Source organism: Shinella pollutisoli, assembly GCF_024609765.1.
GTDB classification, from domain to species: domain Bacteria; phylum Pseudomonadota; class Alphaproteobacteria; order Rhizobiales; family Rhizobiaceae; genus Shinella; species Shinella pollutisoli.
The window spans coordinates 54,870-112,540 of the sequence record NZ_JANFDG010000010.1; the positions used below are offsets into that span (position 1 = coordinate 54,870).

Sequence of the window (57,671 nt, forward strand, 5' to 3'; positions counted from 1 at the left end):
AGCGCCGTATAGGTGAAGTCATGGGCGGCGGCGGTGTCGCGCAGCATGATCTCCGTCATCAGCTTGGAGGTGCCGTAGGGCGACTCCGGCCTCAGCGCCGCCGTTTCCGTGACCGGTTCGGCGCTTTCCGGCGTGCCGTAGACGGCGGCCGTCGAGGAGAAGACGAAATGCGGGACCTTGGCCTCGACCGCCGCGGCGATCAGCGCGCGCGACTTGACCGTGTTGTTCTCGTAGTAGGAGAGGGGATCGGCGACCGACTCGGGCACGATGATCGAGCCGGCGAAGTGGACGATGGCGTCGATCCGGTTCTCGGCGAAAATCGCGGAAAGCAGCGCCCGGTCGGCGATGTCGCCCTCGTAGAAGCGCGCCTCCGGGGCGACCGCCCAGCGGAAGCCGGTGGAGAGCCGGTCGAGCACGACGACCTCCTCGCCCGCGTCGATCAATGCCCAGACCATGTGGCTGCCGATGTAACCTGCGCCGCCCGTGACGAGAACCGCCATCTATCGCTCCCCGAATCGCTCCGATGCACGCCGTGATAGCATCTCCCGGGGCCGGCGTCAGCGCGCGGCGATGTAGCGGGCGAGGCGGTCGGCGGCCTCCGCCACGTCCTTCGGGTCGCGCAGGAAGCAGGCGCGCATGAAAAGCTCGCCGCCGGGGCCGAAGGCGGTGCCGGGCGCGAGCCCGACGCCGGTGCGGTCGACGATGTCGAGCGCGGCAAGGCGCGAATCGGTGACGCCGTCGATCTTGAGGAAGGCGTAGAGCGCGCCGTCCGGCTTCAGCGTCTCGACCCGGTTGGTGGCGATCAGCGCGTCGCAGAGGAGGTCGCGGTTCCTCGCCGCCTTGTCGATGTTCGCCTGCACGAAGGCGTCGCCCTCGTCCAGTGCCGCCACCGCGCCGCGCTGCAGGAACTGCGGCACGCCGGAGGTGGAATACTGCACGAGGTTCTCGATCACCTGGCCCATCTCCGGCGGCGCGACGATCCAGCCGACGCGCCAGCCGGTCATCGACCAGTTCTTGGAGAAGGAATTGACGAAGAGGACCCGGTCTCCCTCCTCCATGACGTCGAGGAAGGACGCCGCCCGGCCGCCGGCATAGTGGTAGCGCGCATAGATCTCGTCGGCCATGATCCAGAGCCCGTGCCGGCGGGCGATGGAGATGAGGGCGGAGAGGTCCTCGCGCGTCGCGGTCCAGCCGGTCGGGTTGGAGGGCGTGTTGACGAAGAGGACGCGGGTCTTCGGCGTGATCGCCGCCGCCACCCGGTCGAGATCGAGCCGCCAGCGGCCGCCGGAAAAGTCGAGCGTCACGGGGATCGTGCGGGCGCCGGAGAGCTCGGCCGCGGCGGCGAAGTTCGGCCAGGCCGGCGTCAGGTAGACGACGTCGTCGCCGGGCGAGGTCAGCGCCTCCAGCCCGAGCTTGATCGCCTGCATGCCGGAGCCGACGACGTAGAAGTGCTCGGCCGGGAGCACCGCGCCGAAATGGCGGGCATAGTAGCGCGAGAGGGCGGCGCGCAGCTCCGGGATGCCGCGCTGCCAGGTGTAGAAGGTCTCGCCGGCAAGAAGCGCCTCGCTCGCCGCGCGCGCGATGAAGTCCGGCGTCGGCAGGTCGCCTTCGCCGACCCAGAGCGGGATCAGCCCTTCGCGGCCGCGCGCATAGTTGACCAGCTCGACGATGCCGCTTTCCGGCGCGCCGAGCGCGCGCGGGCTGAGGCTTGCAAGGACGCTCATGGAAATCACTCCGCCGGTATTGCTGCTCCGAATGCCGGAAGCTCTACCCCGTTTCGTGCGGGTGTTCACGCGCGTTTTGCTGACGTTTCCATCGATTTTGTTGATCCTACGGCCGGCCGCTCTCGGTGCGCATGTCGGCGAAGGCGCGGATGGCCTCGCGGTTGCCGGTCTCGGCCAGCGCCTCGAACAGCCGCAGCGCGTCGGCGCGGCGGCCGAGGTTCTTCAGCGAATAGGCGCGCAGCACCATCAGGTCCGTGGGCTCCGGCCGGTAGCGGGTGCGCTGGTCGAGGAAGACCAGGGTCTCGCGGTAGCGCTTCGCCCGGAAGCTGCCGACGGCGCGGTCGGAGAGGATCGCCGCCTGCAGCTCGGCGGCGCGGCTGCCGTCGAGCTCCGCCCGCGTCGCCGCCACGGCGGCGTCGCTGGTGAGACCCGCCCTGAGATAGGCGAGGCTCTGGCCGTAGGCCGCGTCGCTGCGGGTCCGGCCGCTTCCCGAAAGGGCCACCTCGAAGGCCTGCGCGGCTTCCAGCGGCCTGTTGACGTCCATCAGGCACCAGCCGAGCGAAAGCGCGCTCGCCGCCGGCATGCGGGCGGGATTGCGCGTGGTGCGGCATCCGGCGCTGCCGGATACCCGCACGGCGGTGACGACGGCGGCCGGCTCGTCCGCCGTCTGCCGCTGCCGCACGGGCCGGCGGCGATCGGATTTGCGGAGCGTTTCCGTCGCTGCGGCGCGTGTCCGCTCGTCCCGTTCGCCGTCGCGCTCGCCGAGCCGGGCGATGCGCTCGGACCGGCCGGCCCAGGCGCGCTGGACGGCGGCGACGCCCGCCCCGTCCTCGAGCCGCAGGCGCGCGACCGCAAGGCCGTAGGCGGCCGGTTCGTAGTCCGCCTTCCAGCGCAGCGCCTGGTCGAACCACTCCTCCGCCGTCGCCGGCTGGTCCGCGGCAAGCGCATACCAGCCGAACTGCTCGGCGGTCTCGGGATGGCGCTGCTCGACCGTCACCCGGGCGATGCGGCCGAGCACGTCGGCGTCGAGCCTCTGCGGCGGGTCGAGCGCCAGCAGGTTGGTGGTCGCGGCGAGATAGGTGTTCATCGCCTCGCCGGAGCTCGTCCGCCAGGGATACATGATCGCCTCGGCCTCCGCCGGCATCTTGCGGGCGAGCAGGATCAGGGCGAGCCCCTGCGAGGCCGAGGCGGAGTCCTCGATCGTCCGCGCCTTGCGGAAGAAGGGTTCCGCCGCCGCGTTGTCGTCGCGGCGCAGATGATACCAGCCGAGCAGCAGGGCGTCGGAGGCGAGCCCCTCCGTCGTGGTGAGCTTCTCGACGATGGTGAGCCAGGCGGGCGCCACGGTGATCGTCGCATCCGCATCGGCCGCGCCGACGAAGCGGCGCGCGAGGTCGTTGCGGATCGGATCGAATTCCCGCGTGCCGTCGGCATTGCTGCGCTCGTGCGCGAGGACGTCCTGCATGTCGGCATAGCCGAGCACGGTCGAGGCCTTCTGCACCGTCGCAAGCCGGATCGGCGCGTCCGCGCAGTTGGTGAGCATGTAGGTATAGGCGTCCTTGGCCCGCTGGGTGCGGTCGGTCCTTGCGAAGGACTCCGCCACCCGCCAGAGCACGTCGGCGTCGCTGCAGGTGAGCAGGCTCGGGGTCTCGGCGCCGAGGCGCACCACCTCCTCGTCCTGCCCCGCATTGGAGGCGGCGATCAGGCGCGCCCGCTTCTCCGCCACGTCGAGCCGTTCCACGAGGTCGGCGGGCGGGGTCCATTGCGGATCCTCCGCCTGCCGCCTGGCGATGGCCGCGCGCACGTCGGCCAGGCGCGACTGGCTGTAGAGCGACCACATCGCCTCCAGTTCCCTGTCCTCGTTCTCGGGAATGGCGAGCGGGTTCTCCGGCGGCGTCCAGGTCGGATAGAGCGCCCGCAGGCGTGCGATCTCCGCGTTGAGCCGCGCCGTGTCGCCGCGGGCGGCGAAATAGCGCAGCGCACTCTCGTCGACGACGGGGCCGGCCCGGCGTTCTTCGGGCACCGCGTCCGCCTGCGCCACCTCCAGCATGCGCGGCCGCTTCGCCGCGGTGCCGACGCGTCCGCCGCGCTCGGGGAGGGCTATACCGTCGAACGCGCGCAGATCGGCGAACCGGGGCATGCCTTCCGGCACGCCCAGGGAGACGCCGGCGACGCCGGCCGCCCCGGCCGAGAGGAGGGCGAATGCCATCAGGATCGACTTCATCCCGAATTCCTTCGGTTCGAACGCATAACGGACGGGCTGCGCGCGGCGAAACCCGGTCAGGCCGATAAGAACGCGTTATGGTTAAGCTGCGGTAAACGGCCGCGTCAGTCCTGCCGTCCGAAGCGGCGGAGCAGGCCGGACGTGGCCATCCCGAGCAGGACGGCGAGCGCGCAGAAGGCCGCCGCGTAGGACAGGATGTTCGACGACATCCAGTTCGCGGCGATCAGGCGCAGGTTGCCGAAGGAGAGCGGTTGGGTCGGCACGAAGCGAACCTCGGCCGCCTCGCGCACGTCCAGCGCGTCCACGTCCTTCGTTTCCAGGCTGAGATAGCCGCCGATCTCGTGCCAGCGCTCGTCGCCGGCGATCGTCTCCATGCCCGCGCGCAGATCGGCTCCGGTCGGCGCGGCAAGCACCGTCCAGGTCGCCGTCCCGCCGGGGCTGTCGCCCTGGGCGACGAGGAAGCGGGCGGTCTCGGGCGGCGTCACCATCATGTCGCTGCCGGGAAGCAGGCGGAGCGAGGACAGCGAGATGTCGAACGTCTCCTGCAGCCAGTCCTCCAGCGCCGAGAGCCAGCGCCGCCAGACGCCGCCCCGTATGCGCGACTGCCATTCCTGCATCGCGTTCCCGTCCTCCGCCGTCCGGCGGGTCTCTCCGGACGGGGCGGGCGCGTGCCAGGTCGAGGCGCTCTCGCCGGAAAGATGCGCCTGGGCGAGGACCGGCTGCGGCAATTGCGAGATCGCGCCGATCAGCACGGCGTTGCGCTCGCCGATCGACAGCGCCGAGGCTTCCGGGCTCACGCGGAGCGTCCGGCCGGCGGAAACGGCGAGCTTGCCGAGGAAGGTGGCGCCCGCCGAGAGCGTGTCGCCGTCCAGCCTGTCGAGATAGAGCGCGACCGGGTCCTCCTGCCGCGAATAGGGAAAGCCCGTGCCGGCGAGCGCCGCCAGATCCGGAAGCCGGGCGATGCGGGCGAAGCGCGGCATCTGGAATTCGGACGTGTCGAACAGGGCGAAACGCGGCTCCTCGCGAGCGCTCGCGCCCGGCGCGCAGACGGCGTCCGCCTCGATCATCAGGATCGCCTCGATGTCGATGCGGTTCGGGCCGGGACGGAAATGCCGCATCGTCACCCGGATCGGCAGGTGACGGAAGATGCCGCCGTTGCGGCTGGCGATCGGCACCGTCGAGGCGATGTTGCCGTTGACGTAGATGTCGATGTGGCTGCCGGGCAGCACCTCCGGCGAGTAGGCGGCGTCGAGCAGGAGCGTCGCCTCGCCGTAGGCGTCGGCATAGAAGTCGGAGGGGATGCCGATGTCGAAGCCCGTCTGGAAGCGCCGCCCGCTGAACTCGCTGGTCCGCACGCCGAGGGCGGAAAACGCTAGCGTCGCCTCGCCGGCCACGAGCGGCACGTCCTCCGCGTCGCGCCGGTGGACGCTCAGCGCCTGGCGCGTCAGCGCGAGGCTGCGCTCGGTGGGCGAGACGACGCTCTCCACGGCCGCATCCACCGCCGACCAGTCCGGTCCGCTGAGGAGCAGGAGCTTGCCCCCGCCCGCCGGCGCGTCGACGAAGGTCGAGACGCTGCCCGAGGCGGCCGCCGCCGGAAGGGCGGGAAGCAGCGCCGAAAGCCCGCCCGCCGTGCCGAGGACGACGGTCATCTCGCCCGGGCCGGTGGCCGCGGGCAGCCGGTTCGTCACCTCGAAGGACTGGTTGGGCATCTTCGCCAGCAGCGCCAGACCCTGGCTCAGCCGCATCAGCGTGCTGGTCGAGGCAGGCTGGTCCATCTCCGGCGCGACCAGCACGAACCGGGTCCGGCCGGCGGGATCGAGGCCGACGGCGGCGATGTCGTCGATCATCGGCGGGCTGCCGCCGTCGCCCGGCGGAACGGCGAGGAAGGTCCGCGCCGGATCGAGCGCCGTCCACAGGTCGTAGGTCGAGCGGATCGTGCAATCGGTCCTGTGGCGGTGCTGTGCGGTGAAGGTCACGCGGTTCATGCCCGGACGCAGCAGCCCCGCCGGCAGGTCGAAGCGGATGTCGGTGACGCCGTCCGGCGAGCGCACCGGCAGGTCGCCGACGACGGTGCCGTTGACGAGGACGGTGAGCTTCGAGGCTTCGGGCGCGACGACGATGGCGTTGGAATAGCCGAGGCCGATCGATTGCGCCGCCGTCGCCTGGTGCTGTGTGAGATAGACCGGGAAGGAGCGACTCGCGGTCTCGCCCTCGAGGAGCAGCGACCGGGCCGGGATGATGTAGTGGCGCCCCGGCAGGCCGGTCGCTGCCGCCTGTTCCTCGGGCCGGGTGGCGACGGTCGCGGCACCCGCATCCTCGCCGGCCGGAGGCGTGCCGCGCTCGCGCGACATGTCGAAGGGGGCCGCCTCCTGCGCGGGAGCCGCCACGGGCGGCAGCGCGAGGGCGAGGCCGAGAAGGAGGGCCCGCGCGCTCATCGAACGGTCTCCCGCTTCGCCGGGCCCCTCATGCTGCGCAGGAAATAGAGGAGGCCGCGGCTCGTCTGATAGGCCGCGACGCCGAGGAACCACAGCGAGCCGCGCGTCAGGCCCGGGTTCGAGCGCCGCGAGATCTGGAAGTCGCTCCACTGGTTGGAATTGGCGAAGATGAGGTCGGCGACCAGCGAATGGTGCCGCGCCTCGGCGGGCATGAAGCGGCAGCCGATCGCCAGGATGTTGCCGAGGTTCTCGGTGTTGCGGATCTCGACCGGCAGGGTCTCCTCCTTTTCCCGGCCGTAGGGCGTGAAGCGCAGGAAGGCGGTCTCCCCGCGCGCGGGGTCGGCGTCGACGCCGAAGACCTGGAGCCGCGCGCCGTGCGCGGAGACGTTCTCCAGCGTCGCCGGATGATCCTCGCCGCCGAGGTTGAAGGTGCAGCGGCGCTTGACGGCGACGCGGCGGCTCGCCGCCCGCTCGCTGCGCTCCGACACGACGCCGAGCGCGCAGCCGGCGATGATGAGGTTGAAGAGGTTCCAGCCGCCGACGACGAAGGTGACGTCGGCCTTGTAGGGCTCGGAATGGAATCGGTAGATGCTCATCAGGAAGGCGACGAACAGCACGGCGAAGATGACGAAGAACGGCCGGCTGAGCTCGGAGAGCCGCGCCACGCTGATCGACTCGTCCTTCGCCGTCACCTTGAAGGTCGGCTTCGCCGGATTGAGCATCACCGAGACCACGGCCGGCAGCAGGTGCACGGTCTGCACATATTCGTAGAGCTCAGAGATCCACGGCCAGCGGAAGGAGCCGTAGAGGTAGTTCTGCATCATCAGGTTCACCACCATGTAGGCGAGCGTGTAGGCCAGGAACTCGCCGCCCGAGGCCATGAAGATCTGCAGGTCGAAGAACAGGTAGAAGAGCGGCGCGACGAGGAAGATCGTGCGCGGGAAGGGAAACAGCCAGAACAGCGTCGACGACATGTAGCTGAGGCGCTGCGGCAGCGACAGGCCGCGCTTGAAGAGCGGGAAGTGGAAGCGCATGATCTGCATCATCCCCTGCGCCCAGCGGCTGCGCTGGCCGATGAAGCTGGCGAAGGTGGCCGGCTGCAGGCCGGCGATCAGCGGCTTGTCCACGTAGACGCTGTTCCAGCCGCGCGCGTGCAGCGCGAGCGCCGTCTCGCAGTCCTCGGTGATCGAGCGCCCGCTGAAGCCGCCCGCCTCGGCGAGCGCGCTGCGCCTGAGCACCGCGGCCGAGCCGCAGAAGAAGGCGGCGTTCCACTTGTCGAGGCCGCGCTGGATGATGCCGTAGAACATCTCGTTCTCGCTCGGCATCTTCTCGAAGGTCCTGAGGTTGCGTTCCAGGGGATCGGGATTGAGGAAGAAGTGCGGCGTCTGCACGAGGAAGAGCTTGGGGTCGTCGGCGAAATGGCCGACGGTCTCGCGCAGGAAGGCGCGTGCGGGCGCATGGTCGGCGTCGAAGACGGCGACGAGCTCGCCGCGCGAATGCTGCAGTCCGTTGTTGAGGTTGCCGGCCTTGGCGCTCTCGTTCCGCGCCCGCGTCAGGTAGTTGACGCCGAGATCGCGGCAGAGCGCCTGCAGCTCGCGGTGCCGGGCCTCCGCCATCTGCGCCTCGAGCACGGATGCGGCGTTGCGCTTCTGCTCGGTGCCGCCGTCGTCGAGGAGCCAGACGGTCAGCCGGTCGGCCGGATAGTCCATCCCCTTGGCGGCGGCGAGCGTGTTGGCGAGCAGGCCGATCTCCTCGTTGTAGCTTGGCACGAAGACGTCGACGGTGGGCAGCCTCTCCTCCTTCGCGGTGCGGCTCCTGCGCGGCGAAAGCGGCATCGCCACCACGAAGAGGCTGAGCGCCAGCATCATCACGCTGTACATCTCGGCGAGATAGAGCAGGAAGCCCGGGATGAAGTTCTCGAGCTGGTTGACCGGCGGCAGGGTGCTCGTCGTGCGCCAGTAGACGTAGCGCAGCACGACGGCGGTGCCGAAGGCGAGCGCGATCAGCCGCCAGATGCCCTCCGCCCGGATCACCTTGATCGCCGCCATCAGCGTCACGACGGCGATGCTGGCGACGAGCTGCGTCTGGAGATTGATCGGCAGCGTGATGACCAGAAGCACCAGCGCGGCCACGAGCGCCCAGACGATGATCGTACCGATATGTCCCATTCGCTGTCCTTCGCCGCTGTCTCGCACCTCCGGCGGGACCCTAAGACCGATTGCGTTAACGAAGCATGAGGCGCGCTAGTCGCAGGTCGCCGCGCCGGCGGCGTCCGCCACGCACACCGGCGAGGGGACGACGACGGCCTCGCCCGACACCGAACCGGACGGCGAGGGCACGAGTATGGCGTCTTCCGCGGTCTGCCGGCGCTGCGTCGTCCTTCCGGTTTCCTGCCGGATGCGCTCCGGCGTGGCCGTAACCCGGCGCGGCCGCACCGCCCCGTCCTCGAGCGGAACGGCGAGCGGCTCGCCGCCGCCGACCTCGCCGACGCCGGGCGGCGTGCCGTAGGGATTCCAGACCGCGCCGGAAAAACCGCCGACGATCGTGAAGCCGTACATCTGCTGCACCAGGTCCTTTTCCGACGCGCCGGCCTGGCAGGCGCGCAGCCGTACCTGAATCATGCCCTGGTTGCCGCGGATGTCGCGGTCCGCATTGTCGGAGCGGATCTGCTGCCAGCCGTAGAGGCAGCCGTCGCCGCCCGCACCCGCGCCGTAGGCATAGCCGAAGGGGCCGTAGTTGTTGCGCACGAAATGCGGGGAGATGGCAAGCGTCCGCCCCGGGAAGTAGCGGGCGATCTCCGCGCGGATCGCGGCATGCTGCACCGGCTTGTAGGCGAGCGTGCCGCCGGGCATCGCCACGGTCTCCGCCGGTCCGAAGACCTGGATGCCGAGGAAGTTCTGCCCGGGCGTCGCGGCCTCGGTCGAGAGCGCGACCTGCTGCTCGATCGCATTGGTATATTGCCGCTGCACCACGCTGACGATCGACCAGGTGCCGGGGGCCGGAAGGATCAGGGCGCTGGAGGCGGGCGCCGTCGTCGAGAGGGTGGCGACGCCCGCGCCGGGACGGGCGGCGCAGCCGGCGGCGGCGATCGCGAAGGCGGCCGTCAGCAGGGCGGCCCGGCGGCGCGCGGACGGGAAACGACCGAAGGAGCGAATCGTCGCGGAATCAATCATGCTCCATTCATATTGTGCCGCGGCCGGAATAGGAATCCTTGATATTGGCGATCCCCGCCCGCCTGTCCGCGAGGTGGCGACCGGCTCAGGCGAGCGTCGCCACCGGATCGACGAAGCCCGCCGCGATGACGCGGTGAAGGCCGTTCAGGCGGCTTGCGAGCGCAGAGGCGCTCTGCGGCGCGTAGCCGACGTCCATGCGCGGCAGCAGGTGCGGATGGGAAAGATGGGCGGCAAAGAGATGGCCCGGCCGCGTCGTGAAGGAGGCTTCGAAGCCCGCCTGCGCCGCCAGCCGCGCCTCGCGCGCGCCGCAGGCGTCCTCGTCGCCGTGCGGATAGGCGAGGTAGGGGACCGGCTGGCCGAGGAGGTCTTCGAGATAGCGCTTGTTGGCCGGAAGCTCGGCCGCCACCTCCGCATCCTCCAGGCCCGACAGGAAGCGGTGGCTGACCGTATGGGCGCCGATGCGAACCAGCGGATGGCGCGCGAAGGTCTTCAGCTCCTCCTCGTCCATGGCGTAGAAATCGACGAGCGCCGGCAGGTCCACGCCGTATTTGGTAAAGGTCGGCGCGAGCGATCTCGCCCTTGCGTTGTCCGTGCCGATCCACGCGGTCACCTGGCGCATCAGCGCGACCTTGCTGGCGAGGTCGACGCATTCGAACCGGCGCTCCATCGGCGGAATGTCCACCGCGTCCCGCGTCTTGGCGATCTCCCGCAGGGCGATCCACCAGGCGTAGAGCTCGCGCGTCATCATGCCGGTCGGCACGAAGAGGGTCATCGGCGCCTCGGCCCGCTCGAGGATCGGCAGGGCGTTCGTGCGGTTGTCGCGGTAGCCGTCGTCGAAGGTCAGCAGCGCGAAGGGCCGGCTGTCCGGCTCCGCGAGGCGGCGCAGTCCCTCCTCGATCGTGACGATGTCGCGGCCGGCGGCGCGCACGGTGTCGATGATGTGCGCGAGCTGCGCCGGGCCGCAGCCGGTGCGCAGCTCCCCGTCCACATCGGCATGGATCTCGTGGAACATCAGCGCGATCCCCTTGCCGCTGTAGCGGCGGGCGAGAAGGTCGCCCAGGCCGGAGCGGTGGGCCGTCTCCTCGCAAAGCCGGGCGAGCTTCGGCTGGGCGATGCCGGCCAGCCGGCGCGGCAGGGCCGAAACCGGTTCCGATTGCAGATCGCGCATCAGCCGCCGGACGTTATCCAGGAAATATGACATCGAATTTGAGCCCTCTACCCGCCGGATCCGCGCCGGGCGGATTCACGAAATCGCAATGAATTGATCCCTATTTATCGGGCTCTATTAATGGAAGCATTCCATGACCAGACCCTTAATATCGGCCGTCATTCCGTGCTTCAACACGAGGGACTGCGTCGCACGGTCGGTGCGCAGCGCCCTCGCGCAGGAGAAGGTGGCGGTGGAGGTCGTCGTCGTGGACGACGGGTCCACGGACGGAACGCCCGACGAGGTGGAGCGGGTCTTCGCCGGCGATCCGCGGGTGCGGGTCATCCGCCAGCCGCGCAACCTCGGCCCGTCCGCGGCACGCAACGTGGGCTTCGCCGCCGCGCGCGGCGAATGGACCGCATTGCTCGATTCCGACGATTTCTGGCATCCGGACCGGCTGCGGCGACTGCTGGAACACGCCCACGAGGCCGAGTTCATCGCCGACAACCTGATGGGCTTCGACGCGGTCGCGGACCGGGAAACCGGCCCGATCTACACCGGTCTTTCCGATCGCTTCCTGTCCTTCCGCGACTTCCTGCTGCCGACGGCGGCCGACCGCCACGACTTCGGCTACCTGCAGCCCGTCGTCCGGACGGATTTCCTGCGCCGCCACGCCATCGCCTATCGCGAGGACCTGCGGTCTGGCGAGGACCTGCTGTTCAACCTGCGCATCCTGGCGGCCGGCGGACGGGCCTTCTATGTCGATACGCCGCTCTACGTCTATGCGACACCCGTCGGCGCGATCAGCCGCAGCGCCTCGCCCCATTCGCGCAGCACGGCCGACGCCCGGCCGCTGATCGCCGCGCTGGAGGAGTTCCGCCGCGAGGTCGCCGACCGGCTGACCGCCGCGGAGCGGGAGGCCTTCGACCGGCGCCTCGCCGATCTGCGGGCGGGGGTGCCGATCGGGCGGTTCCACCGCGCGCGGGCGAGCGGCAACTATCTCGACATGATCCGGCTCATCCTCGCCGAGCCCGTCGTGCGCCGGAAGATCCTCGCACGGCTTCTCGGGGAAAAGCCGGTGGCGGACGGGCGGACATAGGCCATGGGCTTCATCGGCGCATCGGCGCTCAGCACCATCACCGGCATCGTCTCGCTGGCCTCGGGCTTCATGGGCAGCATCATTATCGCGCGGCTGCTCGGCCCGCACGGCTCCGGCGAGGTCGCCTTCGCCCTGTTCGTGGCGACGACCGGTGCCCTGCTGGCCGGCTACGGCGTGCCGAACGTGCTGCTGCGCTACATGCAGACATACGACCGGCCGGGCAATCCCGGCGGCGGGCTTGCTCGCCTGCTGCTGGCCAATTTCCTGGTCCCGGCCGTCCTGGGCCTGCTCGTGCTGCTGGGCTATGCCCTGTGGCTGTACCTGACGGATGCGCAGGCGGAGCACATACCGTCCGTCTGGGTGATGGCGGGGCTGATGCTGTTCGCCTATGCGATTTCCGGCGTGGCGGATGCGGCGGCGCGCGGCCTCAATCGTTTCGCGGAATCGGCCCGCTATGCGTTCATCGGCTGCCTCCTGCAGGTGCCGCTGATCGCCCTCGGCGGCTATTTCTACGGCGTGCCCGGCGCGCTCGTCGGTTACGTGGCGCGGTGCCTGCCGCAGGTCGTCCGCATACGCGAATACATCGCCCGCAGGCCCGATCCGGACGTGGCCGTCACGCCCAACATGAAGGCCGTCGGCCGCAACAGCTGGATCTCGTCCATCATCGGCATGGTGGTCTGGACCCGCATCGAGCTGCTTTTCCTGGGTGCCTATTTCGCTGCCAGCGAAATGGGCCACTATGCGGCCGGCCTGACGCTCGCGGGGCTGGTCGTCCAGCTTCCCGGCCAGATGCTGGGAGGCCTGACGCCCCACATCGGCGCGCATCACGACAACGGCAACATCGATCTCATGCGCGTGACGTGCGACCGCATCATGCGCTGGCTCGGTCTCATGATCCTGCCCATCTGCTTCGGCGGCGCGGCCATTATGGGCGAGCTGCTGCCGCTGCTGTTCGGGGCGGAGTTCGCCGAGGCGGTGCCGATGGCGCGCGTGCTCGTCGCCTTCGCCTTCCTCACGGCCCTCAGCACCGTGCCCTCCATCGTCATCAATGCCTGCGAGCGCAGCGACTTCTTCCTCCTGATCGCGCCCGTCACTGCCGTCCTGTCCATCGCCGTCTTCGCTCTGGCCGTTCCCTTCGGCGGCGGCCTCGGTGCGGCATGGGGGCGGACCCTGGTGCACGGCGTGTGGCTCGCCTGGCTGCTGGCCTTCTGCTGGCGGCGCCTGTCCATTCCGGTGAATGTCAGGGATATGCTGCTCATAGGCTTCGCCGCACTCCTCTGCGCGGGGGCCGCCTACGGCGTACTGCTGCAAATCGGCGGAATCGTCGGCATCACGCTGGCCGTGGCGGCGGGCGCCATCGTCTATGCGGTCGCGCTCCGCGTGCTGCGGGTGGTGCCGCGCGACGATGTGGAGGCGCTGATCACCAACCTTCCCTCCCGCATACCCAGGACCGTCTCGTCCCTGGCCTATCGCGTGATGATGGCGGTGGCGGTGACGCCCGGACGGGCGGTGGGCTGACCGATGGTCCGGACGTCTCCCGTCGCCTTCGCCGGCTGTGCCGGCCATCTCACCCTGCCCGCGGCGGCGACCGTCGAGAGGACGGGCGTCGTGCTTTGCCGGAGCTGGGGTGTCGACGAACTCTGCACGCGCAAGTTCCTGCGCACCGTCGCCGACGATTTCGCCGGCCGGGGCTTTCCCGTCCTGCGTTTCGACTATCCGGGCACCGTGGATTCGCTGGACCGGCCGGAGGGCGAGACCCTCGACGGCTGGACGGATGCCGCTGCCGCGGCCTGCGACCTGCTGAAGGACGCCGCCGGCTGCCGCGATGTCGTCCTGCTCGGCCTCGGTCCGGGCGCGCTCATCGCCGCCCGCCTCGCCGCCCGGCGCGAGGACGTCGCCGGCCTGATCCTCGCGGCGCCGGCGGCGAACGGCCGCCGCTTCCTGCGCGAGACGGCCATCAAGGCGCGTGTCGTCTTGGAGGGTCTCGGATTGCCGCCGGACGACGCGCCCCCGGGAGGGAGCGTGGCGATCGGCGGCCTCGTCCTGCCTGTGGGCGTCGCGGCGGGGCTCGGAACCGCCGCCATCGACATGGGGGCTTTCGGACGGCGGATGCCCTGCCTGGTCGTCGCGCGGGAGGAAACCGAGGCCGACGCCGCGCTCGGCCGTGCTTTCGAGGCGGCGGGACATGCCGTCACGGTGCAGCCGTTCGCCGGCTATGCCGAGCTGATGGCGAACCCGACGGATTCCGTGCTGCCGCGCCCCGTCGTCGTCGCCATGTCCGAATGGCTCGCCGGGACGTATGCGCACGGCGAGGCTTCCCGGACGGCGTCGCCCTCGGTTCCGGCGGCCGCTCGGCTGGCGGGCGAGGGTTTCGTCGAGGAGGGCGTGGTCTTCCGGCCGGACGCCCCGCTCGCGGGGATCTTGTGCCGTCCCGACGGTCCGTCCGTCCGGGGGGATCGCCCGGTGGTGGTCTTCCTCAATGCCGGCTACGACCATCACGGCGGCTGGGCGCGATGCTGGGTCGACGCCGCCCGTGCGCTTGCCCGCGACGGCGTGGCCTCGCTGCGCTTCGATCTTGCCAACGTCGGCGACAGTCCGGCGCGCGCCGGCGAGCCCGACCAGGTCCTCTACACCGACGGGCCGATCCGCGATGTCGTGGATGCGCTCGATTTCCTGCAGGCGGCCTGCCCCGGGCGGGTCGTGCTCGTCGGCCGGTGCAGCGGAGCCTACACGGCCTTCCACGCCGCCTGTCGCGATCCGCGCGTCGCCGCGCTCGCCCTGATCAACCAGCTTCGCCTCATATGGGATCCGGACGAGAACCTGGCGACCGTCGCCCATACGCGGCTGCGCAGCGCCGGCGAATACCGGAAAAGGTTGCTGGACCCGCGCCTCGTCCTGCGCATCCTGCGCGGAGAAAGCAGCGTCCCCGGCTTCCTGCGCGCGCTTTCGTTCCAGCTCCTGTCGCGGCTGTCCCATGCGCTGGCACCCTTCGTCCCGTCGATCTCGAAGCACGGGCGTTTCCAGGCCGAATGCCGCCGGATGTTCGCCGAGCTGGACCGCCGGCAGGTGCCGATAGGCTTCCTCTGCTCGCACGGGGACGAGAGCCTGGAGCAGCTGTCGCTCTATTTCGGGCGCGATCGGCGCAGGCTGCGCCGGTTTGCCCGGGCGCGCGTCGATATCCTTCCCGATGCCGATCACAACGTCACCCTGCCCGCGGCCAGGCAGGAACAGCAGCGATGGCTGCAGGATCTCGTCTCGACGGTCGATCGCGGCTGACATCCGTCCGCTTTCACGCTAGATGGCTGGAAGCATTCGATGAGAGGACAGATCATGACGACAACGGCAGGAGATTTCGCGACGGGAACGTTCGTGGGCCGCGTGTGGCGGCCGGACGCGCAGGGCCCGTCCCTCGTGGTGGTGCGCGACGGCAGGCTCGTCGACATCACCTCCCGCGCCGCCCCCACCATGCGCGACCTGCTCGAGAAGGACGATCCGGCCGCCTTCGTCCGCGCCGCCGAAGGCGAGACGCTGGGCGAACTCGACAGCGTGCTTTCTGATTCCGTCGAGGGCGCCGGCGCGCTCTCCCGCCTGCACCTGCTCGCGCCCTGCGACCTGCAGGTGGTGAAGGCCTGCGGCGTCACCTTCGCCCGCTCGATGATCGAGCGGGTGATCGAGGAGAAGGCGGCCGGCAACCCGGCGCTCGCCGAGAAGATGCGCGCCCGCGTCACCGCCATCATCGGCGACAGCCTGCGCGACCTCAAGGCCGGCTCCGAGGAGGCTGCCAAGGTCAAGGCGGCGCTGATCGAGGAGGGCGTCTGGTCGCAATATCTGGAGGTCGGCATCGGTCCGGACGCGGAGGTCTTCACCAAGGCGCCGGTGCTCGCCTCGGTCGGCTGGGGCGCCTCGGTCGGCCTGCACCCGATCTCCAGATGGAACAATCCGGAGCCGGAGATCGTGCTCGCCGTCGATAGTCAGGGCCGCGTCAAGGGCGCGACGCTCGGCAACGACGTCAACCTGCGCGACGTCGAGGGCCGCTCGGCGCTGCTCCTCGGCAAGGCGAAGGACAACAACGCCTCCTCGTCGATCGGTCCCTTCATCCGCCTGTTCGACGAGACCTATTCGCTCGACGACGTGCGCACGGCCGATCTCGACCTCCTGATCGAGGGCGAGGACGGCTTCGTCCTCAAGGGCCGCAGCACCATGCGCGAGATCAGCCGCGACCCGCTCGACCTCGTCTCCCAGACCGTCGGCCGCCACCACCAGTATCCGGACGGCTTCATGCTGTTCATGGGCACGCTCTTCGCCCCCGTCGAGGACCGCGACGCGCCCGGCCAGGGCTTCACCCACAAGACCGGCGACCGGGTGACGATCTCCAATGCCGAGCTCGGCCGGCTGGTCAACACCGTGCGGCTCTCCACCGAATGCCCGCCCTGGACCTTCGGCACGGCGGCGCTGATGCGCAACCTCGTCGCACGCGGCTTTCTCTGAGACCGGCGGGGAGGGGGACGTGGACGAGACGAGCCGCAGGATCCTCCGCCTGCTCCAGGACGAACCGGAGCTCACCGTCGCCGAGATCGGCGAGCGCGTGGGCCTCAGCCACACGCCCTGCTGGCGCCGCATCAAGGAGATGGAGCGGCAGGGCGTGATCCGCGGCCGCATCGTGCTCGTCGATCCGAAGCAGGTCGGCTTCGATGTCTCCGTCTTCTGCTTCGTGCGGCTGAAGCAGCACGACGAGGAGACGCTCGTCGAGTTCGAGAAGGCCGTGAAGGCGATGCCGGAGGTCGTGCAATGCTACTCGATGACCGGCGAGCACGACTACGTGCTGCGGGTGCTGACGAGCAGCGTGCGCCAGTACGAGGAGATCCTGAAGAAGGCGCTCCTGAAGCTCCCGGGCGTCGGCTTCGTCAATTCGAGCTTCGCGCTCGACGAGCTGAAGAACACCCATCGCCTGCCTCTTTGAGGCCGATGAGGACGGCTTTGCGTTTCGCGTGCCCTTTTGCGGACGCTATCCCTCGAATGTGATCTTTCCCCGCGAAAATAAGGACCCGCTCCTCCCCTTCGGGGCGTAAGCTCCTACATAGAGAGGATGGCTTTCGTGGAGGAGGGCCATCGAGGAGGAAGTCATGCTGAAGCAGAGCTTTTCTCTCGAGGACAAGTATACGGCGGAGGACGGCAGGATCTTCCTGTCCGGCATCCAGGCGCTCGTGCGCCTGCCGATCGTCCAGATGGGGCGCGACCGCGCCGCGGGGCTGAACACCGCCGCCTTCATCTCGGGTTATCGCGGCTCGCCGCTCGGCGGCTACGACCAGCAGCTCGCCAAGGCCGGGAAGCATCTCGCCGCCAACGGCGTCGTCTTCCGCCCCGGCGTCAACGAGGATCTTGCGGCGACCGCCGTCTGGGGCACGCAGCAGCTTCATCTCTTTCCCGGCGCGCGCGTCGACGGCGTCGCCGGCTACTGGTACGGCAAGGGGCCGGGCGTCGACCGCTGCGGCGACGTCTTCAAGCACGCCAATGCGGCAGGCGCGTCGCGGCACGGCGGTGTGCTCTGTTTCGCCGGCGACGACCATTCGGCGAAATCGTCCTCCGTGCCGCACCAGTCGGACCACGCCTTCATGTCGGCGCTGATGCCGGTGCTCTATCCGTCCTCGATCCACGAATTCGTCGAATACGGCCTGCTCGGCACGGCGATGTCGCGCTATTCCGGCTGCTGGGTCGGCATGAAGTTCATCTCCGACACGGTCGAGACGACCGCTTCCGTCGACCTCGCCGGCGAGCGCCGGCAATTCGTGATCCCGGAGGACTTCGAGCTGCCGCCCGGCGGCCTCAACCTGCGCTGGCCCGATCCGCCGCTGCCGCAGGACGAGCGGCTGCAGACCTGCAAGGGCTATGCCGCGATCGCCTTTGCCCGCGCCAACCGGGTGGACGAGGTGACGCACGATTCACCCGACGCCCGCTTCGGCATCATCGCCTCCGGCAAGGCCTACGAGGATGTGCTGCAGGCGCTGAAGGAGCTCTCCATCGGCCCGAAGGAGATCGCCGCGATCGGCATGCGCGTCTACAAGGTGCGCATGCCCTGGCCGCTGGAGCCGGAAGGCGTGCGCGACTTCTCGCGCGGGCTGGAAGAGGTCCTCGTGGTCGAGGAGCGCCGCGAGATCATCGAGAACCAGATCAAGCAGCAGCTCTTCAACTGGCATCCCGGCGAGCGGCCGCGCATCATCGGCAAGTTCGACCACGAGGACAATCCGTTCCTGCCGCTGTCGCAGGCGCTCTCCGTCGGAATGGTGGCGCGCGCCATCGCGGGCCGCCTGCTGCATCTCGAGTTCGACCTCGGCCTCAAGAAGGTGATTGCCGACGAGCTCGCCTATCTCTTGGAGCGCGAGAAGATCCGCAAGGGCCACGCCCCGCCGCTGGAGCGCGTGCCCTATTTCTGCTCCGGCTGTCCGCACAACACCTCGACGAAGGTGCCGGAGGGAAGCCGGGCGACGGCCGGCATCGGCTGTCACTACATGGTGCAGTGGATGGACCGCTCGACGGCGACCTTCACCCATATGGGTGCGGAAGGCGTGCCCTGGACGGGGATTGCGCCCTTCACCGACGAGAAGCACATCTTCGTCAATCTCGGCGACGGCACCTATTACCATTCCGGCATCCTCGCCATCCGCCAGTCGGTCGCCGCCGGCGTCAACGTCACCTACAAGATCCTCTACAACGACGCCGTCGCCATGACCGGCGGTCAGGCGATCGACGGGCCGCTCACGCCCGAGGCCGTGACGCGCCAGCTCCATGACGAGGGCGTCGCGCCGATCTATCTCGTCTCCGACCGTCCGGAAGCCTATGCGCCCTCCGGGCTCGCGCCCGGCGTCAGGGTGCGCCACCGCGACGAATACGACACGGTGATGCGCGATATCCGCGAGGCTCCCGGCTGCTCGGCCATCGTCTACGTGCAGACCTGCGCGGCGGAGAAGCGCCGGCGCAGGAGCCGCGGCCTGATGGAGGATCCGCCGGTGCGGCTGATGATCGAGCCCTCGGTCTGCGAGGGCTGCGGCGACTGTTCCGTCCAGTCGAACTGCGTCTCCGTCGAGCCGCTCGACACCGAGATGGGCCGCAAGCGCCGCATCAACCAGTCGACCTGCAACAAGGACTATTCCTGCCTCAAGGGCTTCTGTCCCTCCTTCGTAACGGTGACGGGCGGGCGGCTGCGCAAGGCGGCGGGAAGCCGGCCGGATCTTTCCGGCCTGCCGGAGCCCGAGGTCGTGGAGATCGCCGGCCGCCCCTGGAACATCGCGATTGCCGGCATCGGCGGCACGGGCATCCTGACGATCAGCGCCATCCTCGGCATGGCCGCCCATCTCGACGGCAAGGCGCCGATGATCCTCGACATGGCCGGGCTCGCCCAGAAGGGCGGCGCGGTGATGAGCCACCTGCGCATCGGCCTTGCCGACCGCGACGTCTCCTCGCCGCGCATCGTCACCGGCGGCGCCGACCTGCTGATCGCCGCCGACGAGGTGGTGGCCGCCTCCAGGGACGCCGTCACGCTCTGCGACAGCGGCCGCACCACCGGCATCGTCAACACCAGGCTGACGCCGGTCGCCGATTTCGTGCGCAGCCGCGACTTCGATTTCCGCACCCGCGCCGTCGAGGGCACGGTGCGCGCGGCGCTGAAGGAGCCCTCGCATTTTCTCGACTTCACGACCATCGCCGAGAAGGTCGCGGGCAACGCCATGGCGACGAACATCCTGATGACGGGCTTCGCCTGGCAGAAGGGGCTGATCCCGCTGTCGCGCCAGTCAATCGAGCAGGCGATAGCCTTGAACGGGGTCGCCGTCGACGCCACGCTCGCCGCCTTCGGCTGGGGCCGGCTGATCGCCGCCGACCCCGTCCGCGCCGGAAGGCTGCTGCAGCCGGAGAAACAGGCCCCGACGCCGGAGACGATGGCGACGGAAGAGCTGATCGCTCACCGCATGAAGCACCTGACCGCCTATCAGGACGACCGGCTCGCCGCCCGCTACGCCGCGCTGGTCGAGCGGGTCCGCGCCGCCGAACGGCAGCTCCGCCCCGACGACCGGCTGACCCGCATCGTCGCCGACGTCCATGCGCGGCTCCTCGCCTACAAGGACGAATACGAGGTGGCGCGGCTCTTCTCCGCCCCCGCCTTCCGCGCCGGGCTGGAGGCACAGTTCGACGGCAAATACGCGATCGCCTTCAACCTCGCGCCGCCCTTCCTCAAGGGCCTCGACGCCACGGGCCGGCCGCGCAAGCGCCGCTTCGGCCGCTGGATCCTGCCGGTGTTCCGGCTGCTGGCGATGATGAAGGGCCTGCGCGGCACCGCCTTCGACCCGTTCGGCCGCACGGCCGAGCGGCGCATGGAACGCCGGCTGATCGCCGACTACGAGGCGCTGGTCGAGCATGTCCTTTCGCGGCTCGCGCGCGGGAACATCGAGGAAGCCGTTGCGCTTCTCTCGCTCTACGGCGAGATTCGCGGCTACGGGCCGGTGAAGGAGGAGGCCGCCCGTCGCGTCAAGGCGCGCGAGGCGGAGCTTGTCGCAGCCTTCGAGACGGCGGCGGGACGGCAACGGGAGAAGGCGGCCGCCTGAGGGCGCTGGAGCAACTCCGGCAGAAGCACGTAGCGTTTTTGCGTTCGCAATCGCGTAGAAACAAGGAAACGCTCCAGGGGAGGAGAGACATGTACGCAGCCGGAATGCGCTTCGGCCTCGGCGAGGAGATCGAGGCGCTGCGCGAGAGCGTGGCCCGCTTCGCCGAGGAGAAGATCGCCCCGCAGGCGGCCGAGATCGACCGCAGCAACGATTTCCCCATGCCGCTCTGGCACGAGCTCGGCGGGCTCGGCCTGCTGGGAATCACCGCGCCGGAAGCCTACGGCGGGGCGGGCATGGGCTATCTCGCCCATTGCGTGGCGATGGAGGAGATAAGCCGCGCCTCCGCCTCGGTGGGGCTCAGCTACGGCGCGCACTCCAACCTCTGCGTCAACCAGATCGTCCGCAACGGCAACGATGCCCAGCGCAAGAGATACCTGCCCAAGCTGATCTCCGGCGCGCATGTCGGCGCGCTCGCCATGTCGGAGCCGGGCGCAGGCTCCGATGTCGTCTCGATGAAGCTCCGCGCCGAGAAGCGCGGCGACCGCTACGTACTGAACGGCTCCAAGATGTGGATCACCAACGGGCCGGATGCGGACGTGCTGGTGGTCTATGCCAGGACCGATCCCGAGCCCGGCGCGCGCGGCATCACCGCCTTCCTGGTCGAGAAGGGTTTTGCGGGTTTCTCCACCGCGCAGAAGCTCGACAAGCTCGGCATGCGCGGCTCCAACACCGGCGAACTGGTCTTTGCCGATTGCGAGGTGCCGGAGGAGAACGTGCTGGGCGAAGTCGGGCGCGGCGTCAACGTGCTGATGAGCGGCCTCGATTACGAGCGCGTGGTGCTGGCCGGCGGGCCGCTCGGCATCATGGCCGCCTGCCTCGACGTGGTGGTGCCCTATCTGCACGAACGGAAACAGTTCGACCGGCCGATCGGCGAGTTCCAGCTCATGCAGGGCAAGCTCGCCGACATGTACGTGGCCTGCAACGCCGCGCGCGCCTATGTCTACGCGGTGGCGGCCGCCTGCGATCGCGGCGAGACGACGCGCAAGGACGCCGCTGGCTGCATCCTCTTTGCCGCCGAGGCCGCGACGAGGCTGGCGCTGGAGGCGATCCAGGCACTCGGCGGCAACGGCTATATCAACGACTATCCGACCGGCCGGCTGCTGCGCGACGCCAAGCTCTACGAGATCGGCGCCGGCACGTCCGAGATCCGCCGCATGCTGATCGGCCGCGAGATATTCGAGGAGACGCGCTGATGCCGGTCCTGCGCACGTCCGTCGACACCCGCAGCCCCGCCTTCGCGGCCAACCGCGCGGCGATGCTGGAGGCGCTTTCGGCAGTGGAGGAGGCGGCAAAGTCGGTCATGGACGGTGGCGGTGCGAAGGCGCGCGCGCGCCACGTCGCCCGCGGCAAGCTGCTCCCGCGCGAGCGGGTGGCGGGCCTCCTCGATCCGGGCTCGCCCTTCCTGGAGATCGGGCTCACGGCCGGTCATGGCCTCTATGACGGCGCCTCGCCCGGCGGCGGGCTGATCGCCGGCATCGGCCGCGTGTCGGGGCAGGAGTGCATGATCGTCTGCAACGACGCGACGGCGAAGGGCGGCACCTATTACCCGATCACCGTCAAGAAGCACCTGCGCGCGCAGGAGATTGCCGCGGAGAACCGCCTGCCCTGCATCTACCTGGTCGATTCCGGCGGCGCCAACCTGCCGAGCCAGGACGAGGTCTTTCCCGACCGCGATCATTTCGGCCGCATCTTCTACAACCAGGCGAACATGTCGGCGGCGGGCATCCCGCAGATCGCCGTCGTCATGGGAAGCTGCACGGCGGGCGGCGCCTATGTGCCGGCGATGAGCGACGAGACGGTGATCGTCGAGAACCAGGGCACCATCTTCCTCGCCGGCCCGCCGCTGGTGAAGGCGGCGACCGGCGAGGTGGTGACGGCCGAGGACCTCGGCGGCGGCGACGTGCACACGCGGCTCTCCGGCGTCGCCGATCATCTTGCCCGCGACGACCGCCATGCGCTCGCCATCGCCCGGCAGATCGCCGCCAACCTCCACAGGCGTAAGCCGGAACTGACATTGTCTAGCGGAGGCGAGGCCCCGCTGCACGATCCGGAGGAGCTGCTCGGCATCGTCCCTGCCGACACGAAGATCGCCTACGACGTGCGCGAGGTGATCGCCCGCCTCGTCGACGGCTCGCGCTTCGACGAGTTCAAGGCCCGCTTCGGCACGACGCTCGTCTGCGGCTTCGCCGCCCTCCACGGCCTTCCCGCCGGCATTATCGCCAACAACGGCGTGCTTTTCTCCGAGGCCGCGCTGAAGGGCGCGCATTTCATCGAGCTCTGCGCGCAGAGGAACATCCCGCTCGTCTTCCTGCAGAACATCACCGGCTTCATGGTCGGCCGGAAATATGAGGCGGAGGGCATCGCCAAGCACGGCGCGAAGCTCGTGACGGCGGTCGCCACCGCCGCGGTGCCGAAGGTGACGGTGCTGATCGGCGGCTCCTACGGGGCCGGCAATTACGGCATGTGCGGGCGGGCCTATTCGCCGCGCTTCCTCTGGACTTGGCCGAACAGCCGTATCGCCGTGATGGGCGGCGAGCAGGCGGCGGGCGTGCTCGCGACCGTCAGGCGCGAGGCGATCGAGCGGGCGGGCGGCGCGTGGAGCGCGGAGGAGGAGGCGGCCTTCAAGCAGCCGACCGTCGACATGTTCGCCCGCCAGAGCCATCCGCTCTATGCCTCTGCGCGGCTCTGGGACGACGGCATCGTCGATCCGCGCCAGACGCGCGACGTGCTGGCGCTCTCGCTCTCGGCGGCGCTCAACGCGCCGGCCGAGCCGACCCGCTTCGGCGTTTTCCGGATGTAGGAGGAGGAAAGCCCATGAAACGCGAATCAATCAATGCCAGGAACGCCCCCAATCCGCACGGCGGCTATTCGCAGGCGGTGAAGCTCGAGGGCTTCGAGCGGCTGCTGCTCGTCAGCGGGCAGATCCCCGTCTCGGACGACGACAAGGTGCCGGAGGGCTTCGAGGCGCAGGCCCGCCTCGTCTGGCGCAACATCGACGCCCAGCTGAAGGCTGCCGGCATGGCGAAGAGCGATATCGTCAAGGTGACGATGTATCTCTCCGACCGCCAGCACGCGACCGCCAACCGCGAGATCCGCAACGAGTATCTCGGCTCGCTCGCGCCGGCGCTCACCGTCGTCGTCTGCCAGATCTTCGATGAGCGGTGGCTCCTGGAGGTCGAGGCGGTGGCCGCGCAATAGGGGAGAGGCATGTTCCGGAAGATCCTCATCGCCAATCGCGGCGAGATCGTAGCCCGCGTCATCCGCACCGCGCGGCGGATGGGCATCGCCACGGTTGCCGTCCATTCCGACGCCGACCGTGACGCGCTGCATGTCGCGCTTGCCGACGAGGCGGTGCGGATCGGCCCGGCGGAGGCGGCGCGGAGCTATCTCGACATCGAAGCCGTCGTCGCGGCCGCGAAGGCGAGCGGGGCGGAGGCCGTGCATCCGGGCTACGGCTTCCTGTCGGAGAACCCGGATTTCGTGGACGCCGTGGAGGCGGCCGGCCTCGTCTTCATCGGCCCCTCGGCGCAGGCGATCCGCGCCATGGGGCTGAAGGACGCGGCCAAGGCGCTGATGGAGACGGCGGGCGTGTCCGTCGTGCCGGGCTATCACGGCGCGGTGCAGGACGCGGCCTTCCTCGCGCAGGAGGCGGAGAGGATCGGCTATCCGGTGCTGATCAAGGCGCGCGCCGGCGGTGGCGGCAAGGGCATGCGCCGGGTGGGCGATCCGGCCGGCTTCGCCGCGGCGCTGGAAAGCACGCGGCGCGAGGCGGAAGGCGCCTTCGGCGACGGCCGCGTGCTGGTGGAAAAATACATGGCGAAGCCGCGCCATATCGAGGTGCAGGTCTTCGGCGACCGGCATGGCAACGTCGTGCATCTCTTCGAGCGCGACTGCTCGCTGCAGCGCCGCCATCAGAAGGTGATCGAGGAGGCGCCGGCCCCCGGCATGACGCCGGAGACGCGCTCCGCGATGGGCGAGGCCGCCTGCCGCGCGGCGGCGGCGATCGGCTATAGCGGTGCGGGCACCGTCGAATTCATCGCCGACGTCTCGGAGGGGCTGCGGCCCGACCGTTTCCATTTCATGGAGATGAACACGCGCCTCCAGGTCGAGCATCCGGTGACGGAGGCGATCACCGGCCTCGACCTCGTCGAATGGCAGCTCCGCGTCGCCGCCGGCGAGCCGCTGCCCAGGCGGCAGGAGGAGATTTCCATGACCGGCTGGGCCTTCGAGGCGCGGCTCTATGCGGAAAACCCGGCGCGCGATTTCCTGCCGGCGACCGGCCGCCTCTCCCTCTTCGACCTGCCGAAGGACGTGCGCGTCGATTCCGGCGTGCGGGCGGGAGACGCGATCACCCCCCATTACGATCCGATGATCGCGAAAGTGATCGCCGATGGTCGCGACCGCGCCGAGGCGCTGGCGAAGCTGGAGGCCGCGCTCACCCGCTGCCATATCGCCGGCGTGACGACCAATGCCGCCTTCCTCGCCCGCCTCTGCCGTCTGCCGGCCTTCGCGGCGGGTGACGTCGACACCGGCCTGATCGCCCGGTCGGGGGAGGGGCTGCTCGTCGAACCGCCCCCCTCCGATGAGGCGTTCGCGCTCGCCGCCCTTGCCGCACTCGGCTTCCTCGCGGCGCCTGCGGGCCGCGACCCGTGGGAGCGCCTGCGCGGCTTCCGCCTGTGGGGGCCTGCGACGCAATCCGTCTTCCTGGCGTATGGGGCGGAAGAGCATGAGCTGCGCGTCACGCCCCGCGGCGAGGCGTTCGAGGTCGAGCGGGGCAGCGTGGCGGTCCGCCTGCATCTCCTCGCCTCGGACGGGCATGCTGTCCGCATCGACAGCGGCGGGCGCAGCCTTGCCGCGACCGTGCACCGGGAAGGAAGCGAGATCGCCGTCTTCCTCGACGGTGCCGCCCATGTCTTCTCCGTGCCCGACGATCCCGGCCACCACGGCGAGCCCGCCGCCGGCGGCGACCGGCTCGTGGCGCCGATGCCGGGGCTGGTGCGCATCGTCTCGGCCGCGCCCGGCGCCCGGGTTTCGCGCGGCGAGCCGCTCGTCACCATGGAGGCGATGAAGATGGAGCTCGTCCTCTCCGCCCCGCGCGACGGCGTGGTCGCGGGCGTTCCGGTCGCGGCCGGCGACCAGGTGGCGGAAGGGGCGCTTCTGCTGTCGCTCGAAGCGGAGGATGCGGCATGACGCGGCGTGTCGAGATCGTCGAGATGGCGCCCCGCGACGGGCTGCAGAACGAGACGGCGGTCATCCCCGCCGCCGACAAGATCGCGCTGATCGACCGCCTTTCCGCCTGCGGCTTCGCCCGCATCGAGGCGACGAGCTTCGTCAGCCCGAGATGGGTGCCGCAGCTCGCCGACGGCGCCGAGGTGATGGCCGGGATTACCCGCCGGCCCGGCGTCGCCTATGCGGCGCTCGTGCCCAACATGAAGGGCTACGAGGCGGCGAAGGCGGCCGGCGTCGACGCGGTCGCCGTCTTCCTATCGGCGTCGGAAGGCTTTTCCCGCGCCAATCTCAACTGCTCGATCGCCGAGAGCTTCGAGCGCGTGCGCCCGGTCGCCGAGGCCGCGATCGCCGATGGCATTGCGCTGCGAGGCTATGTGAGCTGCGTGGTCCATTGCCCCTATGACGGGCCGGTCGCGCCCGCGGCGGTGGCGCGCGTCACCGAAGGGCTGCTGCGGCTCGGCTGCCACGAGGTGAGCCTCGGCGACACGACCGGCCATGCCCGGCCGGAGGAGATCTCCGCGATGCTCGACGCGGTGCTCGCCGTGGCCGCCGCGGAAAAGCTCGCCGGCCATTTCCACGACACGGACGGGCACGCCCTCGACAATATCCGCGTCGGCCTCGCCCGCGGCCTTTCCGTCTTCGACGCCTCGGTCGGCGGGCTCGGCGGCTGCCCTTATGCGCCGGGCGCGCGCGGCAATGTCGACACGCTCGCCGTCGCCGACATGCTGATGCGGGAGGGTTACGAGACGGGGCTCGACAGGGAGCGGCTGGCGCGGGCAGCGGCCTTCGCGCGCCGCATTACCGGCAAGGAGGAAGAGCGATGAACTTCGAGACGATCTCGGTCGAAGTCGACCGGCGCGGTGTGGCGACGCTCACGCTGTCGCGCCATGCGCAGCACAATGCCATCTCCGGCCTGATGATGCGCGAGCTCACCGCCGCCGCCGGCCTGCTTTCGGAGGACGGCGCGGTGCGCGTCGTCGTGCTGACGGGCGAGGGCGAGAGCTTCTGCGCCGGCGGCGACCTCAACTGGATGAAGGAGCAGATCGCCGCAAGCCGCGAGGAGCGCATCGCCGAGGCCCGCCGCCTCGCGCTGATGCTGAAGGCGCTGCGCGACCTGCCGAAGCCGCTCATCGGACGAGTGAACGGCCAGGCCTATGGCGGCGGCGTCGGCCTCATCAGCGTCTGCGACGCGGCGATCGCCGTCGAGGGCGCCCGCTTCGGCCTGACGGAAACCCGCCTCGGCCTCATTCCGGCGACGATCAGCCCCTATGTGATCGCCCGCATCGGCCCGTCCGCCATGCTGCGGCTCGCCACCTCCGCCCGCCTGTTCGATGCGGCGGCGGCGCGCGACATCGGCCTCGTCACCGCCGTCGTCGCGCCGGATGCGCTGGACGCGGCTGTGGAGGCGGAGATCGTACCCTATTTCGCCGTCGCGCCGGAGGCCGCAGGCGCGGCCAAGGCGCTCGTCCATGCGCTCAGCCCGCCGATCGACGACGCCTTGATCGAGATGACGCTGACGCGGCTCGCCGACACCTGGGAGACGCCGGAGGCGGCCGAGGGCATCGCCGCCTTTCTCGAAAAGCGCAAGCCGGCCTGGGCGTCCGATCCTACTCGATGAAGACCCGGACACTCGCCGCGCGGCCGGCGGCGTCGATGACGGTGAGGGTGGAGAAGCCGGCGCCGTCCGGCGTCCATTGCAGCGTTCGGCGGCGCGAGGCCTCCGGCAGCACCTTGCCGTTGGCGAGCCAGCGGAACGGCGCGCGACCGCCCTGCAGCTTCAGCGCGAGCGGCATGATCTCCGTGCCGGCGGTGGCGCCGAGCTCCACATGCGCACCCTCCGGCGGATAGACGATCTGCGGCGCGCGCTCGCGCGTGCCGGTGGAAACGAGGCCGTTCTCGGTGGTGGAGAAGCGGCGAAGGCCCGCCGGCAGCTCGGACTGGGCGAGACGCACCGCACCGGAGGGCGCGCGCGGCAGCGCGGTGACGGCGATGCCCGACTTGGCGAAGGCCTCGAACAGGATGGGGGCGGCGGCACCATAGCCCGTCAGCCCCGGCACCGCACCGTTGTCCGCCCGCCCGACCCAGACGCCGAGCACGTGCCGCCCGTCATAGCCGACCGACCAGGCGTCGCGGTAGCCGTAGCTCGTGCCGGTCTTGTAGGCGATGCCGAGCCTTCGGCTGCCCGCCGGGGGCACGACGGCGGAGAGCACGTCCGAGACCTGCCAGGCGGCGACGGGGGAGAGCAGCGGATCGCCGTCGACGATCCCGGGCGTGCCGGAAATGCCGTCGCCGAGCCGCACCGGCATGCCGCGGTTGGCGAGCGCCGCATAGAGCTGCGTCAGGTCCTTCAGCGTGATGCCGAGCCCGCCGAGCGCGATGGCGAGGCCCGGCGCTTCCCCCTTCGGCAGGTCGGGCGAGACCGCCGCACGGCGGAAGCGCACCATCATCCGCGTCGGCCCGACCGCCTCCAGCAGCTTCACCGCCGGCACGTTCAGCGACATCTGCAGCGCCTTGCGCACGCTGACGTCGCCCTGATAGGTCATGTCGAAATTGCGCGGCCGGTAGCCGGAGAAATCGGACGGGCGGTCCTCGACGATCGTCTCCTGCGCCACCAGCCCCTCCTCGAAGGCGAGCCCGTAGATGAAGGGTTTCAAGGCCGAGCCCGGCGAGCGGCGCACGCGCGTCATGTCGATCCAGCCGGCGCGGCTTGCGTCGAAATAATCGGCCGAGCCGACCTCGCCGAGGATGGTGCCGGTGCGCGCATCCGCCATCACCATGGCGATCGAGATCTTCGGGCCGAGCCTTGCGGCGGCCTCCCTGGCCACGGTCTCCAGTCCCTCCTGCACGGCGCGGTCGAGCGTCGTGCGGTGGACGCCGGCCTTCGGGTCCTTGATGAGCGCGAGATGCGAGAGATGCGCGGCGAAGGCCGGCAATTGCCGGCGCCGGTCGGGCACGGCCTCGGCGCTCGCGCGCTCCGCTTCGCCCTCGCCGATCACCTCGGAGACAGCGAGGCGGGTGAGCACGCGCTCGCGCGCCTGTTCAGCGGCTTGGCGAAAGCGGTCCGGCCGGCGTTTTTCCGGCAGCTGTGGCAGGGCGACGAGCAGGGCGGCCTCGGCCACCGTCAGCCGCGCCGGCTCCTTGCCGAACCAGGCGAGGCTCGCCGCGCGCACGCCTTCCAGATTGCCGCCATAGGGGGCGAGCGTCAGGTAGAGGTCGAGGATATCGACCTTGCTGAGCCGCCGTTCGAGCTGCACGGCGCGCGCCATCTGCCGGAGCTTGGCGAAGACCGAGCGGCTTTCGCGCGGCTCGATCAGCCGCGCGACCTGCATGGAGAGCGTCGAGGCGCCGGAGACGATGCGGCCGTTCGCCACGAACTGGCCGGCGGCACGCAGGAGCGCCAGCGGATCGATGCCGCCGTGCTCGTGGAAGCGCCGGTCCTCGTAGGCGACGAGCATGCGCAGGAACTGCGGATCGACGTCCGCGGCGACCGTCTTCAGCCGCCAGAGGCCGTCGGGCGTGGCGAAGGCCCGCAGCAGCCTTCCGTCGCGGTCGTGCACCTCCTTCGAGACGACGGCGGCGACGTCCACCGGCGGCGGAAAGGCCCGGTCGGCGTAGTCGAGCCCGTAGGCAAGGGCGGCGAGCGCCGCCGCGCCCCCGGCCATGCCGACCGCGATCTTTCTCCACCGGGCCATGCCGTGCCCCTACTCGGCCGCCGAGACCTGCATGCGGCCGGCGGCGGTGCGGGCGGAGAACTGCGGACGGTACATATCCTCCACCTGCGCCGCCGGATGGTCGTAGACGCCGGGCGTCACTGCGCGCACCACATAGGCGAAGGTGATCTCGCGGCCGGAGCCCGCACTCCGGTTGAAGGCGGCGACGAAGCGGTCGTAGCGGAACTCGGTATGCGCCGGCTCCACCTCCTCCAGCCAGTCGAAATTGGTAAGCTTGGCGCTGTCGACGAGGCTCGGATTGTCGATCTCGAAGCCCGCCGGCAGGAGGTCGGTGACGATGATGCGCGACGGCCAGTCATTGTGCTCGGTCACCTTCAGCACGACGACGTAGCGCTCGTTCTGCACCGCCTCGGAGACGTTCGCCTCCTCGCCGTCGAGCGTGTAGTAGGTCCGCTCGATGGCGAAGCCGTCGCCGCCGGCCGGCAGCGGGTCGACGGGTGACGCCACCGTCGTCAGCACCGCCGAGACCGGCTCGCCGCCGCGGTTGGCGACGGTGAGCGGCGCGGTGAGCAGTGCCTTGCCGGTCATCTGCGCCGCATAGCCGCCGTCGCGCGCGGCTCCGTTCACCTCCAGCTTGAGGCCCTTGTCGGCATCCTTCATGCCGCGTGCGGCGAGCAGCATCCACGTCTGCTCCTGCGTCGAGGTGTAGCGTTTCCGCTCCCACTGCGCGGCGACGACTGTCGCGAGGTCGGGGATGATCGCCGGTGCCGGCCGCGTCTCGGCGGCGAGCGCCAGCACGGCGGCGGCGTCGCGCAGCGACGAGCCGTAGTCGTTGCGCGAGAGGCCGACATTGGTCACGTCGCGGGCAAGGCCGAGCGCATCGGCGAAGATGCGCGTCGCGCGCTGGCTGTCGCCGTAGAGCCCGAGCGCGCCGGCGATATGGGCGCGCGCGAGCGGGGTCGAGAACTCGGAGAGCTTCGTGTCCGCATAGTAGCGCAGGTCGCTGATCGCGGCCTTGCGGTTGCGGGCGAGCACGTAGAGCGCATAGGCGATCTCGTTGCCCTGGTCGCGCACGTTGGTGTTGTAGGAGAGCGCGTTCTGCAGGTTGGAGAGCGCCTGCACCATCGCCTCCTCGGGCACGGCGAACTTCTGTTCGCGCGCCCGCGTCAGGAAATCGGTGACGAAGGCGTCGAGCCAGAGGTCGCCGTAGGACGGTCCCCACAGGCCGAAGCTGCCGGAGGAGGACTGGTTGGCGAGCACGCGCCAGATCGCCTCCTGCACCCGCTTCTGCGTCTCCGTATCTTCCGGCAGGCCGGACTGGCTGGAGAGCTCGCTGAGATAGAGGAGCGGCAGCGCCCGGCTCGTCGTCTGCTCGGTGCAGCCGTAGGGATAGCGGTCGAGCGAGGTGAGAAGCGCCGGGATGTCGAAGGCGGAAGCGCGCGAGACGTTGAGGCTGACGGAGGCGCTCGCCGGCTGGCTGTCGACGAGAAGCTGGTCGTCGACCGTCAGGCTGCCGCCGGCGGCGATCTCGATCGTCCGCCGCGTGGTGATCGGCAGCGTCGCCGGGCGCACGGGAACGGAGAGCACCTGCTCCAGCGACAGGCCGTTGCCGGCGAGCGTCACCGTCACCTCGCCGTCGCCCGCCTCGCCGCCGACGAGCGGCAGCGTCAGCGCCGTCTTGCCGCCGGCATCGAGCCGTACCGTCTTGCCCGTACCCGTCTGCTCGACCATGGCCGAGGCATTGTGCGTGACGGAGACCGTGTAGTCGCCGGCCGGCGCGTCGGTGTTGGCGATGTCGAGCCTGAGGTTCGCATGGTCCCCGGGCGCCAGGAACTTCGGCAGGCTGGCGGTGACGACGACGGGATCGCGGATCACCACGTCCTTCACCGCATGGCCGAGGCCGGTCTTCGTCCAGGCGACGGCCATGACGCGGGCCGTGCCGTTGAACTGCGGGATGTCGAAGGAGACCTTCGCGCGGCCTTCCGCATCCAGCTTCACGGGACCGGCGAAGAAGGCGACCAGCTTCTCGGTCGGCGGATTGCCGGAAAGGGCCGCTTCGCCGCCGTCGCCGCCGGTGCGCAGCCGCCCGGTCGCGCCGAGCGAGCCGTCGATCAGCCGTCCGTAGAGATCGCGGATCTCGAGTCCGAGCCGTCGCTGGCCGAAATACCAGCCGGCCGGGTCCGGCGCCTCGTAGCGGGTGAGGTTGAGGATGCCGACGTCGACGGCGGCGACCGTCACATAGGCCTCCTCGTTCGCGCCCGCGCCGGTGACGGTAAGCGAAATGTCGAGCGGCTGGCGCGGCAGCGTCTTCTCCGGTACGTCGAGGTCGACGGCGAGCTTGCGCCCGGCCGGGTCGACGGTGAGCCAGGTGATGCCGATCGCCCGCATGGGCATGCGGCTCTGCTGTTCGGCGCCGGGACGGAAGAGCGTCGCCGTCACGTAGGAGCCGGGGCCCCACTCCGCGGTGATCGGGATCTCCACCTCGCCGCCGTCGGCGCCGATCGTCGCCGTCTGCGTGGCGATCAGGCTTTCGGCGCCGACGGTGACGAGAAGCTCGCCGGCGTGGCGCGGCGAGACCTTCAGCCGCGCCGTGTCGCCGACCTTGTAGCTCTCTTTATCGAGCGAGATTTCCAGCGCGTCCGGCGTCTCGGTCGAGCTTGCCTCGACATACCAGCCGGCGTCGAAGTCGACGCTGGTGGCGGGGCCGTCCGCCGCCGGGCTTTCCACCTCGAGCCGGTAGCGGCCCCAGGTGACGGGCACGGAGATGCGTCCGCCGTCGGCGGCGAGATCGACCGTGCCGTCGGCCACCTGCGTCGTCGACAGGACGGGCTCGTAGCGCCAGGCGCTGCCGTCGCGATACCACTGGTAGTTCCGCTGCAGGGCGAGCAGCTTCCAGGCGACGCCCTGCATGGCCTCCTTCGCGCCGTCCGGGGAGACCGCGACGACATGGAAATTGGCGAGGCTGTTCTCGCGGAGATCGCCCTTGAACTCGGGCTTTACGCCGATCATCGGCCCCGTCGCCCGGACGGGCAGCGTCAGCGAGCGCTCGACGGCGCGCCCGCCCGCCTCCATCATCCGCAGCGTCACCTGCGCTTCCAGGCGCTGCGTCGTGGCGGGCAGGTCGGTGACGGTGACCTCGAAGCTGGCATGGCCCTCGTCGTCGAGCACGTCGAGGCCTTCCAGCGCCGTACGGCTCTCCTCGACCTCCTCCTCGTCGGCGAGGCCGAAGACGTAGTCGGGGAAGGCGGCGGCGGTGCGGGTCGGCTTCAGCGCCATGTCGCCCTCGATCTCCAGGCCCGCGCCCGGCGCGCCGTAGAGATAGCGGCCCTCGACCGACACTTCCGCCGGTACCTCTGGCTCGATCTCCTTCGCCGTGCTGGTCATGTCGAACTCGATGCGGTCGGGCACGAAGTCGTCGACGAGGAACTGCTTCTCGCCGATGGCAGAACCCTTCGGGTCGGCGAAGACCTGCATCGTCCAGGTGCCGCGCATGCTGTTGGGCTGGAGCGCCAGGTCGACGGCATGGCCGCCGAGCGCGGCGCCGTCGCTGACGATGCGCCGGTCCTCGACGCCGTCCGGCCGGGTGAAGACGAAGGTGAGCGGCAGTTTTTCCACCGCGTTCGCCTCGATGTCGCGGGCAAGGGCCGCGGCATGCACCGTCTCCCCGGCGCGGTAGATGCCGCGCTCCGTCCAGGCGAGCACGTCGATGGCTCCGGGCGCGGGACGGCCGGTGACGCCGCGGTCGGACAGGTCGAAGCCGGCGCGCGTCATGTCGAGGAAGACGAAGTCGGACGGGCCGTTGCGGGCGAGGATCACGGCGGGGGTCAGCGCCGCCGTGCCGCGCATCAGGCCGGCGGTGAAGGTCGCGCGGCCGTCCTTGCCGGTCGTCGCCGTGCCCAGCACCTCGTTGTTGCGGGCGAGAAGCTGCAGCTCCACCCCTTCGAGCGGCCGGGCGCTGTCGAGCGAGCGGGCGAAGACGTTGAGGCCGTCCGTGCCGGCATAGGTCGCCAAGCCGACGTCCGAGACGACGAACCATTGCGTGGCCTTGGCATCCCATTCGTTCACCCGCCCGTTGGAGGCGGCGGCCGTCAGCACGTAGACGCCGGGCTTGCGCTCGGGCAGCGCCTCGTCCACGGGGAAACTGGTGACGACGTCCTTGTTGAGCTCGGGCGAGATCTCGATCTTGCCCTGCCAGACCAGCTCGCCGCTCTGGCTCTCGATGCGGTCGGCCGAATAGCCGTCGAGCTGGGTCAGGAACTGGCTGTCGGCGAGCAGCGGTGCGATGGCGCGGTCGCCGATGCGGTAGAGCTTCAGGTCGGCGCCGTCGGTGTTGACCGAGACGATCGGGATGCCGCGCCGCGCGCTGCCCGGCAGCACGAAGCTGTCGCCGGTGAAGCGCACCATGGCGCTGCGGTCCTGCACGTAGATGTCGAGGTCGACCGGCGTTTCCAGCGCTTCGTCCACGGAGGAGGGCAGGCCCGGGCGGAAGGTGAGGCGGTAGCGCTGGCCGTGGGAAAGGCCCTCGACGCAGATCTGCCGGTCCTTCGCCTCGACCGCCTTGGCGGGCGCGCCGTCGACGGTGACGAAGGAGGCGTAGTCGGCCCCCGCCTTCACCAGCGCCTCGGAGAATTCGGCGCAGGCGCGCGGATTGGCGCTGTCGGAATCGATCGTGTGGTTCACCACGCGGAAGCCCCGTCGGGCGCGCAGCGCCAGGAGCGCGGTGCGCACGGCGGGCTCTTCCCGGATCGCGAGGCTCGCCTTGTAGGCATTGATGCCGGAACGGTAGTGGCCGGCCTTGTCGAGCGCGCCGGCGAGTGCGGCGAGCGCCTTCGCGCGGCTCTCGGCGCTGCGGGAGAGCTGGTAGGCGTTGATGGCCGCATAGGCGCCCTGCATCGACAGATAGCTGTTGTCGGCGACGCGCCCGGCCGATTCCGCCGTTTCGATCCAGAGGTGGAAATCGTCGGGCGCGAGCGACAAGGCGCCGCGGTAGGCGACGAGCGCTTCCCGGAAGCGGCCGGAAGCGGTCTCGATCCGGCCGAGAGAGGCGAGGCTCTCGACGCCCTGTCCCTCGTGCTCGGGGGCGAGCGAAAGCTCGCTGCGGAAGGCGCGGGCGTTGCGCGCGAAGAACTCGGGCAGGAAGGAGAGCGCCGGCGGCGCGCCGATGTCGGCCGCGCCGTCGCTGAGCACGATGCGTCCGGCGACCGCGCCCGGGAACGGGTTCAGCGTGTTGAAGTCGCTCTTGAGGAAGCACCACCTGGCCTTCGGATTGTAGGTGAAGGCGCGGCAGGAGAGGTCGTCGATGCAGTCCGTCTTGCACTGGTCGAGCGTCACGTCCTGCACGGTGCGCAGGTCGAAGCCGAAATAGTCGCTGTTCTCGACGGTAACGACGGTGCGTGCATCCTCGGCCGCCGCCGGGAGCGGCGGGGAGAGGAGGGCGCCGAGGAGAAGTGCCGAGAAACCGAAGAATGCGCGTCTAGACATGACGTCCTCCTTGTCGCCGCCCGCCCCCGAGCCGCCCTCACTGTCCGGGGCCGGGGCGGGCTTGTCAACGTCGGACGAGCCGTCCTGCCGGCGGAAGAAGGCGGATGGAACCTGCTGCAAGACGTTTGACCGGGCGGCTTCCATCGTCCGCCGCCCGAAAAATCTTCGCCGCGCCGCCGCGTTAACCTTTTGTTAACCATATGCGCGCAGGATTGCCCAATGAACCGGTAAGACCGTCACATCGCTGTAACGGCGGTGCGCTAGGAAGAAGCCGGACACAGTAGTCGTGTTCCGCCGCCTTGACCACGGATGTACTGGCAAGGTCCGGAACACCTCCCGGCTCGACCGGGATGAGGAAGCGGGGGCATGACCCTCGCTTTTTTCATTGGTCCCTCCCGGCGATTGGGCTACGCATGGCCGTCGAAGCGGCCGCCCCGGCCGCGCATCCCCGCCCGGAAGGTTCCATGTCGGACGTCGCCCTCAACGTCTTGCCCGTCTTCGCCCTCATCCTCATCGGCTGGCTCCTCGTGCGGACCGGCTATCTCCGGCCGGAGCTCGGCGACGGGCTCGGCGAGTTCGTCTTCCGCGTCGCCGTGCCGGTCCTCCTGTTCCGCACCATCGCGGAGGCGGAGTTCGGCGGCGAATCGCCGGCGCGCATCTGGGTCGCCTATTTCGCCGGCGTCGCCGCGACCTGGACCGTCGGGCATCTCGTGGCGACGCGGCTTTTCCGGCGCGGCCGCCGCATCGGGGTCCTCGCCGGCGTCTCCTCGGCCTTCGCCAACACCGTGTTCATCGGCCTGCCGCTCGTCGCCCGCACGGTGGGCGACCAGGGGCTCGTGGCGATCTCGGTGCTGCTCTCGGTGCACCTGCCGGTGATGATGATCGCCGGAAGCCTGCTGATGGAGCGCGCGGAACGGAAGGAGGGCACGCGTCCGCCGCAGAGCATCCCCATGCTGCTGCGCGGCGTCGCCGTCAGCCTCGCCTGCAACCCGCTGGTGGTCGGCCTCGCCGCCGGCGCCCTGTTCCATCTCGGCGGCGTGCCGCTCGGCGGACCGGTGAAGATCGTCGTCGACCAGCTCGCCGCGGTGGCGGGACCCGTCGCGCTGATCTCCATCGGCATGGCGCTCGACAAGTACAAGGTCGGCGGCAATGCGGGGATCGCCATGGCGATGGCGGCGCTGAAGCTCGTCGTGCTGCCGGGCTCGGTCTATCTCGCCTGCCGGCTCGTCGGCCTCAGCCCCGAGTGGACGGCCGCCATGGTGCTGACCGCCTCCGTGCCGACCGGCATCAACGCCTGGCTGCTCGCCAACCACTTCGGCACCGGCCACGCGCTCGCCTCCTCGACCATCGCGCTCACCACGGTCGCAGGCGTCTTCACCGTGTCCTTCTGGGCCTGGCTGCTCGCCTGAGCGGAAATGAAAAAAACCCGGCGCGAGGCCGGGTTTTCCTGGTCGGTCCGTGGCGGCCGCTTACTGCGCGACCGGCTCCTCGGCGGCGGCGCCCGTGTCGGTCGCGGCGGCGCCCTCGCTGGAAGCCTCCGGCAGCGGCGCCGGATTGTCCGACAGCGTGCGCAGATAGGCGATCAGGTTGGCGCGCTCGTCGTCCTTCTTGAGGCCGGCGAAGCCCATGGCGGTGCCGGGGATGTACTTCTTCGGCGCGGCGAGGAAATGGTTCAGGTGGTCGAAGTCCCAGACGACCTTCTGGCCTTCGGAGAAGGTGACCATGGCGGCCGAATAGCCGAAGCCCTCGTGCGAGGCGATCGGGCGGTTCACGACATCCCAGAGACCGGGTCCGACCTTGTTCGGTCCGCCCTTCTCCGAGGTGTGACAGCTCGCACACTTCTTGAAGACGGCTTCGCCGGCGCTCGCGTCGGCACTCGCCAGCAGCGTGGCGATCGGCACCGCCGCTGCGGCTTCGGCGCCGCCGCCACCGGCTTCCTCGCCGCCCTCGTCCGCCGCGATCATGAAACCTTCCTTCTCGGGAGCGCCCGAATGGAAAATGCCTTCAGATGCGATCGACACGGACATGAGGACGAAAACGGTGCCGAGAAAGGCGCCTACACCCATGTTCACATAAGAGTTCATCCGCAATCGCTCCCCTAGGAACCGGCGCGTACGCCGGCCAGTCTTGAAATCGCGCGGAACCTATGTCTTTTGCTGCTTCGTTGCAACAGTGATTGTAGCCCCCGCACTGAGACCTTTTGACACTTTTCCCGGGGGTTTTGAAGGGCTTCCGATGAATTCCGCCAATTTTGACAAGACGCTCGTGCTCATCCCGGCGCGCATGGCCTCGACGCGGCTGCCCGGCAAGCCGCTGGCCGACATCGCCGGCCGGCCGATGATCGTGCAGGTCGCCCGCCGGGCGCTGGCGGCCGATGTCGGACGCATCGTCGTGGCGGTGGACCACCAGGATATCCTCGACGCGGTGACGGCGGCGGGCTTCGAGGCGGTGATGACCCGCGTCGACCACCAGTCCGGTTCCGACCGCATCCACGAGGCGCTGGCGAAGAGCGATCCGCAGGGCCGCGCCGAGATCGTCATCAACGTGCAGGGGGATCTTCCGACCATCGACGCGGAGACGATCCGCGCGGCGTTGCGCCCGCTGGAGAATGCCGCAACCGACATCGCCACGCTGACGACGGAGATCCACGACGAGGCGGAGAAGACCAATCCGAACGTCGTGAAGGTCGTGGGCTCGCCGATCGGCGGGAGCCGGCTGCGCGCGCTCTATTTCACCCGCGCCACCGCGCCCCACGGTCCGGGGCCGCTCTACCATCACATCGGCCTCTATGCCTATCGCCGCAAGGCGCTGGAGGCCTTCGTGTCGCTGAAGCCCTCGACGCTGGAGAGGCGCGAGTCGCTGGAGCAGCTCCGCGCGCTCGAGGCCGGCATGCGCATCGACGCGGAGATCGTTGACACGGTTCCGCTCGGTGTCGATACTCCCGCCGACCTCGAAAAAGCCCGCGCGATGCTCGCGGCCGACCCCCTCTGAGACGGACCCCGCCATGATCACCAAGACCAACAGGATCGCCTTCCAGGGCGAGACCGGCGCGAACTCCGACATGGCCTGCCGCGACATGTTCCCGGACATGGTGCCGCTGCCGTGCCAGACCTTCGAGGACGCCTTCCTGGCGGTGGAGAACGGCGACGCCGACCTCGCCATGATCCCGATCGAGAACACGATCGCCGGCCGCGTCGCCGACATCCACCACCTGCTGCCGGAATCGCGCCTGCACATCGTCGGCGAGTATTTCATGCCGATCCGCTTCCAGCTGATGGTGCTGCCCGGCGTCACCAAGGACGAGGTGCGCACCGTCCACAGCCATATCCACGCGCTCGGCCAGTGCCGCCGCATCGTGCGGCTGAACGGCTGGAAGCCGGTGATCGCCGGCGACACGGCGGGCGCCGCCAAGCTCGTATCGGAGACCGGCGACCGCTCGATGGCGGCGCTCGCGCCCCGGCTTGCCGCCGAGCTCTACGGGCTCACGATCATCGCCGAGAACGTCGAGGACACGGAAAGCAACGTCACCCGCTTCGTCGTGCTGTCGCGCGAGCCGGCGCCGATCGTCCGCGAGGGCGACGAGACCATCGTCACCACCTTCGTCTTCAACGTGCGCAACATCCCGGCCGCGCTCTACAAGGCGCTCGGCGGCTTCGCCACCAACGGCGTCAACATGACGAAGCTCGAAAGCTACCAGATCGGCGGCAAGTTCTACGCCACGCAGTTCTATGCCGACATCGAGGGCCATCCGGACGACGCCAACGTGCGCCGGGCGCTGGAAGAACTGCGCTTCTTCTCGGAGAAGGTCCGGGTGCTCGGCACCTACCGCGCCCATCCGATGCGCAGCGCCTTCTGAGGCTTGACGATCGTCAATCGATGGAACCATCCCGCCGCGGCGGCCCTTTCCGAGATACATAGGAAAAGGAGACGCCCATGCGGACGATCACTTACATCACCATCCTGGTCTCGATGATGGTCAACGCCGTCGTCTTCGGCGCCGGCACGATCGCCATCCTCTCCGTGCCGGCGCTGAACGAGCAGGCGAAGTACCTGCTGCCGGCCTGGATCGTCGTCACGTTCCTGGTGAGCCCGGTCATCGCCCGGGTGATGGCGCCGGAACTGCGCCTGCGCGAGCATCCCGGCGACCGGCCGGGCTTCGGGTTGCGCTGAACTACCGGATTTCCCAGTCCAGCCAGTCGCGCATCAGCCGGTGGGCGATCGCGCCCTTCGGCGGCGGGGTGGTGGTTCCGGGCGCGGTGCCGATCATGGCATTGCGCTCCAGCATCGCCGCCGTCTCCTCGCGGGTGAACCAGCGGCAATCCTCCAGCTCCTGCTCGTCGCGGCTGACGTCGAAGGAGATCGCCTCGCCGTAGCAGCCGATCATCAGCGAATGCGGCAACGGCCAGGGCTGCGAGGCGTGGTAGCGCACGCGGCCGATGCGGATGCCCGATTCCTCCAGCGTCTCGCGGCGGACGGCGTGCTCGATCGTCTCGCCCGGCTCGACGAAGCCGGCGAGGCACGAATACATGCCCTCCGGGAAATGCGGCGAGCGGCCGAGCAGGCAGAGGTCGCGCTCCACGTCGAGGACGAGCATGATCGCGACCGGATCGGTGCGCGGGAAGACCGTGTGACTGCAGCCCTCGCAGACGCGGCGGTAGCCGCCGATCTCCGAACGCATCGGCGCGCCGCACTTGCCGCAGAAGCGGTTGTTGCCGTTCCAGGTGAGCAGGCTGGAGCCTTGGGCGAACTGGCCGAGCAGGTCGTCGTCGATCATCTGCTGGCGATAGAGCGTGCGGGCGTCCGCCGCCTTCAGCGGCTCCCCCAGGCCGTCCGGGTCGGCACGCACCGGCACGACGAGCCGCGGCTCGCCGTTCTTCAGGTAGCCGAGCAGGATCGCCTCCTCCGGTATCGGATCGAGGCCGGCGAGCTCGTAGGGGGCGAAGAGCGGGTCGACGATCTTCTCGTCGTGCTTGACGACGAGCTTGCCGCCGGCAATGGCGAAGGCGTGCACGTTCTCCGCCCGGAAGGCCTGCTCCAGGCAGTCGGGCGCGCGGTTCTCCGAGCGCCGATCGAGGCTGTTTTCCGCGAATGCGACCATCGTGCTCGGTTCGGGATGCGGGCGGTAGAGATCGAAGAGCGATGGCTTCATGGCTTGAGCGCGTCCAGGATGCGGGCGGCGAGCGCCTTCGTGTCTTCGGTCGAGCGCGGCTCCGCCGTACCGTGGCCCCAGACCGGCCCCGGCCAGTTGGCATCTCCCTCGCTGCGCGCGACGACATGGACGTGAAGCTGGCGCACGATGTTGCCGAGCGCGCCGGTGTTGATCTTCGTCGCCCCCGTGACCGTCTTCAGCGCCTCGGTCACCAGCACGGTCTCGAAGGTCAGCATGGTCTGGTCGAGGGGCGTGAGGTCGAAGACCTCGCTCACGTCCGGGCGCTGCGGCACCAGCACCAGCCAGGGCCAGCGGCCGTCCTTCATCAGGCGCAGTTCGCACAGGCCGATCTTCGTCAGGAAGTCGCTGTCGCGCTCAAGCCGTTCGTCCAGTCGGAATTCGCTCAAGGGGTTCTCCCGCAATGCGTCTTTTTTCACAGCAATTCCGGCAAGAGTGTGCAGCGCTTTTGCATTCGGAATTGTGTCAGGCAAATGAAGTCATGACACGGCTTCCGACCCGGCTCCAACAGTTTTTTCGAGGCCGTGCTTGCATTCGGGGCGAATATTGCCGATATGGAAAGCGGGAGGTTGGTGGTGGACGAGCCACTCGCCAACCGGGTCAGGTCCGGAAGGAAGCAGCCCTAACGAGCCACGGCACGGGTCATCGTGCCAGCCTCCCACCTTTCCGTCCTGTCGGGACAAGAGTTCGATCAACGGCAGGGTCGATGAGCGACGACACACTCCATCCGATGAGCGAGAAACCGGCCGCCTATCGGGTCCTTGCGCGCAAATACCGCCCGAAGGATTTCTCCGATCTCATGGTCGGCCAGGAGCCGATGGTCCGCACGCTGACCAACGCGTTCGAGACCGGCCGCATCGCCCAGGCCTACATGCTGACCGGCGTGCGCGGCGTCGGCAAGACGACGACCGCCCGCATCCTCGCCCGCGCGCTCAACTACAAGACGCCCGAGATCGACCGCCCGACTATCGATCTGCGCATTCCCGGCGAGCACTGCCAGGCGATCATGGAAGGCCGGCACGTCGACGTCATCGAGATGGACGCCGCCTCCCACACCGGCATCGACGACATCCGCGAGATCATCGAGCAGGTGCGCTACCGCCCGGTCTCGGCGCGCTACAAGGTCTACATCATCGACGAGGTGCACATGCTCTCCACGCAGGCCTTCAACGGCCTGCTGAAGACGCTGGAAGAGCCGCCGGAGCACGTGAAGTTCATCTTCGCCACCACCGAGATCCGCAAGGTGCCGATCACGGTGCTGTCGCGCTGCCAGCGCTTCGACCTGCGCCGCATCGGCGCGTCGGATCTCGTCGGCCTGTTTGCCACCATTCTCGGCAAGGAGCGCGTCGAGGCGGAGCCGGACGCGCTCGCCATGATCGCGCGGGCCGCAGAGGGCTCGGCCCGCGACGGCCTCTCGCTGCTCGACCAGGCGATCGCCCACGGCGGCGGCCGGGTGGAAGCGGAGGCCGTGCGCGCCATGCTCGGCCTTGCCGACCGCGCCCGCATCGTCGACCTCTTCGGCCATATCGTGCGCGGCGACGCGGCGGCGGCGCTGGCCGAATTCGCCGGCCAGTACGAGGCCGGCGCGAGCCCGCCGGTGGTGCTGACGGACCTCGCCGACTTCACCCATCTCGTCACCCGCATGAAATACGTGCCGGATGCGGCCGGCGACCAGTCGCTGAGCGAGATCGAGCGCGTGCGCGGGGCGGAGTTCGCCAACTCCGTCGCCGTCACGGCGCTCTCGCGCATGTGGCAGATGCTGCTCAAGGGCATTCCCGAGACGGAATCCGCCAGCCGCCCGGCGGGTGCCGCCGAGATGGTCATCATCCGCCTTGCGCATGCCGCCAGCCTGCCGTCGCCGGAGGAGGCCGCCCGCCGCCTCCTCGAACTGTCGAGCGGCGAGGGCGGCTCCGCGCCGCAGGCGCCGTCCCGCGGCGGCAACGGCGGCCAGTCCTCCGCGCAATCCCCCGTCTCGGCCGTCTCCCGCTCGCCCGATCCCGCGCCGCGCGCCCAGACGGGCGGGGCGAGCGTGACGATGCTGCGGTCGGTACCGCAGGCCGAGCCCGCGCCGGAGCCCGTCGGCCGCATCGAGCCGGCCCCGGCGGAGCCGCCGGCCGTGCCGAAGGTCGCGGTCCGGTCGCTTTCCGACATTTCCGATCTCTGCACGAAGAACCGCGACATCCGCTTGCGTGCGCTCTTGCGCGCCTTCGTGCGGCCCGTGCGCATCGAGCCCGGCCGGCTGGAGATCGGCCTTGCCGACGATGCGCCGAAGACGCTCGTCACCGATCTCTCGAACCGCCTGCAGGAGTGGACCGGCACGCGCTGGATGGTGATTCTCGCCCGCGAGGCCGGCGGGCCGACGCTCGCCGAGGCCGAGGCGAAGGCGCAGGAGGACCGCGTCGCCGACGCGCGGCAGGACCCGGACGTGGCGGCGATCCTCCAGCGCTTCCCGGGTGCGAAGATCACCGACGTGCGCATCAAGGCGCCGGAGACGGGCGACGAGGACGAGGTCGTCGAGGTCGCGGCCGCCGCCGAATCGGCCGAGGGCGACATCCTGCCCGGCGACGACATCGAACACTGACGACATCTCGAAAAGAAGGAGAGGCCGATGCGCGACATCATGGGCATGATGGGCAAGGTCAAGGAAATGCAGGCCAAGATGGAGAAGATGCAGGAGGAGATCGCCGCGCTCGAAGTCTCCGGCACCTCCGGCGGCGGCCTCGTCTCCGTCACGCTTGACGGCAAGGGCAACCTCAAGGGCCTGAAGATCGACCCCTCGCTCTTCAAGGAGGACGACGTCGAGATCCTCGAGGACCTGATCGTCGCCGCCCACAAGGACGCCAAGGACAAGGCGGAAGCCGCCGCCGCCGAGAAGACCAAGGCGCTGACGGCCGGCCTGCCGATCCCGCCCGGCTTCAAGCTGCCGTTCTGATCCGTCAGCCGGTGAGTGCTGCGCGCAGCTTGTCGCTGATGGGGGCTGCGAGGTAGCGCAGGCGGTCGGCGTCCGGGATGTTGCGGCCGTAGGTCCTGAGCAGTTCCGGCATGGTCACGCGCGCTCCCTCGAAACGGTGCCAGGAAACCGGATCGCCCGCCGCCGTCACCCCCTCGCGCAGCACCCGGCAGTAGAAGCCGGGGCGACCGGCCTCCATGAAGCGCCTGGCGAAGCCCGGGTCGCCCATGCGGACCGACAGCGTCGCGCAGGGCGTGCGCGTCGAGGTGACCTCGAGCAGCACGTCCCCTGCCTCGAACCGGTCGCCGACGGCGACATGCCGGCTGTCGACGCCCTCGATCACCATGTTCTCGCCGAGCGTGCCCGGTTCCAGCCGGCGGCCGAGCGTCTCCGACCACCAGTCGAGATCGGCGTCGCCGAGGCCGTAGACCGCCTGCTCCGGCCCGCCGTGGTGCCTGCGGTTGCAGATGGCGTCGCCGATCAGCCCTTCGCGGTCGATCATCAACGGCGCGGTGGTCGGCGTCTTGAAAATGCCGGTCTTGTAGCCTTTGCCGGGAAGGGGCCGGGCGACGGCCGTGCAAAGGGCGAGAAGTCTCGGCAAGCGCGCCTCCTCCGGCGGGTGGATTCCGTTTCTCGAGGATATGGTCTAGATAGCGGCAATGGCAAAACGAGTCACCGGCCCCGAAATCGAAAAACTCATCCAGCTCCTGGCGAAGGTGCCGGGTCTCGGGCCGCGCTCGGCGCGCCGTGCCGCGCTGCACCTCGTCAAGAAGAAGGACCAGCTCCTCGGCCCGCTCGCCGACGCGATGGGCGAGGCGCATCGCAAGGTGCGCATCTGCTCCTGCTGCGGCAATGTCGACACCAGCGATCCCTGCACGGTCTGCACGGACGTCAGGCGCGACCAGTCGGTCATCATCGTCGTCGAGGACGTCTCCGACCTCTGGGCGCTGGAGCGTGCCGGTGCGATGAACGCCGCCTACCACGTGCTTGGCGGCACGCTCTCGCCGCTCGACGGCGTCGGCCCGGACGACCTCAACATCCGCGGCCTCGTCGACCGGGTGGCGAAGGGCGGCGTGCGCGAGCTGATCATCGCCGTCAACGCCACCGTCGAGGGCCAGACAACCGCCCACTACATCACCGACCAGCTCGCCGGCCTCGACGTGAAGATCACGCGGCTCGCCCATGGGGTGCCGGTGGGCGGCGAGCTCGACTATCTCGACGAGGGCACGCTGACGGCCGCATTGCGCGCCCGCACGGCGATCTGAGGAGGAGTTTGACGATGGTCCGGTGGTTGGCGCTTTTCACCCCCCTCTGCCCTGCCGGGCATCTCCCCCGCAAGGGGGAAGATCGAATCGTGGCACGGCCTTCCCGCTTGCCGATCTCCCCCCTTGCGGGGGAGATGCCCGGCAGGGCAGAGGGGGGTATTCTTATGCGCACCCTCGCCGTCATCGCTATTCTCCTTTTCGCAGCCTTCCCCGCCCACGCCGCCTCCAAGGCCGAAGTTGAAAAGCTGTTCCGCACCTGGATCAGCAACGACCTCTGGCCCGCCGCCCAGAAAACCGGCGTCACGGAAAGAACCTTCCGCGCCGCCATGGACGGCGTGCGGCTCAACTGGGACCTGCCCGACCTCGTGCCGCCCGGCTCCCGGCCGAAGGCGGAGCAGGCGCAGAGCCAGGCCGAGTTCTCCTCGCCCGGCGCCTATTTCTCCGAGAAGCGCCTGCAGGGCCTCGCCGCGACCGGTCGCACGCTCGCGAAGAAGCATGCGAAGACGCTCGCCCGCATCGAGCAGAGATACGGCGTGCCGGGATCTATCGTCGTCGCCGTCTGGGGCCGCGAGTCCGGCTTCGGCAGCGCGAAGATCCCCTATTCGGCCGTGGAGGTGCTGGCCACCAAGGCCTTCATGTCGACGCGCAAGGACATGTTCAGGAAGGAGCTGATCGCCGCGCTGCACATCGTCGACGGCGGCGACCGCACGGCGGCGCAGCTGAAGGGATCCTGGGCGGGCGCGCTCGGCCAGCCGCAGTTCATGCCGACGAGCTTCCTGCAATATGCCGTCGATTTCGACGGCGACGGCGTGCGCGATATCTGGAGCTCCGTCCCCGACAGCCTCGCCTCGATCGCCAACTACCTCGCGAAGAAGGGCTGGCAGGCCGGCCGCGCCTGGGGCTACGAGGTGACGATCCCGGCCGGCGTCTCCTGCGCGCAGGAAGGGCCGGACCTCGCCAAGCCGATCTCCGCCTGGGCCGCCTCCGGCATTGCCCGTGTCTCGAAAAAGCCCTTTCCGAAGGGCGAGGCGGATGCGTCGGGCATGATGCTGGTGCCGGCGGGCCGGCACGGGCCGGAATTCATCGTCACGCCGAACTTCTACGTGCTCAAGGAATACAACAATTCCGACCTCTACGCCCTCTTCATCGGCAATCTCGCCGACCGCATCGCCTACGGCAGCGGCGCGTTCCAGGGCGCCTGGGGCGACGTCGGCAAGATGCTGCGCTCGGACGTGCTCGCCATGCAGAAGGCGCTCGTCGCCAAGGGCTACGACGTCGGCAAGGTCGACGGCCTGCCGGGCTTCAAGACGCGCCGCTCGCTCGGCGACTGGCAGGGCAAGGCGGGCCTTGCCGCCACCTGCTATCCCGACGCCTCGCTGAAGGCGAAGCTGCGCTGAAGCTCACGGCACCTCGATCGAGCGCTTGTAGCGCTCGAAGTCGTGGGGCACGATGGTCTGCCGCTCGATCATGCGGTGGACGCGAGGGCCGTCCGCGCCGCGGTGCAGCTGGCGCAGCTTCTCGCCGTTCTCCGCGTCCGCCTGCGTGCGGCGCTGGTTGTGGCGGACATATTCCACCCAGGTCGGCACGTGGTAGGTCTCGGTCCAGACGATCGGGTTCTCCAGGTCGCGCATCAGCGCCCATTGGCCGGCGCCGTCGCGGATGCGGATGCGCCGCCGCTCGGTCATCGCCTCCAGGAAGTCGGGGATGTCCGCTTCGGCGATCTCGTAGTCGATCAGGATGACGATCGGGCCGCTGCGGGGCTTGAGGTCCAGCGGCAGCTCCGGCTCGCTGAAGCGGTTGAGGGGGGCGAGGTCGAGGCTGTCGAGCCCCGGCAGCGCGAAGCGCAGCCCGATCGCGGCACCCGCGACCATCACGACGGCGGAGGCGATGAGCGCCGTTTCCGCGCCGTGCGCTTCGGCGGTCGTGCCCCAGAGCCAGCTTCCCGCGGCGATGCCGCCGAAGACGGCCGTCTGGTAGAGCGACAGCGTGCGGGCCACCACCCAGCGCGGCGTCGAGAGCTGCACCGTCGTGTTGAAGAGCGAGAGCGCCATTACCCAGGAGGCGCCGCAGACGGTGAGCACGAGGCCGGTCACGAGCGCCGAGGAACTGACGGCCGCGACGACCGCGCTCGCCGCGAAGCTCGCGAAGGCGAGCCGGGTGATCGTCTCGCTCGAGAGCTGATCGCGCAGCCACCCGCTGGTGAGCGCGCCGGCGACGGCGCCGAGGCCGAAACAGCCGAGCAGCATGCCGAAGGTGAACGGCCCGCCGGCGACGAGGTCGCGGGCGATCAGCGGCAGCAGCGACAGGATCGAGCTGGTGGAAAGCCCGAAGGCGAAGGCGCGCAGCAGCACCTTGCCGATGTTCGGCGACATCGTGACGTAGCGCAGGCCCGCCGAGATCGCCCGGCCGAAATCCTCGCGCGGCAGCGTGTTGGCCTCCGTCTGCGGCTTCCAGCGGAAGAGCGCGAAGAGGAGGGCGAAGTAGCTCAGCGCATTGACCGCGAAGGCCGCCGCCGCCCCTGCCGCCGCGACGATCGCCCCGCCGATCGCCGGGCCGACGCTGCGGGTGATGTTGAAGCCCATGCTGTTGAGCGAGACGGCGGCGGGCAGGTCGGCGCGCGGCACGAGGTCGCCGACGGAGGCCTGCCAGGCGGGATTGTTGAGCGCGGTGCCGCAGCCGATCAGGAAGGTGAAGGCGAGCAGCAGCCAGGGGGTGACGAGCCCCTGCCAGGCGAACAGGGTGAGCGCCACGGAGACGGCGAACATGAAACACTGCGCCGTCAGCATCAGCCGGCGGCGGTCGAAATTGTCGGCGAGCGCGCCGGCCGCCACCGAAAACAGCATGATCGGCAGCGAGGTCGAGGCCTGCACCAGCGCCACCATGTTGGCCGAGGTGGAGATCGACGCCATCATCCAGGCCGCCCCCACCCCCTGGATCAGGCCGCCGAAATTGGAAACGAGGCTCGCCAGCCAGATCTGGCGGAAGGTTTCGTTTCTCAGGGGAGCGAGGGTGGAGGTCCGGTCCGGCACGTGGTTTCCCGTAATTGCGGGTGGAGATTCAAGGGGTAATGTAGCCTCTGCCGCTGCGCCGGCAAGCGCCGCGGCCGCGTAATTCCCGACCTTGCATTCGCCGGCGGATGGGGCTATATGGGGCTCAAATTCTTGATCGTCAGATGAAGAGTGGGCCCGCAAGGACCCGCTCTTTTTTATTGGTCCGATCGAGCGCATGATGGAAGATCACTTCGGGAGGCCCGCCGTGCCTGACACGCCTGAGACAGAACGCGCCGGCAGCGAGCCGCGGCTGATCGTCGAGACCGGCCTCGACCGCCGCGTCGCCGAGATCATCGAGCCGACGATCGAGCAGATCGGCTACCGGCTGGTGCGCGTGCGGCTGTCGGCGCAGAACGGTGCGACGCTGCAGATCATGTGCGAGCGGCCGGACGGCACCATGACGGTCGAGGACTGCGAGACGGTCTCGATGGCGGTCTCGCCGGTGCTCGACGTTGAGGACCCGATCGACAAGGCGTATCATCTGGAAGTGTCGTCGCCCGGCATCGACCGGCCGATGGTGCGCAAGTCGGATTTCTCGCGCTGGCTCGGCCACCTGGTGAAGGTCGAGACGTCGGTGCTGGTCGACGGGCGCAAGCGCTTCCGCGGCAAGATCGCGGCCGCCGCCGACGAGGGCTTCACCGTCGAGCGGGACCAGCCCGCCTATGGCGAGGAGCCGGTGGTCGTCATCCCGTTTGCGGCCCTTGCGGAAGCCAAGCTGATCCTGACGGACGACCTGATCCGCGATGCGCTGACCGCCGACAAGAAGGCGAAGGCCGCCCAGGCCGCCAACCAGAACGGCGCAGGCGACGAATAGAATTGCGTGCGTACGTTCCGCTCCGAAGGGGCGGAGCGGAGAGGACGGAGAACCGGAGCGGCAGGCCGCTCCCCGCGCCGGCGGCCTTGCCCCGGCCTTGACCATGGAGACTTCAGACAATGGCAGTCAGCGCTAACCGGCTCGAACTTCTGCAGATCGCGGATGCCGTGGCCCGCGAAAAGGTGATCGACCGCGAGATCGTGCTCGCCGCGATGGCCGACGCCATCCAGAAGGCGGCCCGCTCGCGCTACGGCACGGAATCGAACATCCGCGCCGACATCAATTCCAAGACCGGCGAGATCCGCCTCCAGCGCCTGCTGGAAGTGGTCGAGCACGCCGAGGACTACTCGACGCAGATCCCGCTGGAGCTCGCCCGCGACCGCAACCCGGACGCCAAGATCGGCGACTTCATCGCCGATCCGCTGCCGCCGATGGACTTCGGCCGCATCGCCGCCCAGTCGGCCAAGCAGGTGATCGTGCAGAAGGTGCGCGAGGCCGAGCGCGATCGCCAGTTCGAGGAATACAAGGACCGCATCGGCGAGATCGTCAACGGCACGGTCAAGCGCGTCGAATACGGCAACGTCATCGTCGACCTCGGCCGCGGCGAGGGCATCATCCGCCGCGACGAGATGATCCCGCGCGAGAACCTGCGCTACGGCGACCGCGTGCGCGCCTATGTCTACGACGTGCGCCGCGAGCAGCGCGGCCCGCAGATCTTCCTGTCGCGCACCCATCCGCAGTTCATGGTCAAGCTCTTCACCATGGAAGTGCCGGAAATCTACGACGGCATCATCCAGATCAAGTCGGTCGCCCGCGATCCCGGCTCGCGCGCCAAGATCGCGGTCATCTCGAACGACTCGTCCATCGACCCCGTCGGCGCCTGCGTCGGCATGCGCGGCAGCCGCGTCCAGGCGGTCGTCGGCGAGCTGCAGGGCGAGAAGATCGACATCATCCCGTGGAGCCAGGACCCGGCCTCCTTCATCGTCAACGCGCTGCAGCCGGCGGAAGTCGCCAAGGTCGTCCTTGATGAAGATGCCGAGCGCATCGAGGTGGTGGTGCCGGACGAGCAGCTCTCGCTCGCCATCGGCCGCCGCGGCCAGAACGTCCGCCTCGCCTCGCAGCTCACCGGCTGGGACATCGACATCCTGACGGAAGCGGAAGAATCCGAGCGCCGCCAGAAGGAGTTCAACGAGCGCACGGCGCTGTTCATGGACGCGCTCGACGTCGACGAGATGGTCGGCCAGGTGCTCGCCTCGGAAGGCTTCGCCGCCGTCGAGGAGCTCGCCTATGTCGATCTCGACGAGATCTCCTCGATCGACGGCTTCGACGAGGACACGGCGCAGGAGATCCAGACCCGCGCCCGCGAATATCTCGACCGCATCGAGGCCGAGATGGACGCCAAGCGCAAGGAGCTCGGCGTCTCCGACGACCTGCGCCAGATCGACGGCATGACGGGCCAGATGCTGGTCGCGCTCGGCGAGGACGGCATCAAGACGATGGAGGACTTCGCCGGCTGCGCCGTCGACGACCTCGTCGGCTGGACGGAGCGCAAGGACGGCGAGACGAAGAAGTTCGAGGGCCTGTTCTCGAAGCTCGAGGTCTCGCGCGCCGAGGCCGAGGCGATGATCGTGCAGGCGCGCCTTGCCGCCGGCTGGATCACCGAGGAGGACCTCGCCCAGGAGGCGGATGAGGCCGTCGAAGGCTCCGAGCAGGACGCCTGACCGGGCGCCGGCCATGGCCAGGAAGGACGACGGCGTGAACGACCGCATGTGCATCGTGACGCGCGAGAGCGGCGATGCGGACGACCTGATCCGCTTCGTCGCCGGTCCCGACGGCACCGTCGTGGCGGACCTGAAGCGCACGCTCCCCGGACGCGGATGCTGGGTGAAGGCCGACCGCGCCACCGTCGACAAGGCGGTGGCGAAGAAGCTTTTCGCCCGCGCGCTGAAGGCGGGCGTGACGGCGCGGCCCGATCTCGGCGCCGAGGTCGAGCGGCTGATAGCCCTCCATCTCGCCGGCATGGTGAACATGGCGCGCAAGGCAGGCCAGTTCGTCACCGGGGCGTCGAAGGTCGACCAGGCGGTGCGCGGTCTTGCCGCGCTCGCCGTCTTCCATGCCACGGATGCGGCGGACGACGGGGTCAGAAAGATCGACCAGGCGCGCAAGGCTGCGAGCTTCGCGCGCGAGGACGGAATGGAAATACCCTCCTTTCGCCTCTTCTCGGAAGGCGAATGGGAGACGCTTTTGGGCCAGAATGCTTTTATCCATGCCGCGGCGCTTGCAGGGCAGGCGGGTGAGGGTGTAGTGAAGCGCGCAATCATGCTCGAAAAATACCGGGGCGAAAGCCGGGTAGGGGCACATGGCGGCGCTGGCCTGCCGAACCAATGACGCGGTCACCGGCCGGGCGCCGGACGACAGCGCATTGGACGAACACAATTGAACGACGGGGTCTGACGCGTTTCCGGCCCTGATCTTAGGAACGGAACGGAATGACCGACAACAAAGACGACAAGACGATCAGCGTAGGGGGTAAGAAGACCCTGACCCTGAAGCCCTCCGGGGTCCAGCAGGGCATGGTGCGCCAGGACATGGGTCGTGGCCGCACGAAGGCTGTCGTGGTCGAGACGCGCAAGCGCCGCATCAATCGTCCCGAGGACGATCGTCCGGCCTCCGCACCGGTCACGCCGGTCCAGCGCGCGCCCGAACCGCAGCAGAGCCGTCCGGCGCCGCAGCCGCAGCCCGAGCAGGCCCGTCCGCGCGTCGGCGTCGTCCTCAACCAGCTTTCGCCGGACGAGATCGAGGCGCGCCGCCGCGCGCTCGCCGAGGCGCAGATCCGCGACGCCGCCGAGGCCAAGCAGCGCGCCGAGGACGAGGCGCGCCGCAAGGTCGAGGAGGAAGCCCGCCGCAAGGCCGAGGAAGAGGAACGCCTGCGCCGCGAGAAGGAAGAGGCCGAGCGCCGCGTGAGCGAGGCCGCTGAGCCGGCCGCCGAAACCGCGGCCGAGGTATCGGTCGCGCGTCCGGCGGAGGCCCGTCCGCAGCCGGCCCGTCCGGGGACGGCGCCCGCCCCCGCCGCAGCGACGACCGTCGCCCCGCGCGGCCGCCGCGAGGAGGACGAGGACGAAGAGCGTCGCCGTCCCGGTGCCGCCGCCCCGCGCGGCAAGGTCACCCGTCCGGAGCCCGCCAAGGTGCCGGCCCGCCCGAAGGGCGACGACGGCCGCCGCCAGGGCAAGCTGACGCTGACGACTGCCGCCACCGACGAGGACGGCGCCACGCGCGGCCGTTCGCTGTCGGCCATGCGCCGCCGCCAGGAGAAGTTCAAGCGCTCCATGATGCAGGAGACCCGCGAGAAGATCTCGCGCGAGGTCGTGCTGCCGGAGACCATCACCATCCAGGAACTGTCGCAGCGCATGTCCGAGCGCGCCGTCGATGTCATCAAGTTCCTGATGAAGGAAGGCCAGATGATGAAGCCGGGCGACCTGATCGACGCCGACCTCGCCGAGCTCATCGCCGGCGAATTCGGCCACACGGTCAAGCGCGTCTCGGAGTCCGACGTCGAGGAAGGCATCTTCAACGTCGCCGACGACGAGGCCGACCTGGAGTCGCGTCCGCCGATCGTCACCATCATGGGCCACGTCGACCACGGCAAGACCTCGCTGCTCGACGCCATCCGCCACGCCAACGTGGTGGCGGGCGAAGCCGGCGGCATCACCCAGCACATCGGCGCCTACCAGGTCGAGCAGAACGGTCACAAGATCACCTTCATCGACACGCCCGGCCACGCCGCCTTCACGGCGATGCGCGCCCGCGGCGCGCAGGCGACGGACATCGCGATCCTCGTGGTCGCCGCCGACGACAGCGTGATGCCGCAGACGATCGAGTCCATCAACCACGCCAAGGCGGCGGGTGTCCCGATCATCGTGGCGATCAACAAGATCGACAAGCCGACCGCCAACCCGCAGAAGGTCCGCACCGAGCTCCTCCAGCACGAGGTCTTCGTCGAATCCATGGGCGGCGAGACGCTGGACGTGGAGGTCTCGGCCAAGAACGGCACGAACCTCGACAAGCTCCTGGAAGCCATCCTGCTGCAGGCCGAGATCCTCGACCTCAAGGCGAATCCGAACCGGACCGCCGAGGGTGTCGTCGTCGAGGCCCAGCTCGACCGCGGCCGCGGCGCCGTCGCCACCGTCCTGGTGCAGACCGGCACGCTGAAGCCCGGCCAGATCATCGTCGCCGGCGACCAGTGGGGCCGCGTGCGCGCGCTCGTCAACGACAAGGGCGACCACGTCAAGGAAGCCGGCCCGTCGATGCCGGTCGAGGTGCTCGGTCTTTCCGGCACGCCGGCCGCCGGCGACAAGTTCGCGGTGGTCGAGAACGAGAGCCGCGCCCGCGAGATCTCCGAATACCGCCAGCGCCTCGCCCGCGAGAAGCAGGTGGCGCGCCAGGCCGGTTCGCGCGGCTCGCTCGAGCAGATGATGAACCAGCTCCAGTCCTCCGGCATGAAGGAGTTCCCGCTCCTCGTGAAGGGCGACGTGCAGGGTTCGATCGAGGCGATCTCCGGCGCCCTGGAAAAGCTCGGCACCGACGAGGTGCGCGTGCGCATCGTCCATTCGGGCGCGGGCGCCATCACGGAATCGGACATCTCGCTCGCCGAGGCCTCCAACGCCGCGATCATCGGCTTCAACGTCCGCGCCAACGCGCAGGCCCGCTCGGCCGCCGAGCGCGCCGGCATCGAGATCCGCTACTACAACATCATCTACGACCTGGTGGATGACGTGAAGGCGGCGATGTCCGGCCTGCTCTCGCCGGAACGGCGCGAGACCTTCCTCGGCAATGCCGAGATCCTGGAGGTGTTCAACATCACCAAGGTCGGCAAGGTCGCGGGTTGCCGCGTCACGGAAGGCAAGGTCGAGCGCGGCGCTGGCGTCCGCCTCATTCGCGACAACGTCGTCATCCACGAAGGCAAGCTCAAGACGCTCAAGCGCTTCAAGGACGAGGTCTCGGAAGTGCCGGTCGGCCAGGAATGCGGCATGGCCTTCGAGAACTACGAGGACATCCGCGCCGGCGACATCATCGAATGCTTCCGCGTGGAGCATGTGACGCGTACGCTGTAAGCGTCCGGTGATACCCTGATCGCGCGAGCGCCGGACCCATTCGGCGCTCGCGTTTTTTTCAGAGCAATTCCAGAAAAAGTGCGCAGCGGTTTTGCGTTCGGAATTGCGGAAAACGGTCTAGAAGGTGACGACCATGAGCAGAGCCACATCCTCCGCACCCTCGCAACGCATGCTGCGCGTGGGCGAGCAGGTGCGCGCGGCGATCACCCAGGTCCTGCAGCGCGGCGAGGTGCGCGATCCGCTGATCGAGAAGACGGTGATCGCCATTTCCGAGGTGCGCATGTCGCCGGACCTGCGCCACGCCACCGCCTTCGTGACGCCGCTCGGCGTCGCCGACCACGAGAGCGTGATCGAGGCGCTGAACCGCCATGCGAAATATATCCGCGGCCGCCTCGGCCCGCAGCTTCGCCAGATGAAATACATGCCCGACGTCCGCTTCCGCGACGACACGAGCTTCGACAACTACAAGAAGATCGACGAGCTCCTGCGCTCGCCCGACGTGGCGCGCGATCTCCACGCCGAAGACGGCGACGAGCAATAGACCAGGTAATCCATGTCCAGACCCCGCAAACCCAAGGGCCGGCCGGTTTCCGGCTGGCTGATCCTCGACAAGCCGTTCGACTTCGGCTCGACCGAGGCGGTCTCGAAGATCAAGTGGCTCTACAAGGCGCAGAAGGCGGGCCATGCCGGCACGCTCGACCCGCTCGCCTCCGGCATGCTGCCGATCGCGCTCGGCGACGCCACCAAGACCGTTCCCTACGTCATGGACGGCCGCAAGATCTACGAGTTCACCGTGACCTGGGGCGAGGAGCGCACGACCGACGACCTCGAGGGCGAGATGACGAAGTCGTCCGACGCGCGTCCCGCGCAGGAGGCGATCCGCGCCATCCTCGGCCGCTATACCGGCGTCATCCGCCAGGTCCCGCCGCAGTTCTCCGCGATCAAGATCGACGGCGAACGGGCCTATGATCTCGCGCGCGACGGCGAGACGGTCGAGATCCCCTCCCGCGAGGTGGAGATCCACCGCCTGACGCTGATCGGCTGTCCGGACGAGAACACCGCCGCGTTCGAGGTCGAATGCGGCAAAGGCACCTATGTGCGCGCGCTCGCCCGCGACTTCGGCCGCGAGCTCGGCTGCTACGGCCATATCTCCGCGCTGCGCCGCACCTTCGTCGCGCCGTTCGGCGAGGAGGACATGGTGCCGCTCGCCGAGCTGACGGCGCTGGAGGCGATCGAGGACGAGGCCGAACGGCTGGCAGCACTCGACGCCTTCCTGATCGAGACCGGCGAGGCGCTCTCCGACCTGCCGCAGATCGTCGTTACCGACGACCAGGCGCACCGGCTGCGCATGGGCAACCCGATCCTGCTGCGCGGCCGCGACGCGCCCGTCTCCGCCGACGAGGCCTATGCGACCGCGCGCGGCAAGCTCGTGGCGATCGGCGAGATCGGCGGCGGCGAGTTCCGCCCCAAGCGCGTCTTCGCCGGCTGACATCGCCCCGGAACCAATCGCCCCGGACTTGATTTCACCACAAGCGGCGGGCTTTATGGTCCCGCGAGGGTCGCCCCGTGACGGGCGCTGGTGGAAAGGGCCGATTTTTGACGAGCGTGCCGACCGACCGAACGGTCTCCGCAGGGGAAGCGGATACGGATGCGGACCGGCAATCGAACCGGCTGGTGCGCCAGCCGGTCGCTTTCTATCTTGTCTGCCTCATCCTCGTCGCCATCATCCCCGCCTTCCTGTTCTCGATCCTCGTGCTCGACAGGACCAACGAGGCGCAGGAGCGGATCTTCGAATCGCTGCTGCGCACCTCGACGGGCGCGGTGAACCGCGCCGTCGAGCGCGAGATTTCCAGCATGTTCTCGACGCTGTCGGTGCTGTCGACCGCAAGCGGCCTGGAGACCGGCGACTATGCGGCGATGCATGCGCAGGCCGGCAAGGCGCTGGAAGGCAGCGGCGTGCGCTTTGTCGTGCTGGACACGGACCTCAACCCGCTTCTCGACACGCACGTGCCCTATGGCACGCCGCTGCAGGCCGCGCCCGACCCGGCATCCGCCCGCCGCGCGCTCGACCGCGACCAGCCCGCCGTTTCCGACCTCTTCTTCGATCCGACGGAGGAACGCTGGGCGTTCAACGTCTACCAGCCGATCGTCACCGACAACGGCAGGCGCGTCCTCCTCACGCTGACGAAGAATGCAGAGACGCTCCGCCGGGCGGCGAACCCCGACATCCTTTCGCCGGGCTGGAACGCCGCCGTGCTGGATTCGGCGGGCACCGTCGTCGTCTCGACGGACGCCAAGCAGGAGACGGGCAAGCCGTTCTTCCTCAAGGTGGTGCCGCCGCTGCGCATCGGCGTCAGCACCACGCGGCACAGGGGGACCAACTACCAGATCGTCACCGAGTTCTCGGCGCTCGCCGGCTGGCGCATGATCGCCTGGGCCAAGGCGTCGGACGTGCAGGCGCCGGCCGTCTCCTCCTTCCTCTGGCTGACGATCGGCGGGGCGATCTTCGCCGCCGCCGCCGCGGTCGGCACCTTCGGCATCGCCCGCGTGCTCTCGCGCGACGTTCGCCTGCTGGCGCTCGATGCCCGCAGGCTCGGGCAGGGCGAGCGCGTTCCGCGCCGCCGCTACGTCATCTCGGAGCTGGAAACCGTGTCGGCCGCCCTGTCGGAGGCCGCCGACGCGCGGGTGAAGTCCGAAAACGAGGTGCGCTTCCTGATGCGCGAGGTGGCGCACCGTTCGAAGAACCAGCTCACCGTCATCCAGGCGATGCTGAACCAGTCCTCCGCCGGTGCCGGGAACGCGGCGGATTTCGCCGACGCCTTCCGCAAGCGCGTGGCGGGGCTTGCCCGCTCGACCGACCTGATGATCGCCAATGCCACGCAGGGCGTGAACCTCGCCGAGCTCGCCCGCAACCAGCTGAAGCCCTTCACGCCGGACGATCCCGCGCGCGTGCGCATCTCCGGCCCCGTGGTGCTGCTCGACCCGCAGGCCTCGCAGACGCTCGGCATGGCGCTGCACGAGCTCTCCACCAACGCCACGAAATACGGCGCGCTCGCCAACGACACCGGCATCGTCTCGCTCAACTGGACGACGACGCCCACGGACCTGGAGCTCGTCTGGCGCGAGAGCCGGGCGACGATCGACCGGGAGGCGCTGGCCGACAGCCAGAAGGGCTTCGGCACCATCGTGCTCGAGCGCATGCTCGGCATGGCGCTCGGCGCGCGGCTGGAGCGCATCGTGCACGAGGACGGCATCGAATGGCGGGTGGCGATCCCGCTTGCGCGCCTGCGCGACGGCGGCACGCCGGAAAGGGAGACGACGTGACGAGCAGCCTTCCGTCCCGCCTGCCCGCGCTTGCCGGCAGCCTCCTTCTCCTCGCCGGGGCGGGGGATGCGGCGGCGCAGGGCGGCCGGTGCCTCGTCGACGATCCGACCGGCACGCCGCTCAACGTGCGCACCGCCCCGAACGGCGCGATCGCCGGCACGCTGCCGAACGGTGCCCGGGTCGATCCGCTGGACGAGACGACGGTCGGCACGAAGCGCTGGCTCTTCGTCTCGCGCGACGGCGAGCGGCTTGGCTGGGTCTTCGCCGCCTATGTCGTCTGCGACGCGGGCGAGGGGACGCGCGAGGCCGCGCCCATCCCGCCGGCGGGGCAGCGATAGGCTCTTTCCTTTCGCAGCCGATTGGTTTATAGGCACCGCCAGCAATGCGGGCATATGCCGCTTGCCTTCACGGCCATCGCTGGACGACATCCCGGCTTTTGGCGACCCGTTCTCCATTCATGAAAGGACATACGATGTCGATCACTGCTGAGCGCAAGGCCGCTCTGATCAAGGAATACGCCACGAAGGAAGGCGACACCGGCTCTCCGGAAGTCCAGGTCGCGATCCTGACCGAGCGTATCAACAACCTGACCGGCCATTTCAAGGACCACAAGAAGGACAACCACTCCCGTCGTGGCCTTCTGACCCTGGTTTCCAGCCGCCGCTCGCTTCTTGACTACCTCAAGAAGAAGGACGAAGCCCGTTACACGAAGCTGATCGCAGCTCTGGGCATTCGCCGCTAAACCGCTTCCGGCGGGCGCTTCCCGGCGCCCGCCGGCTTTCTTTGCGGAACTCGCTTCCGCCGGTCGTTCCGCACGGGTTCCCGTGCGAGACGGACTTTCCAGCAGGCCGGATGGGCCGGTCCTGCGGAGCCAACCGATGACCTGTCATGGGGCAGGATTGCAGGATGCTTCCGGCGGCTCGGGCCGCCAGTCTTACGAAGAAGCCTCCCGTTGTCTTGCCCATGATACGTCACGAATGCGGACGAGCCGCCCGCGCCTTTCCGAGGCGGCGGCGCGCCGATCCGCCAAGAAGGACAAGACATGTTCGATACCCATACGGTCGAAATCGAATGGGCCGGCCGCCCGCTCAAGCTGGAAACCGGCAAGGTCGCCCGTCAGGCCGACGGCGCCGTGCTCGCCACCTACGGTGAGACG

General features: G+C 69.4%; 44 protein-coding genes and 1 other RNA gene (2 of these 45 cut by a window edge). 31 read left to right on the forward strand and 14 right to left on the reverse strand.

The window, feature by feature from the left end; all coding sequences use genetic code 11:
- From galE to NNZ72_RS10200, 7 genes are all read right to left on the reverse strand, one after another.
- Window positions 1–500 carry the 5' portion of a UDP-glucose 4-epimerase GalE gene (galE, locus tag NNZ72_RS10170; RefSeq protein ID WP_257315191.1) on the reverse strand. Its footprint begins 493 nt before the window's first position, so only the first 500 of its 993 coding nucleotides appear in the window; the start codon lies at window positions 498–500; its stop codon lies beyond the left edge, outside the window.
- A gap of 57 nt (window positions 501–557) precedes the next feature.
- The gene (locus tag NNZ72_RS10175; RefSeq protein ID WP_257315192.1) at window positions 558–1,724 is read right to left on the reverse strand and encodes a pyridoxal phosphate-dependent aminotransferase; all 1,167 of its coding nucleotides are present in this window, start codon (window positions 1,722–1,724) and stop codon (window positions 558–560) included.
- A 106-nt stretch (window positions 1,725–1,830) separates the two neighbouring features.
- Window positions 1,831–3,945: a cellulose synthase gene (locus NNZ72_RS10180; protein ID WP_257315193.1), complete on the reverse strand. Its 2,115-nt coding sequence runs from the start codon at window positions 3,943–3,945 to the stop codon at window positions 1,831–1,833.
- 104 nt (window positions 3,946–4,049) lie between these two features.
- Window positions 4,050–6,380, reverse strand: coding sequence for a cellulose biosynthesis cyclic di-GMP-binding regulatory protein BcsB (locus tag NNZ72_RS10185; protein WP_257315194.1), 2,331 nt, complete (start codon window positions 6,378–6,380; stop codon window positions 4,050–4,052).
- Window positions 6,377–8,548 carry a UDP-forming cellulose synthase catalytic subunit gene (gene bcsA, locus NNZ72_RS10190; protein ID WP_257315195.1) on the reverse strand — a complete coding sequence of 724 codons (2,172 nt, stop codon included), beginning with the start codon at window positions 8,546–8,548 and terminating at the stop codon, window positions 6,377–6,379. The genes NNZ72_RS10185 and bcsA overlap by 4 nt, the downstream gene beginning before the upstream one ends.
- A 75-nt stretch (window positions 8,549–8,623) precedes the next feature.
- Window positions 8,624–9,553, reverse strand: a complete 930-nt coding sequence (bcsN, locus tag NNZ72_RS10195; protein WP_257315196.1) for a cellulose biosynthesis protein BcsN — start codon at window positions 9,551–9,553, stop codon at window positions 8,624–8,626.
- An 85-nt stretch (window positions 9,554–9,638) separates the two neighbouring features.
- Entirely contained in the window at window positions 9,639–10,721 is a 1,083-nt protein-coding gene (locus tag NNZ72_RS10200) for a polysaccharide deacetylase family protein (protein ID WP_257315197.1), read from the reverse strand.
- A 133-nt stretch (window positions 10,722–10,854) separates the two neighbouring features.
- On the opposite strand from NNZ72_RS10200, the gene NNZ72_RS10205 reads away from it, so the two are divergent.
- The 12 genes from NNZ72_RS10205 to NNZ72_RS10260 all read left to right on the forward strand — a co-directional run bounded on the left by NNZ72_RS10205 (window position 10,855) and on the right by NNZ72_RS10260 (window position 27,300).
- Window positions 10,855–11,799, forward strand: a complete 945-nt coding sequence (locus tag NNZ72_RS10205; protein ID WP_257315198.1) for a glycosyltransferase family 2 protein — start codon at window positions 10,855–10,857, stop codon at window positions 11,797–11,799.
- Between the two features lie 3 nt (window positions 11,800–11,802).
- Window positions 11,803–13,317 carry a lipopolysaccharide biosynthesis protein gene (locus NNZ72_RS10210; RefSeq protein ID WP_257315199.1) on the forward strand — a complete coding sequence of 505 codons (1,515 nt, stop codon included), beginning with the start codon at window positions 11,803–11,805 and terminating at the stop codon, window positions 13,315–13,317.
- A gap of 3 nt (window positions 13,318–13,320) precedes the next feature.
- Window positions 13,321–15,075, forward strand: a complete 1,755-nt coding sequence (locus NNZ72_RS10215) for an alpha/beta fold hydrolase (RefSeq protein WP_257315200.1) — start codon at window positions 13,321–13,323, stop codon at window positions 15,073–15,075.
- A 54-nt stretch (window positions 15,076–15,129) separates the two neighbouring features.
- Window positions 15,130–16,287, forward strand: coding sequence for a fumarylacetoacetate hydrolase family protein (locus tag NNZ72_RS10220; protein WP_257315201.1), 1,158 nt, complete (start codon window positions 15,130–15,132; stop codon window positions 16,285–16,287).
- A gap of 19 nt (window positions 16,288–16,306) precedes the next feature.
- The gene (locus NNZ72_RS10225) at window positions 16,307–16,759 is read left to right on the forward strand and encodes an Lrp/AsnC family transcriptional regulator (RefSeq protein WP_257315202.1); all 453 of its coding nucleotides are present in this window, start codon (window positions 16,307–16,309) and stop codon (window positions 16,757–16,759) included.
- A gap of 163 nt (window positions 16,760–16,922) precedes the next feature.
- Window positions 16,923–20,393, forward strand: coding sequence for an indolepyruvate ferredoxin oxidoreductase family protein (locus tag NNZ72_RS10230; protein ID WP_257315203.1), 3,471 nt, complete (start codon window positions 16,923–16,925; stop codon window positions 20,391–20,393).
- Between the two features lie 104 nt (window positions 20,394–20,497).
- Window positions 20,498–21,646, forward strand: a complete 1,149-nt coding sequence (locus NNZ72_RS10235; RefSeq protein ID WP_306766257.1) for an isovaleryl-CoA dehydrogenase — start codon at window positions 20,498–20,500, stop codon at window positions 21,644–21,646.
- Window positions 21,646–23,253 carry a carboxyl transferase domain-containing protein gene (locus NNZ72_RS10240; RefSeq protein WP_257315205.1) on the forward strand — a complete coding sequence of 536 codons (1,608 nt, stop codon included), beginning with the start codon at window positions 21,646–21,648 and terminating at the stop codon, window positions 23,251–23,253. Before NNZ72_RS10235 ends, NNZ72_RS10240 begins: the two co-directional genes overlap by 1 nt.
- 14 nt (window positions 23,254–23,267) lie before the next feature.
- Window positions 23,268–23,651 (forward strand): RidA family protein, encoded by a 384-nt coding sequence (locus NNZ72_RS10245; protein ID WP_257315206.1) that lies wholly within the window; start codon window positions 23,268–23,270, stop codon window positions 23,649–23,651.
- Between the two features lie 9 nt (window positions 23,652–23,660).
- On the forward strand, window positions 23,661–25,643 hold the full coding sequence (locus NNZ72_RS10250; RefSeq protein ID WP_257315207.1) for an acetyl-CoA carboxylase biotin carboxylase subunit: 1,983 nt from the start codon (window positions 23,661–23,663) through the stop codon (window positions 25,641–25,643).
- Window positions 25,640–26,506, forward strand: a complete 867-nt coding sequence (locus NNZ72_RS10255) for a hydroxymethylglutaryl-CoA lyase (RefSeq protein ID WP_257315208.1) — start codon at window positions 25,640–25,642, stop codon at window positions 26,504–26,506. The genes NNZ72_RS10250 and NNZ72_RS10255 overlap by 4 nt, the downstream gene beginning before the upstream one ends.
- Complete coding sequence (locus NNZ72_RS10260) at window positions 26,503–27,300, forward strand: crotonase/enoyl-CoA hydratase family protein (protein ID WP_257315209.1); 798 nt, start codon at window positions 26,503–26,505, stop codon at window positions 27,298–27,300. The genes NNZ72_RS10255 and NNZ72_RS10260 overlap by 4 nt, the downstream gene beginning before the upstream one ends.
- Here the strand turns inward: NNZ72_RS10260 and pbpC are convergent.
- The gene (pbpC, locus tag NNZ72_RS10265) at window positions 27,290–29,374 is read right to left on the reverse strand and encodes a penicillin-binding protein 1C (RefSeq protein ID WP_257315210.1); all 2,085 of its coding nucleotides are present in this window, start codon (window positions 29,372–29,374) and stop codon (window positions 27,290–27,292) included. The genes NNZ72_RS10260 and pbpC overlap by 11 nt on opposite strands.
- A 9-nt stretch (window positions 29,375–29,383) precedes the next feature.
- A complete protein-coding gene (locus NNZ72_RS10270; RefSeq protein WP_257315211.1) occupies window positions 29,384–34,834 on the reverse strand; it encodes an alpha-2-macroglobulin family protein in 5,451 nt (1,816 codons plus the stop codon).
- Between the two features lie 464 nt (window positions 34,835–35,298).
- Here NNZ72_RS10270 and NNZ72_RS10275 point away from each other — a divergent pair, with 464 nt between their 5' ends.
- Complete coding sequence (locus NNZ72_RS10275) at window positions 35,299–36,243, forward strand: AEC family transporter (RefSeq protein ID WP_257315212.1); 945 nt, start codon at window positions 35,299–35,301, stop codon at window positions 36,241–36,243.
- A gap of 60 nt (window positions 36,244–36,303) precedes the next feature.
- Here NNZ72_RS10275 and NNZ72_RS10280 read toward each other — a convergent pair whose 3' ends face one another.
- Window positions 36,304–36,918, reverse strand: a complete 615-nt coding sequence (locus tag NNZ72_RS10280) for a c-type cytochrome (protein ID WP_257315213.1) — start codon at window positions 36,916–36,918, stop codon at window positions 36,304–36,306.
- A gap of 151 nt (window positions 36,919–37,069) precedes the next feature.
- On the opposite strand from NNZ72_RS10280, the gene NNZ72_RS10285 reads away from it, so the two are divergent.
- The 3 genes from NNZ72_RS10285 (at window position 37,070) to NNZ72_RS10295 (ending at window position 39,004) form a co-directional block, all read left to right on the forward strand.
- Complete coding sequence (locus tag NNZ72_RS10285) at window positions 37,070–37,825, forward strand: 3-deoxy-manno-octulosonate cytidylyltransferase (protein WP_257315214.1); 756 nt, start codon at window positions 37,070–37,072, stop codon at window positions 37,823–37,825.
- 13 nt (window positions 37,826–37,838) lie between these two features.
- Window positions 37,839–38,690 carry a prephenate dehydratase gene (locus NNZ72_RS10290; RefSeq protein ID WP_257315215.1) on the forward strand — a complete coding sequence of 284 codons (852 nt, stop codon included), beginning with the start codon at window positions 37,839–37,841 and terminating at the stop codon, window positions 38,688–38,690.
- Window positions 38,691–38,767: 77 nt separating this feature from the next.
- Window positions 38,768–39,004, forward strand: a complete 237-nt coding sequence (locus NNZ72_RS10295; RefSeq protein ID WP_257315216.1) for a hypothetical protein — start codon at window positions 38,768–38,770, stop codon at window positions 39,002–39,004.
- A 1-nt stretch (window position 39,005) separates the two neighbouring features.
- Here NNZ72_RS10295 and nudC read toward each other — a convergent pair whose 3' ends face one another.
- Together nudC and NNZ72_RS10305 are read right to left on the reverse strand one after the other, a co-directional pair.
- Window positions 39,006–39,983, reverse strand: a complete 978-nt coding sequence (gene nudC / locus NNZ72_RS10300; RefSeq protein ID WP_257315217.1) for an NAD(+) diphosphatase — start codon at window positions 39,981–39,983, stop codon at window positions 39,006–39,008.
- On the reverse strand, window positions 39,980–40,390 hold the full coding sequence (locus NNZ72_RS10305; protein ID WP_257315218.1) for an HIT domain-containing protein: 411 nt from the start codon (window positions 40,388–40,390) through the stop codon (window positions 39,980–39,982). The genes nudC and NNZ72_RS10305 overlap by 4 nt, the downstream gene beginning before the upstream one ends.
- A gap of 175 nt (window positions 40,391–40,565) precedes the next feature.
- Between NNZ72_RS10305 and ffs the strand changes: the two genes are divergently transcribed.
- From ffs to NNZ72_RS10320, 3 genes are all read left to right on the forward strand, one after another.
- Window positions 40,566–40,663: signal recognition particle sRNA small type (gene ffs, locus NNZ72_RS10310), an RNA gene on the forward strand.
- A gap of 44 nt (window positions 40,664–40,707) precedes the next feature.
- Window positions 40,708–42,582: a DNA polymerase III subunit gamma/tau gene (locus NNZ72_RS10315; protein ID WP_257315219.1), complete on the forward strand. Its 1,875-nt coding sequence runs from the start codon at window positions 40,708–40,710 to the stop codon at window positions 42,580–42,582.
- A gap of 27 nt (window positions 42,583–42,609) precedes the next feature.
- The gene (locus tag NNZ72_RS10320; protein WP_257315220.1) at window positions 42,610–42,933 is read left to right on the forward strand and encodes a YbaB/EbfC family nucleoid-associated protein; all 324 of its coding nucleotides are present in this window, start codon (window positions 42,610–42,612) and stop codon (window positions 42,931–42,933) included.
- Window positions 42,934–42,937: 4 nt separating this feature from the next.
- On the opposite strand, the gene NNZ72_RS10325 is transcribed toward NNZ72_RS10320, so the two are convergent.
- Window positions 42,938–43,552, reverse strand: coding sequence for an MOSC domain-containing protein (locus NNZ72_RS10325; protein WP_257315221.1), 615 nt, complete (start codon window positions 43,550–43,552; stop codon window positions 42,938–42,940).
- A 58-nt stretch (window positions 43,553–43,610) separates the two neighbouring features.
- Here NNZ72_RS10325 and recR point away from each other — a divergent pair, with 58 nt between their 5' ends.
- Window positions 43,611–44,216 (forward strand): recombination mediator RecR, encoded by a 606-nt coding sequence (recR, locus tag NNZ72_RS10330; protein ID WP_257315222.1) that lies wholly within the window; start codon window positions 43,611–43,613, stop codon window positions 44,214–44,216.
- A 164-nt stretch (window positions 44,217–44,380) separates the two neighbouring features.
- Window positions 44,381–45,613, forward strand: a complete 1,233-nt coding sequence (locus NNZ72_RS10335) for a lytic murein transglycosylase (protein WP_257315223.1) — start codon at window positions 44,381–44,383, stop codon at window positions 45,611–45,613.
- Between the two features lie 3 nt (window positions 45,614–45,616).
- Here NNZ72_RS10335 and NNZ72_RS10340 read toward each other — a convergent pair whose 3' ends face one another.
- Window positions 45,617–47,245, reverse strand: coding sequence for an MFS transporter (locus NNZ72_RS10340; protein WP_257315224.1), 1,629 nt, complete (start codon window positions 47,243–47,245; stop codon window positions 45,617–45,619).
- Between the two features lie 226 nt (window positions 47,246–47,471).
- On the opposite strand from NNZ72_RS10340, the gene rimP reads away from it, so the two are divergent.
- The 10 genes from rimP to pnp form a co-directional block, all read left to right on the forward strand.
- The gene (rimP, locus tag NNZ72_RS10345) at window positions 47,472–48,080 is read left to right on the forward strand and encodes a ribosome maturation factor RimP (RefSeq protein WP_257315225.1); all 609 of its coding nucleotides are present in this window, start codon (window positions 47,472–47,474) and stop codon (window positions 48,078–48,080) included.
- A 119-nt stretch (window positions 48,081–48,199) separates the two neighbouring features.
- Window positions 48,200–49,801, forward strand: a complete 1,602-nt coding sequence (gene nusA / locus NNZ72_RS10350; RefSeq protein WP_257315226.1) for a transcription termination factor NusA — start codon at window positions 48,200–48,202, stop codon at window positions 49,799–49,801.
- A 13-nt stretch (window positions 49,802–49,814) separates the two neighbouring features.
- Window positions 49,815–50,468, forward strand: coding sequence for an RNA-binding protein (locus tag NNZ72_RS10355; RefSeq protein ID WP_257315227.1), 654 nt, complete (start codon window positions 49,815–49,817; stop codon window positions 50,466–50,468).
- 101 nt (window positions 50,469–50,569) lie between these two features.
- Window positions 50,570–53,191: a translation initiation factor IF-2 gene (infB, locus tag NNZ72_RS10360; protein WP_257315228.1), complete on the forward strand. Its 2,622-nt coding sequence runs from the start codon at window positions 50,570–50,572 to the stop codon at window positions 53,189–53,191.
- A 133-nt stretch (window positions 53,192–53,324) separates the two neighbouring features.
- Window positions 53,325–53,732, forward strand: coding sequence for a 30S ribosome-binding factor RbfA (rbfA, locus tag NNZ72_RS10365; protein WP_257315229.1), 408 nt, complete (start codon window positions 53,325–53,327; stop codon window positions 53,730–53,732).
- A 12-nt stretch (window positions 53,733–53,744) separates the two neighbouring features.
- Entirely contained in the window at window positions 53,745–54,680 is a 936-nt protein-coding gene (gene truB, locus NNZ72_RS10370; RefSeq protein ID WP_257315230.1) for a tRNA pseudouridine(55) synthase TruB, read from the forward strand.
- 116 nt (window positions 54,681–54,796) lie between these two features.
- The gene (locus NNZ72_RS10375; protein ID WP_257315266.1) at window positions 54,797–56,515 is read left to right on the forward strand and encodes a sensor histidine kinase; all 1,719 of its coding nucleotides are present in this window, start codon (window positions 54,797–54,799) and stop codon (window positions 56,513–56,515) included.
- Window positions 56,512–56,853, forward strand: coding sequence for an SH3 domain-containing protein (locus NNZ72_RS10380; RefSeq protein ID WP_257315231.1), 342 nt, complete (start codon window positions 56,512–56,514; stop codon window positions 56,851–56,853). Before NNZ72_RS10375 ends, NNZ72_RS10380 begins: the two co-directional genes overlap by 4 nt.
- Before the next feature lie 134 nt (window positions 56,854–56,987).
- A complete protein-coding gene (gene rpsO, locus NNZ72_RS10385) occupies window positions 56,988–57,257 on the forward strand; it encodes a 30S ribosomal protein S15 (protein WP_257315232.1) in 270 nt (89 codons plus the stop codon).
- Window positions 57,258–57,557: 300 nt separating this feature from the next.
- Window positions 57,558–57,671: the 5' portion of a polyribonucleotide nucleotidyltransferase gene (gene pnp, locus NNZ72_RS10390; protein WP_257315233.1), read on the forward strand. The gene runs 2,034 nt beyond the window's last position; 114 of the gene's 2,148 nt are visible here — the first part of the coding sequence; it begins with the start codon at window positions 57,558–57,560; the stop codon falls past the right edge of the window.

Coding starts and splice junctions, on each gene's coding strand:
- NNZ72_RS10175 (WP_257315192.1), bottom strand. CDS start 1,724: ATGAGCGTCCTTGCAAGCCTCAGCCCGCGCGCGCTCGGCGCGCCGGAA.
- NNZ72_RS10180 (WP_257315193.1), bottom strand. CDS start 3,945: ATGAAGTCGATCCTGATGGCATTCGCCCTCCTCTCGGCCGGGGCGGCC.
- NNZ72_RS10185 (WP_257315194.1), bottom strand. CDS start 6,380: ATGAGCGCGCGGGCCCTCCTTCTCGGCCTCGCCCTCGCGCTGCCGCCC.
- bcsA (WP_257315195.1), bottom strand. CDS start 8,548: ATGGGACATATCGGTACGATCATCGTCTGGGCGCTCGTGGCCGCGCTG.
- bcsN (WP_257315196.1), bottom strand. CDS start 9,553: ATGATTGATTCCGCGACGATTCGCTCCTTCGGTCGTTTCCCGTCCGCG.
- NNZ72_RS10200 (WP_257315197.1), bottom strand. CDS start 10,721: ATGCGCGATCTGCAATCGGAACCGGTTTCGGCCCTGCCGCGCCGGCTG.
- NNZ72_RS10205 (WP_257315198.1), top strand. CDS start 10,855: ATGACCAGACCCTTAATATCGGCCGTCATTCCGTGCTTCAACACGAGG.
- NNZ72_RS10210 (WP_257315199.1), top strand. CDS start 11,803: ATGGGCTTCATCGGCGCATCGGCGCTCAGCACCATCACCGGCATCGTC.
- NNZ72_RS10215 (WP_257315200.1), top strand. CDS start 13,321: ATGGTCCGGACGTCTCCCGTCGCCTTCGCCGGCTGTGCCGGCCATCTC.
- NNZ72_RS10220 (WP_257315201.1), top strand. CDS start 15,130: ATGACGACAACGGCAGGAGATTTCGCGACGGGAACGTTCGTGGGCCGC.
- NNZ72_RS10230 (WP_257315203.1), top strand. CDS start 16,923: ATGCTGAAGCAGAGCTTTTCTCTCGAGGACAAGTATACGGCGGAGGAC.
- NNZ72_RS10235 (WP_306766257.1), top strand. CDS start 20,498: ATGCGCTTCGGCCTCGGCGAGGAGATCGAGGCGCTGCGCGAGAGCGTG.
- NNZ72_RS10240 (WP_257315205.1), top strand. CDS start 21,646: ATGCCGGTCCTGCGCACGTCCGTCGACACCCGCAGCCCCGCCTTCGCG.
- NNZ72_RS10245 (WP_257315206.1), top strand. CDS start 23,268: ATGAAACGCGAATCAATCAATGCCAGGAACGCCCCCAATCCGCACGGC.
- NNZ72_RS10250 (WP_257315207.1), top strand. CDS start 23,661: ATGTTCCGGAAGATCCTCATCGCCAATCGCGGCGAGATCGTAGCCCGC.
- NNZ72_RS10255 (WP_257315208.1), top strand. CDS start 25,640: ATGACGCGGCGTGTCGAGATCGTCGAGATGGCGCCCCGCGACGGGCTG.
- NNZ72_RS10260 (WP_257315209.1), top strand. CDS start 26,503: ATGAACTTCGAGACGATCTCGGTCGAAGTCGACCGGCGCGGTGTGGCG.
- pbpC (WP_257315210.1), bottom strand. CDS start 29,374: ATGGCCCGGTGGAGAAAGATCGCGGTCGGCATGGCCGGGGGCGCGGCG.
- NNZ72_RS10270 (WP_257315211.1), bottom strand. CDS start 34,834: ATGTCTAGACGCGCATTCTTCGGTTTCTCGGCACTTCTCCTCGGCGCC.
- NNZ72_RS10275 (WP_257315212.1), top strand. CDS start 35,299: ATGTCGGACGTCGCCCTCAACGTCTTGCCCGTCTTCGCCCTCATCCTC.
- NNZ72_RS10280 (WP_257315213.1), bottom strand. CDS start 36,918: ATGAACTCTTATGTGAACATGGGTGTAGGCGCCTTTCTCGGCACCGTT.
- NNZ72_RS10285 (WP_257315214.1), top strand. CDS start 37,070: ATGAATTCCGCCAATTTTGACAAGACGCTCGTGCTCATCCCGGCGCGC.
- NNZ72_RS10290 (WP_257315215.1), top strand. CDS start 37,839: ATGATCACCAAGACCAACAGGATCGCCTTCCAGGGCGAGACCGGCGCG.
- NNZ72_RS10295 (WP_257315216.1), top strand. CDS start 38,768: ATGCGGACGATCACTTACATCACCATCCTGGTCTCGATGATGGTCAAC.
- nudC (WP_257315217.1), bottom strand. CDS start 39,983: ATGAAGCCATCGCTCTTCGATCTCTACCGCCCGCATCCCGAACCGAGC.
- NNZ72_RS10315 (WP_257315219.1), top strand. CDS start 40,708: ATGAGCGACGACACACTCCATCCGATGAGCGAGAAACCGGCCGCCTAT.
- NNZ72_RS10320 (WP_257315220.1), top strand. CDS start 42,610: ATGCGCGACATCATGGGCATGATGGGCAAGGTCAAGGAAATGCAGGCC.
- recR (WP_257315222.1), top strand. CDS start 43,611: ATGGCAAAACGAGTCACCGGCCCCGAAATCGAAAAACTCATCCAGCTC.
- NNZ72_RS10335 (WP_257315223.1), top strand. CDS start 44,381: ATGCGCACCCTCGCCGTCATCGCTATTCTCCTTTTCGCAGCCTTCCCC.
- nusA (WP_257315226.1), top strand. CDS start 48,200: ATGGCAGTCAGCGCTAACCGGCTCGAACTTCTGCAGATCGCGGATGCC.
- NNZ72_RS10355 (WP_257315227.1), top strand. CDS start 49,815: ATGGCCAGGAAGGACGACGGCGTGAACGACCGCATGTGCATCGTGACG.
- infB (WP_257315228.1), top strand. CDS start 50,570: ATGACCGACAACAAAGACGACAAGACGATCAGCGTAGGGGGTAAGAAG.
- rbfA (WP_257315229.1), top strand. CDS start 53,325: ATGAGCAGAGCCACATCCTCCGCACCCTCGCAACGCATGCTGCGCGTG.
- truB (WP_257315230.1), top strand. CDS start 53,745: ATGTCCAGACCCCGCAAACCCAAGGGCCGGCCGGTTTCCGGCTGGCTG.
- rpsO (WP_257315232.1), top strand. CDS start 56,988: ATGTCGATCACTGCTGAGCGCAAGGCCGCTCTGATCAAGGAATACGCC.